The organism is Cupriavidus sp. 05N39 (assembly GCF_056397325.1).
The window spans coordinates 1-56071 of record NZ_JBFTNE010000020.1 but is presented as its reverse complement, the minus strand read 5'-3'; the positions used below and the strand labels follow the sequence as shown (position 1 = coordinate 56071).

The following is a 56071-nucleotide window of genomic DNA, read 5'->3' as shown; positions in this document are numbered from 1 at the left end:
CTTGGCCGGGGCGGCTGCCTTCTTGGCGGCCGGCTTGGCGGCCTTCTTAGCCGCCGGTTTCTTCTTTGCAGTCGTTGCCATGGATAACTCCTTCACTAGAGAGTGAATATCGAATGACCTAAGTTGGCGACCCGACCGACCCGAGGCGCGTTACCGCGATGCGACCCCAATCGAGCGAGCGATTCATCGGCGCACGGAAACATTGCGACCCCACGCTAATGAATTCGGTGTCAGGGGCACCGCGGCGAGCGGTGCGATAGTGGCCAAGCGGAGCCCGCAGCCGGGCTTCTGACGCTTGCCGCGCCCTGGAATATTCGATCTGCCCGCGCCATCCGCCGGATCGGCACGCGGCATGAAAAGAAGAGATATCGGCCGGCATTTCCATGATGCGGGCAAAGCCACGCGCACCACGTACGGCATTCGTTTGGGGGTAGTTCGCCCATCCCGTTACTGGGCCAAAGGAGACTGCACGCGTTTTAGTAAACCAGTACGGCTTGGTCTGCGTCAAAGTTCTAGTGCTCCTGAGCTACCTGTTCCATTGCATCGAAGTGGGTGGCGCTCGTCGATCGGCATCACGTCCAACATCATCGTTCCATCTGCTGCCTTGCCTGCCTCGCAGCCATGCAATGAAGTGAGACTCTTGTCAAGGCGAATCATAATTCGTTTGTTGCGCGATGTTAAGAAAAAAGTGCAAAAAAACTTGCGCGCGAGCATGACAACTTCATCGTCTTCATCGCCGCGCTCCGCTCGCCTCGTCTTTGCATGCGCGCGACACGCTCTCACCGCGTCGGACGCGAATGCGCATCGCTCCTCGCGCACACGATCGACGCATCGCTGATGCCGCGTCGAGCGAATGAAAAACCATCGCCGGCGCGCTCCGTTTTATTCACGCGAGCATCGCTGCCGGTACGCACTCGACGCGCGGCGACGGCGCGCTTCACGACGTTTCACGAACGCCGGAAACCCGCATGAACAAAGGCTTTTCGGGAAACCAAGAATGCCCGACAGATAACTGCGCGCACGCGTCGCGGCATCGTCCTCTCACACTTCGCGCGAGTACGAACTAGCGCCGCGCATGCAGCTACCGGGCCTTCGTGCAGCCGTGCATGGAAGACACGGCGCGATGCGCGGACGATGCGCGCATCGAAGTCCGGCTCGCACGCTCGCGTGCTGCTTGAACAGTGATGCGCCGACGCAACGGTCTGAGAATCGTCATTGCGACACACGCACGCAAGCGAGGTTCGGACACAGCGTCTTGCATGCATCGCGCGGCTCCATCGATGCACGCGAGACGACTGCGTGCCCTCCATCGGCCGGCATCCGCAATCGACAGCATCGACCTGTTCACCGACGAGGCATCCCGGACCCTGCATGTAGTGTCGCGCGGAGTCGGGCACTCTCTACCAGGCCGAACGCGCAGTGCGTGATGAAGAGGTTCGCCAGGCGTTCAATGCGATGCGCGCACTCGTCGCGCAAAGCAAAGCGAGACTCCGCGATGGCGACTACGATGCGTGGCCGGACAGGTGCCGCAGGCATGGCGGCGCCGCACGGAACATGCCGCCTAGAGGATTGCTTCAAGTGCCGCCGGCAGACAATTTTGCTGCATGACAGAATACGCCAGCAACCAGCAACCACGCCGGTTTCCGGCGAGCGACCAGCTCGCTTTGATGCGTACGCAAACACGGCCGGGAGATTGCGGCGCGAGCCTATCACCAGTAGATTGGCGTACCCGCGCCGCCAGGCTCGCCGAATCCGGCCGGTGACGATCCTGGTAGCGCCACGGCACGCAGTCATGGCGCGCCCCAACCCAAACAGGAGATCCCGATGCACTTTACTGCCCCCCGCTCCGTCGCACGCGCCGCCGTCATGGCGGCACGCGTCACCGTGCTCGCCGGTGCGCTGCTGGGTAGCGCCGCGGCGCTGGCCCAGGCCACCCCGGCTGGTTCATGGAAGACCATCGACGACGCCACCGGCAAGCCACGCGGCCTGGTGGAGATCAGCGAGCATAACGGCGTCTACAGCGGCAAGCTCGTCAAGAGCTTCGGCGAGAGTGACGGCAAGAGCGACGGCAAGCCCAAGGTATGCGACAAGTGCACCGACTCGCGCCGCGACCAGCCCATCATGGGCATGACCATCATCACGGGCTTGCGCAAGACCGGCGACAACGAGTGGAGTGGCGGCGAGATCCTCGATCCGGAAAGCGGCAAGCTCTACAAGACCAAGATGTCGCTGGCGGACGACGGCAACAAGCTCAAGGTGCGCGGCTTCATCGGCATCAGCCTGCTGGGACGCACCCAGACCTGGGAACGCGAACGCTAGCCTGCGTGCCAGGCGGTACCGGCACCGCCTGGCAACCCACGGCGCAGTCCTTGCGCCGTCCCTGCCTTCATCGTTGCATCGTCTCAGCGCCTCGCCTGCCTCTCCGTCCTTCGGCAACCCGTCCCGGCCGATCCGCCTTCGCGCCGCCTCCGGCTCTGCCGCCTCGCTTCCCGCCCGACCACTCAGCCAGCCGATTGCCATGCGCTGCCCGCATGACGACATGCGCAGAATTCGTTTTCAGGGTGACGGCGCGGCTCCTAACATCGGCCTTACCTGCCGTGCRCCGTTTCATCCCCCCACCGCGCCGGGCGGCGCTGCCACGCCGACCCGGTACCGAAGCGGTTCGCGCACCGGCGCCGCCAACCAGGAGGAAGTCATGCACGCAAGCGCCCGTCCAGAAGCGCCACCGAACGTCAGCGGCTCGCAGCGCCGCCGCGCCATCGTCGCCACCGTGATCGGGAACGGTCTGGAGTGGTTCGATTTCACCGTCTACAGTTTCTTCGCCGTCATCATCGCGAAGCTCTTCTTTCCCACCGGCAACGATCTGTCCTCGCTCCTGCTGGCGGTTGCCACCTTTGGCGTGGGATTCTTCATGCGGCCGGTCGGCGGCATCATCCTCGGGGTGTACGCCGACCGCGTCGGCCGCAAGGCAGCGCTGTCTCTGACCATCCTGCTGATGGCGCTGGGCACCACCATGATCGGCCTGGCGCCCACCTTTGATCAGATCGGCGTCTTCGCGCCGCTGCTGATCGTGGTGGCGCGCCTGCTGCAGGGCTTTTCCGCCGGCGGAGAGATGGGCGGCGCGACCGCCTTCCTGACCGAGTACGCACCGGTCGAACGTCGCGCCTACTATTCGAGCTGGATCCAGGCGAGCATCGGCGTGGCGGTGCTGCTGGGCGCCGCGGTCGGCACCTTCGTGACCTCCGCGCTGAGCACCGAATCGCTCAATAGCTGGGGCTGGCGCGTGCCTTTCCTGCTCGGCATCGTGATTGGTCCGGTGGGCTACTACATCCGCCATCACCTCGACGAGACGCCGACGTTCCGCGAGGCCACCGACAAGTCCGAGTCGCCGCTGGCCGAAGTGCTGCGCGACTACCCGCGCCAGACCGCGGCCAGCTTCTCGATGGTGATCCTGTGGACGGTCTGCACCTACGTGCTGCTGTTCTATATGCCGACGTACTCGGTCAAAGTGCTCCATGTGCCGCAGTCCACCGGCTTCATTGCCGGCATGGTCGGCGGCCTGGCGATCATGGTATGCGCGCCGCTGGTCGGCATGCTGGCGGACCGCATCGGACGCCGCGTGCTGCTGTCCGGCTCGGCGCTGCTGATCCTGGTGCTGGCCTATCCGATGTTCGTCTATATCAACCAGGCGCCGGGGCTGGCTTCGCTGGTGGTCTTCCAACTGGTGTTCGGCGTGCTGATCGCCACCTACACCGGCCCCATCCTGGCCGCGTTCTCCGAACTCTTCCCGGCCAAGGTGCTGTCGACCGGATTGTCGGTGGCCTACAACCTGGCGGTCACCATCTTCGGCGGCTTCGCTTCCTTCATCATCACCTGGCTGATCGCCAGCACGGGCAGCACCATGGCGCCGGCCTTTTATGTGATGTTTGCCGCCGCCATCAGCCTGGCCGGCACGCGCCTGGTGCGCGAGCCCGCTTACCTGCAAACCGTGCAAGTGCAAGCCGCGCAACCCGTCTAGTTCCAGCTCTTGTTCATCTTGTTCATCTGGTATCTCGTATGAAACAGATCCTACTCAGGGGCGRCAACGTCCTCGACCCCGCCCGCGGCAGTCTCCTGCAACGCCACGATGTACTGATCGAAGGCGAGCGCATCGCGGAGGTGTCGGCCACGCCGATCCACGCGCCCGCCGCGCAGGTGATCGACCTTGCCGGCAAGACCGTCATGCCCGGGCTGATCGACTGCCACGTGCACGTGCTGGCGTCGCTGGCCAACCTCGGACTGAACGCGGTGCAACCCAATGTGCTGGTGGCGTTCCGCGCCATGCCGATCATGAAGGCCATGCTGGAGCGCGGCTTCACCACCGTGCGCGATGCCGGCGGCGCCGACTGGGGCCTGTCGCAGGCGATCGAGACCGGCCTGGTGCCCGGCCCGCGCATCTTCCCGTCCGGCAAGGCGCTGTCCCAGACCGGCGGGCACGGCGATTTCCGCCCGCGCGCCGACGTGCTGGAGCCATGCTCGTGCGCTTTCCGCGCCGGCGCTATCGCCCGTGTGGCCGATGGCGTGGAAGCGGTTCGCCTGGCGGTGCGCGAAGAAATCCAGAAAGGCGCCACACAGATCAAGATCATGGCATCCGGCGGGGTGGCCTCGCCCACCGATCCGATCGRCAACACGCAGTACAGCGAAGACGAGATCCGCGCCATCGTGGCCGAGGCCGAGGCGGCCCAGACCTATGTCATGGCGCACGCCTACACCGGCCGCGCCATCGCGCGCGCGGTGCGCTGCGGGGTACGCACCATCGAGCACGGCAACCTGGTCGACCGCGCCGCCGCCCGCGTGATGCGCGAGCATGGCGCCTTCGTGGTGCCCACCCTTGTCACCTACGAGTCGCTTGCGCGCGACGGTGCGCGGCTGGGCCTGCCGGCGGAATCGGTGGCGAAGATCGAGACCGTGCGCCAGGCCGGGCGCGACTCGCTAGCCATCTATGCGGAAGCGGGCGTACCGATGGGCTTTGGCTCCGACCTGTTGGGCGAGATGCACCAGGACCAGTCGGACGAGTTCCGCATCCGCGCGGAACTGCTCGGCAACCTGGAAGCGATCCGCAGCGCCACTTCGATTGCGGCCGCCATCCTGCAGCGCGAAGGCGAGCTGGGCACCGTGCGAGCAGGCGCGCTGGCCGACCTGATCGCGGTGGATGGCAATCCGCTGGCGGACATCGGGCTGCTCTGCGGCCAGGGCGAGCACCTGACGATGGTGATGCAGGCGGGGCAACTGCATCGCCAGCCTGGCTGAACCCCAAGGCACTAGACGAAGCCGACAAAGATGCGCCAGAACCGTCTGCAATGACGACGGCTGTCACGCCCTCTCCCCTCGGGGGAGAGGGTTGGGGAGAGGGGTGGCTTAGCTAGGAACCACCTGAAGCAAAGCCAACAGTTTTCTTCAGCACGACGGCATAACGAGCACCCGCCCCATCCCGCAAGCGGGGGGGAGCAAACCTGTAGCACCGAATCAAGCCCTCCGCGCACTATCATGGCGACTGAACCCTCCCACTCGCCGCCATGCGCATCTCCCCCCTTCCTCCCCTGCCCTGCCTGGTCGCCTTCGAGTCCGCCATGCGCCACGGCAGCTTCACCCGCGCCGCCACCGAACTGCATCTGACGCAAAGCGCCATCAGCCGGCAGGTTGCCCAGCTCGAGCACTTCCTGGGCAAGAAGCTGTTTATCCGCGAGCCGCGCGCGCTGCGCCTGACAGTGAGCGGCCAGGCCTATGCCGAGGAAGTGCAGCGGCTGCTGGCAGCATGCGCCGAAGCTACCGAGGAGGTGATGAAGCGCAAAGGCCATGGCGAGCTGACGGTGGCCTGTTCCTCCGGCGTGGCGGTGCTATGGCTCACGCCCAGGCTGTCGCGATTCCGTGCCGCGCATCCCGACATCCACCTGCGCCTGCTCATCAACGACAGCCTGGCGTCGCTGTCGCCTGCGGAGTTCGACGTGGGCTTGTACTACCTGCGCGAAGGCCCGCCGCCGGGACTGGCTTCGCGCCGCCTCTACGACGAGGACGTGTTCCCCGTCTGCGCCCCGCAGTACCTGGACGGCCGCCGGCTCAAGCCTGCCGACCTCCCCGGCGAGACCTTGCTGATGCTGGAAGACGGACAGCGCCAATGGATGTCGTGGCAGACATGGCTGGCCCATAACGGCGTAGCCGATGCGCGCCCGCCACACAAGCTGGTGGCCAACCAATATCCCATCCTGCTGCAACTCGCGATCGAGGGCCAGGGCATCGCCCTCGGGTGGCGGCACATGATCGACCGCTGCCTGCACGAGGGGCTGCTGGTGCGCGCCTGCGAAGCGAGCGCAAGCCTGGGCGGCGGCTACTACGCGGTGTGGCCCCAGGACCGCGCGGAAGCCGCGGCGGCGCGCGCGTTCCGCAACTGGCTGGCGCAACAGACCGTGGACGGCCAGTAGTCGCCAACCCCGGCAAGCGGGAGGAGGCAGTGGAGCGCTTATGGAAGCGCATGCGCAGATTCAGYGAATTGACAGCTTCGCTGGTTATCATCGGTCGCTCGGCGTAGCGCTGGCCACAACGTTGGCCTGGCCAGGCGCCCGGTACCTAAAACAGCCAATGGAGACAACCATGCGTATCCCCGCCACCAGCCGCGCGCTGACCCTTGCCGTTCCCGCCCTGTTCGCCGCCGCCGGCCTCGCCATGCCGGCCCACGCCGCCGATGCGTGGCCGACGCATGTGATCAAGTTTGTCGTGCCGTTCACCGCGGGCGGGGCCAACGACCTGGTGGCGCGCGCTGCCGCCGACGCGGTTGGCAAGCGGCTCGGCCAGGCGGTGGTGATCGAGAATCGACCCGGCGCCGGCGGCGTGGTGGGCGCGGACTATGTGGCCAAGAGCAAACCGGATGGCTACACCTTCCTGGTCGGCGCGGTTGGCACCGTCACCAACAGCCTGATCCGCAGCAAGATGCCCTACGCGCCGGACGACCTGGTGCCGGTCTCACTGGTAGCGGTGAGCCCCTCCGTGATCGTGGTATCGCCGTCGCTACCCGTGAACAACCTCAAGGAACTGGTCGAGTATTCCAAGAAGCAGGCATCGGGCGCCAACTTCGCTACCGCAGGCAGCGGCAGCACGCCGCACTTTGTCGAAGAGATGCTCAAGGAGAAAGGCGCTGTGCTGACTGTCGTGCCTTACAAGAGCGGTTCGGAGAGCATTACCGCGGTGATCGGCAACCAGGTGACGGCCACCTCCGAGGCCAGCGTGGTGGTGCTGCCCAACATCAAGGCCGGCAAGCTCAAGGCGCTGGGCGCGACCTGGGACAAGCGCATGAGCGCGGCACCGAATATCGCGACCACCGCCGAGCAAGGCATGCCGGAAGTGCGCATCGGCCACTGGGCCGGCGTGTTCGCGCCCAAGGGTACGGACCCCGCCATCCTGAAGAAGATGAACACCGAGATGAGCGCTGCGATGCAGACGCAGGAAACGCGCGACCGCCTGATCCCCAACGGCATCGAGCCCGCGGGCGGCACGCAGGAGAGCTTCATTGCCTTCATCAAGTCGGAGCGCGAGCGCCTTGGACGCATTGCAAAGAAAGCCAATATGACGGCGGATTAATAAATTTTCTACCAGTCCTGTCTGCCAGGACTGCAAATGTCTGCATCAGGCCTGTTACGTACAGGCCTGTTTCATTTCTGAAATGCGCCCCATGCTCCGCAATTAGAAATTAAAGTGCTGTAATAGCTGTGAAATACAGCATTAATGTCTTCCAACAAATACATTCAACACCAACACCAATGTCTGTGAAAAAAAGCCAACGCGAATTGCAACGCTAATCATTCGCATTTATATTCCGGATCGCCCAAACGTATTTTTCCCGCCGTTGTCCGAACCGCAGGCTTGCACTTCTTGCAACCGCCGGCTGACTCGTACCTACGGCCGTACCGGAATCGAGAATCGACATGAACCGCCGCACTCCGATCGCGACTGCACTGCTCGCGCTGTTCGCCACCCCCGTTGTCACCCTGGCCCAGACGGCCGCTCCCGCGCCTGCCGCCAGCCAGGGCGCGACAACGCTGCAAGAGGTCGTGGTGCAAAGCGGACGCGTCAATGACGACTACAACGCGGTCAAGAATTCGATCAGCAAGCTGCCCGAGGAACTGCGCGACATTCCGCAATCGGTAACGGTGGTCAACAAGGCGCTGATCGATGCACAGGGCGGTACCTCGCTGACGGATGCACTGCGCAACGTGCCGGGCATCACCATCGGCGGCGCCGAAGGCGGCCAGATCGGCAACAACATCAACCTCAACGGCTTCTCCGCGCGTACCGACATTTATCTCGATGGTTTCCGCGACCGCGGCCAGTACTATCGCGACGTCTTCGCGCTGGACTCGGTGGAAGTGCTGATGGGACCGTCGTCGATGCTGTTCGGGCGCGGATCGACCGGTGGCGTGATCAACCAGGTCAGCAAGAAGCCGTCGCTGAAGGCCGCCACGGAGGTCACGGGGTCGGTCACCACCAATGGCCTGGTGCGCGCCACCGCCGACTACAACACGCCCACCGGCGAGACTTCGGCATTCCGCATCTCGGCGATGGCGCAGGACGGCGCACCGAGCACGCGCGACCAGACCAAGGTGAAGGATTTCGGCCTTGCTCCGTCCTGGCGCCTGGGCATCGGCACGCCCACCGAGATCACGCTCTCGGCGCTGCTGCAGCATAACGAGGACCAGCCCGATTACGGCCTGCCGGCGATCAACGGGCATCCGGTCAACGTCGACCGCAAGACGGCGTACGGCTTCAATGACGACCGCACCATCCAGGACGTCGTCGCGCTCAATGGCACGGTCGATCACAAGATCTCGCCCAACCTGCGCCTGCGCAACCAGACCCAGTACAACTACGTCAACACCAATGCGCGCGAGACGGCGCCGAATGCCGTCGGCACGGTCAACGCCAAGGGCTTCACCCCCCTGACCACCACCACCCTGCCACTGGGTTCGCTGTTTGTCCGCCAGCAAAGCCACGACCGCCATATCCGCGACTACTCGATCTTCAACCAGACCGAGCTGACCGCCAAGTTCGACACCGGCCCGGTCAAGCACACCGTGCTGATGGGCGCCGAGATCGGCCACGATGGCTATGACAACCAGAATTACTACCGCAACGGCACCTGCAACGGCGTGCCGCTGAACCCCGGCGCTACCGCCACTGCGGCAGCGGGCACCAGCGGCTACGCCGCATGCGAACCGGTGGTCAACCCGACCTACATCAACTCGCCGGCTACCGCGCCGAGCGCAGTTGGCAACCGGCAGGGCGCTTCGGCCAATACCCTGGCGGTCTATGCCAATGACTCGATCGAATTCAGCAAGCAATGGAAGCTGGTGGGCGGGCTGCGCTACGACCGATATCTCGCCAGCATCACCAACTCGGTCAACTCGAACAATACCAAGGGCAACACTGCGCTGGCCAACGCCGAGCAGACCGTCAACTTCACCAGCGTGCGCGTGGGTGGCCTCTGGCAGCCGACCGAGGCGCAGTCCTACTACCTGTCGTACGGCACTTCGTTCAATCCGTCGCTGGAGCAACTGGTCGGTACCGTGGGCCAGACGAACCTGGACCCGGAAAAGAACAAGTCATATGAAGTAGGCGGCAAGTGGGACCTGATGGGCGGCGACCTGTCGCTGACTTCGGCGCTGTTCCAGATCACCAAGGACAATGCCCGCAGCCAGATCGATACCACCACCTACGCGCTGACCGGCAAGATCCGCGTGCGCGGCTTCCGTGCCGGCGCCACCGGCCGCATCACCAACAAGTGGCAGGTCTTCGCGGGCTACACCTACCTGGACGGCGAGATCGTCAACGGCATTGCCGCCGGCACCCAGGGCATGGTCCCGACCAATACGCCCAAGCACACCGCGACGGCATGGACCAGCTACCGCGTGCTGCAGGACTGGGAAGTGGGCGGCGGCGCCTTCTATATGTCGCAACGCTATGCCAACAACACCAACACCGTGCAGGTGGGCGGCTTCGTGCGCTGGGACGGCATGATTGCTTACCACCAGCCGAAGTACGATGTGCGCCTGAACCTGTTCAACGTGTTCGACAAGAAGTACTACGATGCGCTGATCCAGTCGGACGGCGGCCGTTCGGTGCCGGGCACCGGCCGCACGGCGATGCTGTCCCTCATCTACCGCATGTAAGCTAAGGTAGAGTGGCGTGGCGCCATGTCGCGCCACGCGGCAACGCCGGGACCTCTCCCGGCGCCGCTATCGAACCCTGCCGAGATCGTCATGCTTGTCTGCATTCCCAAGGTCCTCAATGCGGAACAGCTCGCCGTACTGCGCGAGCTGCTCGACCAGGCCGGCGACGCCTGGGTGGATGGCCGCGTATCGGGCGGCTACTCCGGCGCCCCGGTCAAGTTCAACCAGCAGATCGACGAGCGCGCCGACGTGGCGCTGCAGTGCCAGCAACTGATCCTGAGCGTGCTGGAACGGCATCCGCTGTTCATCAGTGCGGCGCTGCCCAATATCGTCTACCCGCCGATGTTCAACCGCTACGGCGAGGGCATGACGTTTGGCCCGCATGTGGACGGCAGCGTACGCATCCATCCGCATAACGGCCGCAAGCTGCGCACCGACATCTCGGCCACGCTGTTCCTCAGCGACCCCGCCAGCTACGACGGCGGCGAGTTGCAGGTGGAAGACACCTACGGCGTGCACAGCGTCAAGCTGGAAGCCGGCGACATGGTGGTCTATCCCGCCACCAGCCTGCACCAGGTGACGCCGATCACGCGCGGCACGCGCGTGGCGAGCTTCTTCTGGATCCAGAGCCTGGTGCGCGACGACGCGCAGCGCACACTGCTGTTCGACCTCGACAACGCCATCCAGAAACTCAACCAGACCGGCGCCGACGATGGCGCGCGCCGCTCGCTGGTGGGTTGCTATCACAACCTCCTGCGGCAGTGGACCGACACCTGAATCCGCCTGTATCCACCTGATGGCTGGCGGCGGCGCGGCGCGCCGCCGTGCCAGCCTTACATCCGGTAGCGCAATGTCGCCATCACGCTGCGCGGCGCGCCGGGCATGTTCAGGTTGGGGCTGGTACCGTGGGCTGAGACGATATAGCCCTGGTTGAACACGTTATTGAGGTTGAGCTGCGCCTCGAACGCACCACGGCGGTACCACGCCATCATATCGGCGGTGACGTAGCCCGGCAGCGTGACCGTATTGCCCGGATTGGCAAAGCGCGCGCCGACGAGGTTGAGGCCGCCACCCACGCCAAAACCATAGCCCAGCGATTTGGTGAGCCACACGTTGCCGCTGTGCATCGGCGTCAGCGTAGCGCGCTTGCCCTGTACCTGCTGGCCGGCATCGACCGCAACCGATCTGGTCACGCGCGCGTCAAGATACGCATAGCCCGCAAGCACGCGCCAGCCCTGCGACAGGTCCGCCGAGGTGGTGAGCTCCACGCCGTCGGTACGTTGCTCGCCGATCGGCACCAGCTGCAAGGTGAGCGGATTGGTTGCCTTGATACCGTTTCGCTCCAGGCGGAACACGGACACCGTAGTGCTGGCGCGGCCATCCAGCCAGTCGTACTTGGCGCCTACCTCGGTATTGCGCGTGCTTTCCGGCGCGATATCGGCGTTGTTGGCCGCCAGCGCGRAGGCCTCTCCCGAGGGCTGGAACGAACGGCTCCACGAGACATAGTAGGACTGCGTCCTGGTGGGCTGCCACACCAGGCCCGCGCGCGGACTCCAGGCGTTGTCGGTGCGCGACAGGCCAGGCTGGCCGGGGCGATGATCGACGGTCTCTTGCTGGAAACGGTCGTGGYGCAGGCCGATCAGCGCCTTCCAGTGTTCGGTCAGGCTCACCATGTCCTGCGCATAGACGCCGAGGGTCTTGAAGGTGCCCAGGCTGTTGGCGGTGAGCGCGCCGCCGTTCAGCGGCAGCGTGGGAAGCACAGGATTGAACAGCGATACGGTGGCCACCGTGCCCGCGGAATAGCTGACGAGGTCCTTGTTCTGCTGGCCGATCTCCACACCGTAGAGCAACTCGTGCTTCATGCCGAACAGCGTGGTCTTCTGCATCAGGTCGGTCTGGTTGAACCAGCCGCGCTCGGCGCGCGCCACGTTCGAGCGCGTCAGCGTGACGGTCTGGCGCGCCTCGTTGACCAAGCCCGGCAGCGTGTTGTTCCGGTCCAGCGTGTAGTGGTAGTAGCGCGTGGCATTGCGCAGCGACCATTGCTCGTTGAAGCGGTGGTTCAGCGTGGCGGTGCCGGAGTACACACGCGACTGGCTGTAGTCCACGTCGCGCGCGTTGGCGGCGCCATAGTAGGTGGAAGCGGGCACGTTGACCGGGCGGCCCTGGTACGCCGGGATGCCGAAATCGGTCACGCGCCGGTCTTGCAGGTAGTCGGCCTGCAGCAGCAGCGTGGTCTCGGGCGCCAGGCGCAGGTCCAGCGACGGCGCCACGGCAAAGCGGTCGATGAACTGCTGGTCGCGGTAGCTGTTGCCCTTCTCCACGGCGCCAGTGATGCGCCAGGCGGCAGCGTCGTTCACCACGCGGCCGACATCGGCTTCGGCGCGCCGGCTTTGCCAGGAGCCATAGCTGAGCGCCAGATCCGTGACATCGAGGCCGGGCTTCTTGGTGACGCGGTTGATCAGGCCGCCGGACGAGCCACGCCCGTAAAGCACCGCTGCCGGGCCTTTGACGACTTCGATGCGGTCGACGTTGGACAGATCGCGAAAGTACAACGCATCGTCGCGGATACCATCGACGAACTGGTCGGCGATGGCCGAAAAGCTGCGGATGCTGACCTGATCCCGCTGGCCGTCGCCGGTGGAGAAACTCACCCCCGGCACATTCTTCAGCGCGTCCTGGATCGAGGTAGCGTGCTGGTCGCGCATCACTTCGGCGGTCACCACATTGACGGTCTGCGGGATATCGCGCAGCGGTGCGTCGATCTTGGTCGCGCTGCCGGTGCTGGCCGGGTTGTAGCCCTCTCCCGGGTCGCTGCCAGCGGCGGCCTTCACAGTGACTTCGGGCAGGCTGGCCGTGCTATTCGCCTGCGCCTGCGCGGTACCGAAGACGGCGGATTGGGAAACAAAGGCGCCGAGCACGGCGGCATGGATTGGGCGAAGAATAAGGCGCATCGATGTAATGATTTGTAACGATTGAAATACAAATGCGACGCATTATCATTTTCACTGGCAACAATTGTCAATGAAAAACGCGGATGCATATCCGGGCGCGATAAAAGCGGCCAAAACAGCACCCAACATGCTGTTAGTCGATTAAGGAAAAGAGAAAATACCGAAAAGACCAAAAATGCGAGGCAATTGGAAACAGGTCCATGCCTGGCGCATGTCCGGCAGTCTCCGCGCGCAAACGGTCAGGCCATTTCAGGCGAATTGCTCCGCCAGGGCCGCGCGCACCTTCGCCACCAGAGGCGCCTCGCCGGGCCGCGCGGGCAGCAGGTAAAACTCGGCGGCCGGCAGCGCGGGAAGCTTCAGGCGGCTGACGGTCTGGGCATCGATGCGCGCCACTCCGGGCCCGATCGCCGACTCGTTCAGGCAGGAGATACCCAAGCCGGCGGCCAGCGCGAGCTGCAGCCCGGCCACGCCCGAGGCGGAATGCGCGATTACATGGTCCAGCCGCCGGCGCAGCAGCATCTGCACCACGTACTGGTGCAGCGAGCAGGTATCTGGCAGCAGCACCAGCGGCAGCGGCGCGCTGATGCCCTCGGCCTCCCCTTCGGCCGCCACCCACGCCAGCGCCTCGCGGCGCAGCACGGTGCCGCGCGCTCCCCGCTGGCCGCCGCGGGCGCCCGGCAGCCGCATCGACAGGCCGATATCGAAGGCATCCGTCAGCGCTCCGGCGTCGATCATGCCGCTCTTCATCACGGTGACATGCAGCCGCAGGTGGGGATAGCGCTCGCGCAGCCGGCGCAGCATGCCGGCGATCTCGCCAGGCCGGAAGTAATCCGTCACCGCCAGCCGCAGTTCGCCGTCCAGCGTATGGCCGCGCAAGTCCTGCAACGCCAGTTCGGACAGCGCCAGGATGCGCCGCGCATGTTCCAGCAGGCGCATGCCGGCGGGCGTGGGCGAGGCGCCCTGCTTGCCGCGCGTGAGCAGCGGCACGCCCGCGCGCTCCTCCAGCTTGCGCAGTTGCTCGCTGACCGATGACTGCGACAGGAACAGCCGCGGCGCGGCGGCCGACAGGCTGCCGGCCTCCGCCACGGTGACGAAGGTGCGTAGCTGATCGAGTTCCAGGGCGCGCATCGACCACCTCCCTCATGTTTCGGTATTGACGATGGATAATATCGCAAATTCCCGTTTTCCCGATGGAAGGCAGAAACCTAGAATGGCATCACTTACCCGCTGAACCGAAGCAACGCCAACCTCAGGCCAAGGAGCCCGTCATGCCCCACATCAACCTCCAGATCTCCGGCAAACCCGATGCATCGCTGACCCGCCGCAGCGCCGCCGCCGTGGCCGGGATCACGCAGCGCGTACTCGGCAAGAAGCCGGAAGTCATCGTCGTCTCCGTGCAATACATCGATCGCGACGCCTGGATCGTCGGCGGCGAACCGCTCTCGGAGCTCGGCCGCAATGCCTTCCATCTCGATATCAGCGTGACCGATGAAACGAACACGAAAGGCGAGAAGGCGCAGTTCCTGAAGGAAGTGTTCGAGTCGCTGTCGGAGCTGATCGGCAACGTCCATCCGGTCTCGTACATCCACGTTGTCGACGCGCGCGCGGCCACCTACGGCTATGGCGGGCTGACGCAGGAGTACCGCTATCACCACGGTTGAGCAGCGGGCCGGAGCTACCGGCCGGCACCGGCCTTTGAGGCAGGACATTCCGCAGCGCAGCAAGCTGTGGCAAAGTCGGCACCTGGTCCGTTGCGCGCGGAGCCAAAAGCACCGCGCGCACGGGAAACACAAGGAGAACCGATGTCTTTCCTGATTGTCCTGGCCGCGCTGGCCTTCCTGATGTTCGCCGCCTACCGCGGCTACAGCGTCATCCTGTTCGCCCCGGTGGCCGCGCTCGGCGCCGTCCTGCTGACCGAGCCCGCCGCCGTGGCGCCCGTCTTCTCCGGCATCTTCATGGAGAAGATGGTCGGCTTCGTCAAACTGTATTTCCCTGTGTTCCTGCTTGGCGCCGTATTCGGCAAGGTGATCGAGCTGTCGGGCTTCTCGGAGTCCATCGTCGCCGCCGCCATCCGTTATATCGGCCGCTCGCGCGCCAATGCGGTAATCGTGGCGGTCTGCGCGCTGCTGACCTACGGCGGGGTTTCGCTGTTCGTGGTGGTGTTCGCCGTCTATCCCTTCGCGGCGGAGCTCTACCGGCAGAGCAATATTCCCAAGCGCCTGATGCCGGGCGCCATCGCGCTGGGCGCGTTCTCTTTCACCATGGATTCGCTGCCGGGTACGCCGCAGATCCAGAACATCATCCCCACCACCTTCTTCAAGACCACGACCTGGGCAGCGCCGTTGCTGGGCGTGCTTGGCTCACTGTTTATCGTCGGGGTCGGCCTGTCCTACCTGGAGTGGCGCCGCCGCGCGGCCATGGCGCGCGGCGAAGGCTACGGCACGGCGCTGCGCAACGAGCCGGAGCGCAGCCAGACCGGGCACCTGCCGCACCCCGCGCTGGCGCTGCTGCCGCTGGTGGTGGTAGGCGTGGCCAATTTCGTCTTCACGCGGATGATTCCGCAGTGGTACGGCAGCAGCTACAGTGTGTCGCTGCCCGGCCTGGCCAAGCCCGTGGAAACGCAGATCGCCACCGTGACCGCGATCTGGGCGGTGGAAGCGGCCTTGCTGCTGGGCATCGTGGTGGTGATGGCGACCGCCTTCGGCGCGGTGCGCGACCGCTTTGCCGAGGGTAGCAAGAGCGCCATCGGCGGGGCGCTGCTGGCGGCCATGAACACGGCCTCGGAGTATGGCTTCGGCGGCGTGATCGCCGCCCTGCCCGGCTTCCTGGTGGTCAGCGACGCGCTCAAGAGCATCCCCAATCCCCTGGTCAACGCGGCCGTCTCCGTCAGCACGCTGGCCGGCATCACCGGCTCGGCTTCCGGCGGCATGAGCATCGCGCTGGCCGCCATGTCGGACACCTTCATCCATGGCGCGCAGGCTGCCGGCATCCCGCTCGACGTACTGCACCGGGTGGTGTCGATGGCCAGCGGCGGCATGGATACGCTGCCACACAACGGCGCGGTGATCACCCTGCTGGCGGTGACGGGCCTGACCCACCGGGAGTCCTACCGCGACATCTTCGCGGTCACGGTGATCAAGACCATGGCCGTGTTCTTCGTGATCACGGTGTACTACCTGACCGGCGTGGTCTGAATGCGGCGCTGCGCCGCACCTTGTGCATCGCGCCGTCCTTACCTAGTGTGTGTGAGTAACCGGGCGTCGCGTGCGTGCTGTTTGCGGCGCACGCTGCCCGCCCCTGCCTGCTCCTTCACCGGATTACCACATGAAGACCGCGATTTTGCCTGGCGGCGAAACCGTTGCCGCGCTTGGCATGGGCACCTGGAACATGGGCGAGAATCCGGCCGCGCGCGCGGAGGAACTCGCCACGCTGCGGCTTGGCCTGGATCTCGGCATGACCCTGATCGATACCGCCGAGATGTACGGCGAGGGCCGCTCCGAGGAACTGGTCGGCGAAGCCATCGCGGGCCGGCGCGACGAGGTCTTCCTGGTCAGCAAGGTGTACCCGCACAACGCCGGGCGCAAATCCGCCGTGGCCGCCTGCGAGCGCAGCCTGCGCCGGCTGGGCACCGACCGGCTGGATCTCTACCTGCTGCACTGGCGCGGGGGCGTGCCGCTGGCCGAGACCATGGAGGCCTTCATGGCGCTGCAGAAGGCGGGCAAAGTCCGGCATTTCGGCGTCAGCAACCTCAGCCTGGACGATATGCGGGCGCTCTGGCGCGTGCCCGGCGGCAACCAGGTCGCGGCCAACCAGCTGCTATATAACCTCGCCCGCCGCGGCATCGAATGGGACCTGCTGCCCTGGCTGCGCCAGCACGGGGTGCCGTTGATGGCCTACTCGCCGATCGAGCAGGCCACGCTGCTGCGCAATGCCGGGCTCGTCCGCTTCTCCGGGCAGCACGGGATCACGCCGGCGCAAGCCGCGCTGGGCTGGCTGCTGGCGCAGGACAACGTCATCGCAATTCCCAAGACCAGCCACCGCGAACGCCTGCGCGAGAATCACGGCGCGCTGGCGCTGCGCTTGTCGCCACAGCAGTTGGCCGCGCTCGACGTGGCTTTCCCGCCGCCGCGCGGCCCGCATCCGCTCGAAATGCTGTGATTCCAGGCGCTGGCCCATCACATCGCAGTCCGTCCCAGGAGCCCCCGCCATGACCATCGACTACGACGCCATCATCATCGGCACCGGCCAGGCCGGTCCCCCGCTGGCAGCGCGCCTCGCCGCCGACGGACAGAAAGTGGCCGTGATCGAGCGCCAGGCGTTTGGCGGGACCTGCGTCAACAACGGCTGCATCCCTACCAAGACCATGGTGGCGAGCGCCTATGCCGCCCGCCTGGCGCGGCGCGGGGCCGAATACGGCGTGGTGCCCACCGGGCCGGTGACGGTCGACATGGCGCGGGTCAAGGCACGCAAGGATGGCGTGGTCGGCAACGCCAGGCATGGCGTGGAAACGTGGATGCGCAAGCTGGACCACGGCACCGTCTATCTCGGCCACGCCCGCTTCGAAGGCCCCGATACCGTGCGCGTGAACGACACCGTGCTGCGCGCCGGCAAGATCTTCATCAACGTGGGCGGGCGCGCATCGGCGCCGCCGATGCCGGGGCTGGACCAGGTGGATTACCTGACCAACGCCGGCATGATGCGTGTGGAGTCGCTGCCCCGGCATCTGCTGGTGGTTGGCGGCAGCTATATCGGGCTGGAGTTCGGCCAGATGTTTCGCCGCTTCGGCAGCGAGGTCACCATTGTGCAGCGCGGCCCGCGCCTGATCGAGCGGGAGGACCCCGATGTGTCTGACGCCGTGCGCGACATCCTCGCCGCCGAGGGCATCGGCCTGCGCCTGGACGCCGAGTGCATCGAACTGGAGCAGCGCGGCGGCGAGGTCGCGGTGAAGATGGATTGCGCGCATGGCGCGCCCGAAGTCGTCGGCTCGCACGTGCTGCTGGCGGTGGGCCGGCGGCCCAATACCGACGACCTCGGCCTGGACCGCGCCGGCGTGGCCGTCGACGCGCGCGGCTATATCCAGGTCGACGAGCAATTGCGCACCAATGTGCCGGGCATCTGGGCGCTGGGCGACTGCAACGGCCGCGGCGCCTTCACCCATACCGCCTACAACGACTTCGAGATCGTCGCCGCCAATCTGCTGGACGCGGCGCCCGGCGAAGCCGCCCGCACCGTTGGCGACCGCATCCCGGCCTATGCGCTCTACACCGATCCGCCGCTGGGCCGGGTCGGCATGAACGAGCACGAGGCGAGGCAGTCCGGGCGCAAGGTACTGGTGGGCATGCGGCCGATGACCCGGGTGGGCCGAGCCGTGGAAAAGGGTGAGACGCAGGGCTTCATGAAGATCCTGGTCGATGCCGGCAGCCGCGAGATCCTTGGCGCGGCGGTGCTGGGCGTGGGCGGCGACGAGGTGATTCACTGCATCCTCGACGCGATGTATGCGCGCGCGCCGTACACCGTGGTCCAGCGCGCCATGCACATCCACCCCACGGTGGCCGAGCTGATCCCGACCATGCTGGGCGAGCTTCGCCCGCTGGAACCGGCGGCACCGTGACCGGGGGGCGGCGAGCCTGCCGCTGAACATGTCCACAACCCCGCTGGCCCAGGGCCCGTGCGACGACGCCGCGATCCGGGCCAGTCCCGGCGGGCCGCCCTGCGCCAGGGCCGACGAGCCGTGGGTGCTGGCCGCCACCATCCTGGCTTCGAGCATGGCCTTTATCGATGGCACCGTGGTCAACTTGGCGCTGCCCGCGCTGCAGAAGGACTTCGGCGCCAGCCTGAGCGGCATGCAATGGGCGGTGGAATCCTATGCGCTGCTGCTGGCGGCGTTGCTGCTGGTTGGGGGCGCCGCCGGTGACCGCTTCGGGCGGCGCCGCGTCTTCGCGCTGGGCGTGGCGATCTTTGCCGCCAGCTCGGCATGGTGCGGCCTGGCCGGCAACATCGGCCACCTGATCGCGGCGCGTGCGGCGCAGGGCGTGGGCGCGGCGCTGCTGGTGCCGGGCAGCCTGGCATTGCTGTCGGCTTCTTTCGACGAGAGCCGGCGCGGCAAGGCCATCGGCACCTGGTCCGGCGCCACCGCCATGACCACCGCGCTAGGCCCGGTGGTGGGCGGCTGGCTGATCGAGCACCTGTCGTGGCGCGCGGCCTTCCTGGTCAACCTGCCGCTGGCTGCGGCGGTATTGCTGATCGTGTTCTGGCGCGTGCCGGACAGCCGCGGCCCCAGGCAAGCGGGCGGCCTCGACTGGGCAGGCAGCCTGCTCGCCGCGCTGGGCCTGGGTGGCCTGGTCTATGGCCTGATCGGATCGCCGGCGCTGGGCTGGGGCCACCCTGCGGTGTGGATACCGGCTGCCGCCGGCGTGCTTGCGCTTGGCCTGTTCGTGATCGTGGAGGCCCGCGCACCGAATCCCGTCATGCCGCCGGCGCTGTTCCGCTCGCGCGCCTTCCTGGGCGCCAACCTGCTCACCCTGCTGCTCTACGCCGCGCTGGGCGGCGGCCTGTTCTTTTTCCCGCTCAACCTGATCCAGGTGCAGGGGTATTCCTCGACGGCCGCCGGTGCCGCCCTGCTGCCGTTTATCCTGCTGATGTTCCTGCTCTCAGGCTGGGCCGGCGGGCTGGTGGACCGGCACGGCGCGCGCAAACCCCTGATCGTGGGCCCGCTGGTGGCGGCAGCGGGCTTTGCCCTGTTCGCGCTACCCGCCAGCGGCGGCAGTTACTGGCTGACCTTCTTTCCCGCGGTGCTGGTGCTGGGCGTCGGCATGACGATCAGCGTGGCGCCGCTAACCACCACGGTCATGAATGCGGTGCCGCCGGGCGCGGCCGGTACCGCGTCGGGCATCAACAATGCGGCGGCACGCGTGGCCACGCTGCTGGCGATTGCGGTGCTGGGGATTGTGATGGCGCGCGTGTTCGACCACCGGCTGGAGCGGGCGCTTGGCGCGCCGCCTGGTCAATCGCCGGCGGCCGGCGCCCTGCCGCCACAGGTGACGCTGGCCGTACTGGCACAACGCGGGAAGCTCGCCGCCATAGAGATCCCGATGGTGGCGGATCCCCTCGTGACAGCGGCCGTCCGGCAAGCAGTGGACAACGCCTTCGTGGCAGGTTTTCGCTGGGTCATGCTGCTCTCGGCGCTGCTGGCCACCGGCGGAGCGGCCTGCGCCTGGCTATTTCTGCGCCCGGCGCGCGGCCCGGTAAAGCAAGCCCCGGGCCCTTAGCGTCTGGGTGCCGGCGCCGCGCGCTCGCCCAGGTACACAAGCAGCAGTTCTTCGACGCTCAGGCGCCGAAGCCTGGCTTCGCGGCCGATGGCACGCTCCAGTTCGGAGCGCTGGAAGGCTTCCACGCTCATGCCGGCAGCGCGTGCATGGCGCTCAGTGATCACCTTGAGCAGCGCCACCACTTCGGGATTGTCGGCAAGAAAACGCTCGTGGGCTAGCTGCAGGCGTTCGGGAGAGAGAGTCATCGGAAGGGACCGCTTTGAGGTTGGTGGGGCGCGGCTGCCGCGTCGGCCGACGCGGCCCGGAACGGAACCGGACGGGACCGGACTTGCGCGCCAGGGCCCGCGCATTACACCACAGTACGCGATCCCCCTCAGGCATGCGAGGCAAGAACGGCGTGAGCGGCGGCCCATGCACGCCGCCCATCCATGCCGTTACTGCCTGGCGGTGTAGCGCTCCCGCTCCACGTAGCGAACCAGATAGTTGCGGGTCTTGGCTTCGGTATCCCGGCTCACGCGGTCCGCGGCCTGGCGCGCGCCGTCGCGGCCATGCGAGGACACCATCTGCGCGTCCAGGTACTCGCGAAATGCCGTGCGCATGGCGTCCAGCCGCGGCTGGCAAGCCTTGAGCGCGGAGGCGGCGAGATCCTGCGCCGAGGCGCGGCCGGACATGCCGGCATCGGCCTGGTCCTTGGCGCACGTGGTGTACGCGGCGCGCAGTGATTGCCATTGCTCGTTGGCTTCGGCGGAGGCTTGCGGATCGGCGGGCGCGTGCGAAGCACAAGCCGCTGCCAGCAAGGTAACGGGAATGAGGGCGAGAACGGATTTCATGTGTCATGGACTTATCTCGCGCGGCCGGGTTCCTGTCCAGATGAAACAGGTTGTTGCAAAGCGCCCACGCTTGTAGGACGCCGCGCCTCAAAAATGCATTCTCCGTCCTACAGCCATTCGCAAGAATGCCTTGTATATTGCTCCAGAAACGGTGGGAGTACGCCGGCTTTTCGGGAAAACCCGAGAACAAGATTAGCGGCGAGATTTCAAGTTTCTACAAGTGCCGATTACGCCTATCCTTTATGTGGGGTGCGCAGAGTGGCTCCGGGGTATCCGGTGCAGTGAGAGGTAAAACAATCAGGAGAGTGAGCATGGAACGCAGATCGTTTCTGACGGTAGGGGCTGGACTGGTGGTGGCAAGTTCAGGCCTGCTGGGCGCGTGTACCACCACACCCAATGCCCCCACCGACAAGGCGGCCAAGCGCCGCGAGATCGATGGCGGCGTGGACGGTACGCTCAACAAGCTGTACGAGACGGCGAAGGGTTCGCACGAACTCGCCAACCGCGCGCGCGGCATCCTGGTCTTCCCCAACGTCATCTCGGCCGGCTTCTTCGTGGGCGGCGAATATGGCGATGGCGCACTGCGCGCGGGCGGCGCCAACCGTGGCTATTACCGTCTCATCACGGGCTCGTTCGGCTTTCAGTTCGGGGCGCAGTCCAAGGCCGTCATCCTCATGTTCATTACGCAGGATGCATTCGACAAGTTCGTCGCCAGCAGCGGCTGGACCGCTGGCGTGGACGCCACCGTGGCTTTGGCGACGATCGGCGCGAATGGACAGCTGGACACCAATACCGCCCAGCAGCCTATCGTTGGCTTCGTGGTCACCAACGCGGGCCTGATGGGCGGCGTAAGCCTGACAGGCTCGAAGATCAGCAAGCTCGATATCTGAAGCCACGCAAGCCGGCCTGACGCCGGCCTGCATGCGGGGCCGGGTTGCGAAAGCAGCCCGGCCCCTGTCTTTTCCGGCCCTGCTGCCACTGCGCCGCCACTCCGGCCAAACTCCCTCACGCATTGTTACCGCATCCGACACGCTAACCGGCTAGAATCGCTCCCTTTGGCCGAATTCCCATGTGGTTCAAGAATCTCCAGCTGCACCGTCTGTCCGCACCGTGGTCCCTCGCCGCCGACGAGGTCGAAGCCTGCCTGGCGCGCCACGCCTTCTTCCCCGGCACCAGCCTGGAAATGCAGACCCAGGGTTGGGCCTCGCCGCGTGAAAACGGCGCCCTGGTGCATCAGGTCGGCAAGCAGATGCTGCTGACCATGCGCACCGAGAAAAAACTGCTGCCCTCCACCGTGGTCAACCAGGTCACCAAGGCGCGCGCCGCCGAGCTGGAAGAGCAGCAAGGCTTCAAGCCGGGCCGCAAGCAGATGCGCGAACTCAAGGAACAGATCACCGAAGAGCTGCTGCCGCGCGCGTTCAGCATCCGCCGGGACACCCGTGTGTGGATCGATCCGGTCAACGGCTGGCTTGCCATCGACGCCGCCGCCCCCGCCAAGGCCGACGAAGTGCGCGGCCTGCTGTTCAAGGCGATCGACCCGCTGCCGCTGGAAAACCTGCATGTGAACCAGTCGCCGGTCGCCGCCATGACCGACTGGCTGGCCACCGACACGGCGCCGGCCGGCTTCACCGTCGACCAGGAGATGGAACTGCAATCCAGCGCCGAAAGCAAAGCCACGGTGCGCTATGTGCGCCACCCGCTGGATGCCGAGGACCTGCGCCGCCATATCGCCGCCGGCAAGCGCTGCACGCGCCTGGCGATGACCTGGAACGACCGCGTGTCCTTCGTGCTGACCGAGTCACTGACGATCAAGCGCGTGGCGCCGCTGGACGTGATCAAGGAACAGGCCGGCGCCAGCGCAAGCGATGAAGACGAACGCTTCGACGGCGACTTCACCATGATGGCCGGCGAACTGGCCAATATGTTGTCGGATCTGACCGAAGCACTGGGCGGCGAGCGCAAGGCCTGAGCCGGCGGGCCTGATTGACAGGCCCGCGCCCTGGCAAGCATTAAACAGCACCGCCGCCCTGCGGTGCCGCGGCGTATCCCAGCAGCGCGCTGGCCGCCTGCGCCTCGCGGCGCACGGCGATGGCAATCGGCCCGTCCATCGCGGCATCGAAGCCGCCCGTGGCGCCCAGCGCCGTGATTACCCCACAGATGCGGCCTGTGTAGTCGTACAACGGCGCGGCCACGGCGCTGATGCCCTTCAGGTTGGTATCCCGCACCACCGCGCACCCCGCTCGCCGCACTTCCTCTCGCAGCACCCCGACAGGATCGTCACGATCGAGCTGCGCGCGCAACTCCGGCGCCGCCGCGGCGAGCTCTTCTTCCGCCATCGCGCGCACGCGCGGCTCGTCCAGCAGGCCGAGCAGCGTGCGCCCCGTGGCCGACCACAACATCGACAACACCGATCCCACGCGCACATTGACCGTCACGGGAAGCCCGGGCTCCTCGAAACGCACGATGGTCGGGCCCTTGTTCCCCATCACGGCCACGAAGCAGGTGACGTCAAGGCTCTCGCGCAAGCGGATCAGCGACGGCTCGGCGATCCGGACCGGATCCACCTGCCGCATCGCCGCCAGGCCGATCAGCATGGCCTCCACGCCGAGAAAATACTGCTGCGACCCCGACTCCTGCGCCACCAGCCCCTCATCGATCAGGCTGGCCAGGTAGCGGTGCACCTTGGCCGGGCTTTCGGCGATATGCGCGGCCAGCGCGGTCAGGCTGGCGCGCCCGCCGAGATTGGCCAGCCCCTTGAGCACGGTCATGCCGGTCTGCGCCGATTGCACGCGCTGCCGCCGCTCGCGCGCCGGCGGCTCCGCGGGCAACGCGGCGTCGTCTGGATCGAGTGTTGTCTTCATGGCCGGAGATTCTAGTGCGGTGCGGGCCGCCGCGTCAGGAACATTGGCACGGCGCCCGCAAACCCGCGTTAATCCACGTTAACCCGCATCGCCAGATTACGCAATGCGTATATCATTTACGCATAACGAAGTCGAAGACGCAAACAGCCGCCAAGCCGCTGCCGACAACAAAACGGGAAACAGGAGACAAGATGATCACAGTCCGCAAATGCATCGCCATGGGCCTGGCCGCCATCCCCTTGCTGGCGGCCACCGCCAGCGCGGAAACCGCCTTCCCGTCCAAGCCGGTCCGCTGGGTGGTGCCCTATGCGGCCGGCGGCGGATCTGACTTCCTGGCGCGCTCCATCGGCCAGGCGCTTTCCGCCCGGCTTGGCCAGCCGGTGGTGGTAGACAACAAGCCGGGCGGCAACACGGCAATTGCCGCGGCGGAGACCGCACGCTCCCCGGCGGACGGCTATACGGTGCTGTCGGCGGACAACGGCACGCTGGTGTTCAACCCGGCACTGTACAAGACCCTTTCCTACAATCCGGTCAAGGATCTGGCACCCGTCACCCTGCTGGGCCGCTTCCCGATGATCCTGGTGGTCGGCCCCGGCATGAACGTCAGCAACGTGCAGGAGTTCATCGCCCGCGCCAGGTCCAAGGCGGGCGGCATCGACTATGCCTCCGCGGGCGCGGGCAGCCCGCACCATCTTGCGATGGAACTGCTCAAGGTGGAAGCCGGACTGAATATGGTCCACGCCCCTTATCGCGGCGCGGCGCCCGCGCTGGCCGACGTGGCCGGCGGGCAGGTCCCGGCCATGATGGTCGACCTCGCCGCGGGCGCGGGCTTTATCAAGGGCGGCAAGGTCAAGGCGCTGGCCGTGGCCAACCCGACCCGCCTGCCCCAGTTGCCGGACGTGCCAACCTTTGCCGAGGCGGGCTACAAGAACGTGGAAGCCGCGGCCCTGGTCGGCATGGTAGTGCCGGCCGCCACGCCGCCGGACATCATCGCCACGCTGAACAAGCAGGTGGTGGCCGCCATCAAGGAGCCGGCCGTCAACAAGCGGCTGGTGGACTTCGGCGTGGAGCCTGTGGGCAACACGCCCGCGCAATACGCTGAGCTGCTGCGCAGCGAGACCACACGCTGGCACAAGCTGATCCGCGACCTGAAGATCACCCTGGACTGACCGCCGCGCCTTGTCGCGCAAGGACCCCGCAAAACGAACACCGGAGCAACAAGCATGGCCAACGCCACCCCCAATCCGCGCGCCTCGGGATGCCCCGTTGACCACAGCTTGCTGGCGGCGCAACGCACGCCAACCGGCTGCCCGGTCAGCCAGGGCGCCGCCGGCTTCGATCCCTTCGAGGATGCCTACCAGCAGGACCCGCCCGAATACGTGCGCTGGGCGCGCGAACAGGAGCCCGTCTTCTACAGCCCGAATCTGGGCTACTGGGTGGTGACGCGCTACGACGATATCAAAGCGATCTTCCGCGACAACCTCACGTTCAGCCCCTCCATCGCGCTGGAGAAGATCACGCCGACCGGGCCGGAGGCCAACGCCGTGCTGGCCTCTTACGGCTACGCCATGAACCGCACGCTCGTCAACGAAGACGAGCCCGCGCACATGCCGCGGCGCCGCGTGCTGATGGAGCCTTTCACGCCGGAGGAACTCAAGCATCACGAACCCATGGTGCGCAGGCTGGCGCGCGAGTATGTCGACCGCTTTATCGACGACGGCCGCGCCGACCTGGTCGACCAGATGCTGTGGGAAGTGCCGCTGACCGTGGCGCTGCATTTTCTCGGCGTGCCCGAGGAAGACATGGACCTGCTGCGCAAGTATTCCATCGCGCATACGGTGAACACCTGGGGGCGGCCCAAGCCGGAGGAGCAGGTGGAGGTCGCGCATGCGGTGGGCAACTTCTGGCAGCTCGCCGGCAAGATCCTCGACAAGATGCGGCAGGACCCGTCCGGGCCGGGGTGGATGCGCTACGGCATCCGCAAGCAGCAGGAGCACCCGGAGATCGTGACGGACTCCTACCTCCATTCGATGATGATGGCCGGCATTGTCGCCGCGCATGAAACCACCGCCAATGCGACCGCCAATGCCATCAAGCTGCTGCTGCAGCATCCGCGCGCATGGCAGGAGATCTGCGAGGACCCGGGCCTGATCCCGAACGCGGTGGAGGAATGCCTGCGGCACAACGGCTCGGTGGCCGCCTGGCGGCGCCTGGCCACGCGCGACGTGCAGGTTGGCGGCGTGGACATTCCCGCCGGCTCCAGGCTGCTGATCGTGACGTCGTCGGCCAATCACGACGAGCGGCACTTCGCCGACGCGGATCTGTTCGACATCCGCCGAGAAAACGCCAGCGACCAGCTCACCTTCGGCTACGGTTCGCACCAGTGCATGGGCAAGAACCTGGCGCGCATGGAGATGCAGGTTTTCCTGGAGGAACTCACGCGGCGCCTGCCCCATATGCGCCTGGCGGAGCAGCGCTTCAGCTACGTACCCAACACCTCGTTCCGCGGCCCCGAGCACGTGTGGGTGGAGTGGGACCCGAGGCAGAATCCCGAGCGCGCCGACCCTGCCTTGCTGGACGTACAGGTGCCGGTACGCATCGGCGAGCCTTCGGGCCATGCCCTGAGCCGGCCGGTGGTGGTGGCTGGCGCAGCCCGCGCGGCCGAGGGCATCGTCAGGCTGCGGCTGGTATCGCCCGATGGCCAGCCGATGCCGCGCTGGACACCGGGCTCGCATATCGACGTGGAATGCGGCGATACCGGCCTGTCGCGGCAGTACTCGCTGTGCGGCGATCCGGACGACAGCGGCGCGCTGGAGATCGCCGTGCTGCGGGAAGCGCAAGGCCGCGGCGGCTCCGCATGGGTCCATGACAGCGTAAAGGCCGGGGACCGGCTGAAGATCCGCGGACCGCGCAATCACTTCCGGCTGGACGAGAGCGCGGGCAAGCTGATTCTTATCGCCGGCGGCATCGGCATCACGCCCGTCAGCGCGATGGCGCGGCGGGCGAAGCTGCTCGGCATGGACTACGAACTGCACTACAGCGGCCGTTCACGCGCATCCATGGCACTGCTCGACGAACTGTCCGCGCTGCATGGCGATCGCCTGCATCTCTACGCCAGGGACGAAGGACGGCGCAACGATTTCGCCAGCCTGCTCGCGCATCCCGAGCCGGATACGCAGATCTACGCCTGCGGCCCGGCGCGCATGCTCGAAGCCCTGCAGCAAGCCTGCGCGGGCTGGCCCGAGGACGCGCTGCGGATCGAGCATTTCCAGTCCGCGCTGAGCACCCTGGACCCCGGCCAGGAGCAGGCCTTCGAAGCCGAGCTGAAGGACTCCGGCCTTGTCGTCACGGTGGCGCCCGGCCAGACCCTGCTGGCCGCGCTGCGCGCCGCAAACATCGACATGCAGAGCGATTGCGAAGAAGGCCTGTGCGGCTCGTGCGAAGTGCGCGTGCTGGCCGGCGAAGTGGATCATCGCGACGTGGTGCTCACCCGCGCCGAGCGCGAAGCCAATACGAAGATGATGGCGTGCTGCTCGCGCGCGAAGTGCACGCGGCTGGTGCTGGAGCTGTGAGCGGCGGCGCTTGTCCGCGCGCCGCCGTCGTTGGCCGAGTCGATCAGCCGCCCTGCTCCGCCACCAGCCTGGCGTCGATCGCACGCGCGCGCGCCACCGCCGGACGCGCGTTGATGCGGTCGATATAAGCCTGCACCACCGGCGTCGCCTCGACCAGCTTGAACATGGTGGTCCAGGTCAGCGCGGTGCCCCACAGCACATCGGCGGCGGTGAAGGTATCGCCCAGCAGGTAGGGCCCTTTTTCCAGCTGGCCGAGCAGCGTGCCGATCGTGGTGTCGTAGTCTCCATAGGGACACATCGCGCGCGGCGTCTCGCGCTGCTGCGAGCGGTCCACCAGCGCCGGCTCGAAGCACGAGCCGTAGAACGCCATCCAGCGCAGGTAAGGCCCGCGCAGCGGATCGGTCAGCCCGGGAGCGAGTCTTGCCTGCGGGAAGAGGTCGGCCAGGAAGATGAACACGGCGGTCTGCTCTGTCACCAGCGCGTCGCCATGAAGAATCGCCGGCACCTTGCCCATCGGATTGATGGCCAGGTAAGCCGGCTCGCGCTGCTCGCCGGCCTTCATGTTGAGCGGGTGGAGGCGATACGGCACGCCCAGTTCCTCGAGCAGGGTCAGTGCGCCGGTGGAACGCGTATTGGGCGAGTGGAACAGGGTGACTTCAGGCTGGGACATTGCGTTGGCTCCAGAGGGGGAAAGCAATCGGTAAGATCGGATCGGATCGGAAGAGAGCGCCGCTACAGGCTGGCGCCATCCACTTTCCTGGGCTGCAGTTGTGTCAGGTCGACGCCATCCAGGCAGCGCACATTGATGGCCGCCACGCGCGAGCCGTCCGGCATGCTGCCCAGCGCGTAGGCCTCCACGCCGCAGGTCTCGCAGAAGCGATGGTCGATCACATGCTTGTTGAACTTGTAAGTGCGCGTGGCCTGCGCGCCGTCGGTCAGCGTGAACTTGTCCGCGGGGGTGAACGACCAGATGAACCCGCGCTTGCTGCATAACGAGCAATTGCACTCGATGGCGCCAGCCAGGTCGATGTCCACTTCATACCGTACAGCGCCGCAATGGCAGCCGCCGGAGTAACGGGATTCTGGCATGGTTGTCTCCGATATCATGGCGCTTTGCCGAAGCCCATAGTTTTGCACCGATCCTCATGCCCAGATTGGAAAAACGCGACACGCATGCACCCGTCACCGCCGAGCCCAAAGGCATCGTTGACCCGCGCGGCACCGGGCGCCGCATCCGGCTCGGCCGCTATCTGCCATCCGAGGCGCTGGCGCCCTTTGTCGAGCACTACTGGATCGTCGAGTGGAACCTGGAGGGCCACGCGCCGGAGGTGCAGCGAGTGCTGCCCTATCCGAACGCCAACCTGGTGTTCGACCACAGACAGACGGCGATTTTCGGCGTGGTGCGCGGTGTCTTCGACCGCAAGCTCGAAGGCGCTGGCCATGTGCTCGGCGCGCGCTTTCGCGTGGGCGGCCTGCGCCCCTTTCTGGATGAGCCGATGTCGGCGTTGACCGATGGCACGCGCCCGGCGCGCCCTCTGCTGCAGTGCGACGAACGCCACGCGGAAGCACTGGTGCTCGATGCCGGCAGTGACGAGGCCATGGTGAGCGCCGCCGAATCCCTGCTGTCCGGCGCATTGCCCGCGCCAGACCCGGCCGTGGAGCAACTGCAACGCGTGGTGGCGCATGCCGCCAGCGCGCAGGGCCCGGCCAGCGTGGAAGCGCTGGCGCAATACGCCGGCGTGGGCGTGCGCGCCCTGCAGCGGCTGTTCCAGGAATATGTGGGCGTGTCGCCCAAATGGATGCTGCGGCGCTATCGCCTGCAGGAAGCGGCATGGCGGCTGGCGCGCGGGGAGCCAGTCGGCCTTGCCCAACTCGCCGCGGATCTCGGCTATTTCGACCAGGCCCACCTGACGCGCGATTTCACCAGGCTGGTCGGGGTTTCGCCGGGCGACTACCAGCGCTCGCAAAACACGTCGGCAAACAGCCGCTGACCGCCACGGCAGCAGCGCAAGCTTTGTCAGCCGGCGCTGCCGATGTGTTCCGCCAGGTAATCGATCAGCACCCGCACCTTCGGTGGCAAAAAGCGATTGGGCGGATAGAGCAGCCACACCGAACCCACATAGGCGCGCGCCTGCAGCTCCCAGTCGGCCAGCACCTGCACCAGTTCGCCACTCTGCAACGCGCCGGCCGCGGCGAAATCCGGCAGGCTGGCGACGCCGAAGCCCTGCTGCGCGGCTTCAAGCCGCGCGCCAGCGTGGTTCGCGATATAGCGCCCCCGTACCTCCACGGTCTGCGTCTCGGTGTCTCTGCGAAACCGCCAGCGGTTGTCGTCGGCGGTTTCGCCAAGGTACAGGCAATCGTGCTGCGCGAGCTCGCGCGGATGCGCCGGCGTGCCGCGTGCGCGCAGGTAAGCCGGCGAGGCGCACAGCACCCAGCGCACCGTGCCCAGGCGCCGGCCCGCAAGGCCGGGCGGCGGGTGCTGGGTCGGGCGGATCACGAGATCGAGGTCGTCATCGAGCGGATCGACCTCGTGATCGGTAAACAGCAACTGGAGGTCGATCTCCGCGTACGCGCGCAGGAAACCCGGCACGAGCGGATGGATCACCGTCTTCGCAAACGCGGTCGGCGCGCTCAATCTGACCCGGCCTTGCGGCCGGCCCATCAGGTGACCGGCCGCATCCATCGCCCCCGACGCGGCGCTCACCACGTCGCGGCAGTACCGGTACACCTGCGCACCCGACTCCGTTACGCGCACCTTGCGGGTCGACCGCTCCAGCAGGCGGGTCGCCAAGGCTTCCTCCAGCCGCTTGATCTGGCGGCTGACCGTGGAAGGCGTGCTGCCGAGCTGGCGCGCGGCGACCGAAAAATTGCCCGCATCGACAACGCGCGCAAACACCGCCATGTCGGGCAGCAAGGCGAAAAGTTCGGTTGGGTTCATATGGCGTGATCGCGGCCGGTGCACTGGATTAATGCATCTGTGACATAAAGGCTTTGCACATCGACCCGATTATCACCGTGGATGCAAAATTCGACAATGCAGGACCCATTGCCCGAGAACCGCCATGCCTGCTCAAAAACGCTTACTCCTGCTGTCCGACCTGATGCTGCTCGCGGTTGCCGTGGTCTGGGGCAGCAGCTACGGCGCGGTCAAGAGCGCGCTCGTGTTTTATCCCGTACTGGGCCTGCTGGCGTTGCGCTTCGGCATCACCTTCCTGGTGTTGTCGCCCACGCTGGCCAGGCTGCGCCACGCCGACGCCGCCACGATGCGCGCCGTGCTTGGCACCGGGGTACTGCTGCTGGGCATCTTCCTGTGCGAGACGTTTGGCGTGCTGCTCACGCGCGCGTCCAACGCCGCCTTCCTGATCAGCTTGTGCGTGGTGCTGACGCCGCTGGTCGAATGGCTGCTGCTCAAGCGCAGGCCGGGCACCATCGAATGGGCGGCGGTAGCCCTCTCGTTGCTGGGCGCGTGGTTGCTGGCCGGCGACGGCGAGTTCGTCCTCAATCYCGGCGATGGACTGATCCTGGCCGCCGCGGTGTTGCGGGCGCTAATGGTGTGCGTGACCAAGCGAGTGATGCGCGCGGCGCCGCTGCCGGCTCTGACGATGACGGCGGTGCAAGCGGGCGTGGTGGCCGCAGGCAGCGCGGCCCTGGCGCTGGTCCTGATGCCCGCCCAGTGGCAACCCATCCCGTCGCTCTCCGGCCACGGGGCATTCTGGGCCACGGTGCTGTACCTGGTGATCGCCTGCACGCTGTTCGCATTCTTCGCGCAGAACTACGCCATCAAGCGCAGCAGCCCCACGCGCGTGGCCTTGCTGATGGGCAGCGAACCCGCGTTTGGCGCCCTGTTCGCAGCCTTGTGGCTGGGGGAAAGGATCTCGGCCACCGCGTGGACCGGCGGTGGCCTGATCGTCGCGGCATCGCTGCTGGCCACGGTGCGCTGGCGCAAGCCGGCCAAGGCAGAGGTACCGCAGGCCACGCAGGCCTGACGCCCGCGCTCAGCCGCGCCAGTGATTGTTCGCGGCGGCGATGGTCGCAAACTCCGTTGCGACGATCTGCCCGACCTGCAGCAGCATGGTCGCGTCGTTGGCATAGACGGCCCGCAGCGTTTCGCGGACCTGGTCGTCGGGCTGGGTCGCCCTGATGATCAGCCTTGCCATTTTCACGGCCAGCTGGCGGCCTTCTTCGGCGGTCGGGGTAATCAGGGTTCCGTTGGGGACAAGCGGGAATGACATGGTCACGCTCCTTGGTGTTTGTGGGAGTCCATCAGGACAATCCAGCCTAGGAGGCGGAACGCGCGGGGGCAATAGCCAGTGTCGGGGATTTAGAGGTAGCCAGCGGCATTGCCCAATCGGCTGGTAGTCGGCAGTGCGATGCCGCGTTCGCAAGAATTACAATTCACAAACGGAGATCCGGCAAGCGAGGGGACTGACCATGACGATGACCGATGTGTACGCTGCGCGCGAACCGGCGCGGGCCGAGATCGACGAGATGAAAGGGGCGGCCGTGATCGAATTCGGCGCACCGTGGTGCGGCCACTGCGTGCGGGCCCAGCCCCACCTGGCCAGCGCGATGAACGCCCATCCGGCAGTCCGGCACATCAAGATCGAGGACGGCAGCGGCAAGCGGCTGGGCCGCGCGTTCAGGGTCAGGCTATGGCCCACGCTGGTGTTTATGCGCGATGGCCTGGAGGTCGCGCGGCTGGTGCGGCCGGGTGATGCGGGGGCGATTGAAGAGGCGTTGACGCGAATCGACGGAGCGCCTTCATCCTGATGCGGTCAATGAAAACAAAAAAGCTCCCGAAGGAGCTTTTTTGTTCATGCGTCACGCCATGCCGCGTGCGACAACAACATGACAACGACGCTCAATCCCAGGACAACGCTCCACCCGTCTGATACTCGATCACACGCGTCTCGAAGAAGTTGCGTTCCTTCTTCAGGTCGATCATCTCGCTCATCCACGGGAACGGGTTTTCCTCGTTCGGGAACAACTGCTCCAGGCCGATCTGCTGGCAGCGGCGGTTGCAGATGAAGCGCAGGTAGCCCTTGAACATCGGCGCGTTCAGGCCCAGCACGCCGCGCGGCATGGTGTCCTCGGCGTAGCGGTATTCGAGGTCCACGGCCTTCCTGAATAGCGCGGTGATCTCTTCCTTGAACTCGGCGGTCCACAGGTGCGGGTTCTCGAGCTTGATCTGGTTGATCAGGTCGATGCCGAAATTGCAGTGCAGCGATTCGTCGCGCAGGATGTACTGGTACTGCTCGGCGGCGCCGGTCATCTTGTTCTGGCGGCCCATTGCCAGGATCTGCGTGAAGCCCACGTAGAAGAACAGGCCTTCCATGATGCAGGCGAACACGATCAGCGACTTGAGCAGCTTCTGGTCGTTTTCCGGCGTGCCGGTCTTGAAGGCCGGGTCGGTCAGCGTGTCGATGAACGGGATCAGGAACTCGTCCTTGTCTCGGATCGACTGCACTTCGTGGTACGCGTTGAAAATCTCGGCTTCATTGAGGCCGAGCGACTCCACGATGTACTGGTAGGCGTGCGTGTGGATCGCCTCCTCGAAGGCCTGGCGCAGCAGGTACTGGCGGCATTCCGGCGCGGTGATCTGGCGGTAGGTGCCCAGCACGATGTTGTTGGCGGCCAGCGAGTCGGCGGTGACGAAGAAGCCGAGGTTGCGCTTGATGATGCGGCGCTCGTCTTCGGTCAGGCCGTTCGGGTCCTTCCACAGCGCGATGTCGCGCGACATGTTGATTTCCTGCGGCATCCAGTGGTTGGCGCAGCCGGCCAGGTATTTTTCCCAGGCCCACTTGTACTTGAACGGCACCAGCTGGTTGACGTCGGTCGAGCCGTTGATGACGCGCTTGTCGGCGGCATTCACGCGGCGGTCCGTCGGCGCGTCGGACGCCGGCAGGTTGCCGAGGATACCCGTGCCGGCCGGCTGCGTGGCGGCCGGCGGCAGCACGCCGTGCTGGTCGACAGAGCGTGCGGCGGCAGGCGTGGCGGTGGGGTTCGGCGCGGGCTGCGGGGCAGCCTGCGGGGTGGCTTGAACGTCGTCGTCCCAGCTCAGCATGGTGTGGTTCTCCGTGGAATGCTTTGGTTTGCCGTGGCCCTCGCCGCGCAGCGGCGCGGCGAGGGGGCCGGCAGGTAATGACTTACTGGCAGGCTTCGCACTCGTYGAAGCCAGCGTCGCCCGGGCGCATCGTGCAGACCGCGCCCTCGGCTTCCGGCATGGCCGGTGCGGAGGCGGCGGCCTGGTCGATACCGGCGGCGCCGATGCCACCGTCGCTACCCGACGACACGGCATTCAGCGAGCCGCGCGACACCGTGGATTTCTCCACGTGGGTGGCTGCCATCGTGCGCAGGTAGTACGTAGTCTTCAGGCCGCGCAGCCAGGCCAGCTTGTAGGTGTCGTCCAGCTTCTTGCCCGAGGCGCCGGCCATGTAGATGTTCAGGGACTGAGCCTGGTCGATCCACTTCTGGCGGCGGCTGGCGGCTTCCACCAGCCAGCTCGGCTCGACTTCGAAGGCCGTTGCGTAGATATCGCGCAGGTCTTGCGGGATGCGGTCGATGCGGGCCAGCTTGCCGTCGAAATACTTCAGGTCGGCGACCATCACTTCGTCCCACAGGCCGCGCGCCTTCAGGTCGCGCACCAGGTAGTCGTTGACCACCGTGAACTCGCCCGACAGGTTGGACTTGACGTACAGGTTCTGGAAGGTCGGTTCGATGCAGGCCGACACGCCGATGATGTTCGAGATCGTTGCCGTCGGCGCGATCGCGATGCAGTTCGAGTTGCGCATGCCGTGCTGCTTGATGCGCGCACGCAGGCTGTCCCAGTCCATGGTCGAGGAGTGATCCACTTCCAGGTAGCCGCCGCGCTCTTCGGCCAGCAGCTTGAGCGAGTCCTGCGGCAGGATGCCGCGATCCCACAGCGAGCCTTCATAGGTGCTGTAGCGGCCGCGTTCCTCGGCCAGCTCGCTGGAGGCGCGGTAGGCGTAGTAGCACACCGCTTCCATCGAGGTGTCGGCGAACTGCACGGCGGCGTCGCTGGCGTACGGCAGGCGCAGCATGTGCAGGCAGTCCTGGAAGCCCATGATGCCCATGCCGACCGGACGGTGGCGCAGGTTGGAGTTGCGGGCCTTCTCCACGGCGTAGTAGTTGATGTCGATCACGTTGTCGAGCATGCGCATCGCGGTGCGGATGGTCTTCTCGAGCTTGGCGTGGTCGAGCACCTGGGTGCCGTCGGCCTGCTGCTTCAGGTGGGCAACCAGGTTCACCGAACCCAGGTTGCACACGGCGATTTCGCTGTCGTTGGTGTTGAGCGTGATTTCCGTGCACAGGTTGGAGCTGTGCACCACGCCCACGTGCTGCTGCGGGCTGCGGATGTTGCAAGGATCCTTGAAGGTGATCCAGGGATGGCCGGTCTCGAACAGCATGCCCAGCATCTTGCGCCACAGCTGCATGGCGGGAACCTTCTTGAACAGCTTCAGCTCGCCATTGGCGGCCTTGGCTTCATAGCCCAGGTAAGCGGTCTCGAAGGCCTTGCCGACCAGGTCGTGCAGGTCCGGGCAGGTGGCGGGCGAGAACAGGGTCCACTCGCCGCCTTCCATCACGCGCTTCATGAACAGGTCGGGAATCCAGTTCGCCGTGTTCATGTCGTGGGTGCGGCGGCGGTCGTCGCCGGTGTTCTTGCGCAGCTCGAGGAATTCCTCGATGTCCAGGTGCCAGGTTTCCAGGTAGGCGCAGACCGCGCCCTTGCGCTTGCCGCCCTGGTTGACCGCCACGGCGGTGTCGTTTACCACCTTCAGGAACGGCACCACGCCTTGCGACTTGCCGTTGGTGCCCTTGATGTGCGAGCCGAGGGCGCGCACATTGGTCCAGTCGTTGCCCAGGCCGCCGGCGAACTTCGACAGCAGCGCGTTTTCCTTCAGCGCTTCGTAGATGCCTTCCAGGTCGTCCGACACGGTGGTCAGGTAGCACGACGACAGCTGCGAGCGGCGGGTACCCGAGTTGAACAGGGTCGGCGTGGACGACATGAAGTCGAACGACGACAGCAGCTGGTAGAACTCGATGGCGCGTGCTTCGCGGTCCTTCTCGCCCAGTGCCAGGCCCATCGCCACGCGCATGAAGAATGCCTGCGGCATTTCGATGCGGGTTTCGTCGATGTGCAGGAAGTAGCGGTCGTACAGGGTCTGCAGGCCCAGGTAGTTGAACTGGAAGTCGCGCTGGGCGTCCAGTGCGGCGCCCAGGCGGGCCAGGTCATAGGTGGCCAGCTTTTCGTCCAGCAGCTCGGCTTCGATGCCGCGGGCGATGAACTTGGGGAAGTATTCGGCGTAGCGCGACACCATTTCGGTCTGGGTGACTTCGGCTCCCAGGATTTCCTTGCGGATGGTGTGCAGCAGGATACGCGCGGTGACCTGGCTGTAGGCCGGGTCCTTCTCGATCAGGGTACGCGCGGCCAGGATGGCGGAGTCGTAGACCTGGGTCATCGGCACGCCGTCGTACAGGTTCTTCAGCGTTTCCTTCAGGATCGGCTCGGCGCTCACGGCGTCGCCAAGGCCCGAGCAGGCATTGTCGATCAGGCCGTGCAGCGCGTTCAGGTCCAGCACGCGGGCCACGCCGCCATCGGTCACGTTGAACGTGACGCCGCCTTCCTGCACGCGGGCGACTGCCTGGGCATTGGCCTGGGCGCGCTCCTGGGTGCGCTTTTCACGGTACAGCACATAGGAGCGGGCCACTTCATGCTCGCCCGAGCGCATCAGCGCCAGTTCCACGTGATCCTGCACGTCCTCGATATGGAAGGTGCCGCCGTTGGGGCGGCTGCGCAGCAGGGCGCGGACCACGTTCTGGGTCACTTGCTCGACCACTTCGCGCACACGCGCCGAAGCGGCACCCTGCCCGCCGTTGACGGCGAGGAAGGCCTTCGTCACCGCCACCGAGATCTTGCTCGGCTCGAACGCCACAACGGCACCGTTGCGGCGGATGATCTTGTAATCCTGGTAGCTGCCAGCGCCGGCAGTAGCGGGGCTCGACTGCGCGTTCGCTGCTGCACCGGCGGCGGCGGCGCCGGTGGAAATGTCGTTCTGGGCTGTCTGCATGAGGAACTCCTGTTCTGACCCGTGTTTTATGAGTGACAAAGAGTCCCGGGCAAAATGCGCAAAAAGGCTCTGACACGCCGGCCGGTCTTACCCGGGAGGGCGCGCTGCTTTGCTGGATTCTGCTGGGACTCTTGTGATGCGCCGGCCCTTCGGCGGACCGCAGCCATTGCTGCGGCGGAAACTGCACACCTAGGCCGGCTCCCCGAAAGCACCACTAGATCTAGTGGTCGATGCGAAAAACTGGACTAAGTATAGTGAAATGGGGCGGATTCACCAGTCTTGACAAGCGCTTTTTTGGCGCGATTTCTGGTGCGGGCGCAGCATGCGGCGCTGCGCCAAACCCGCCAACCCAAGCGACTCAAGGGATCCCGCCCGACGGTGCGTTACCGCACTGTGACGCGAAATTTTTTTGATTGAGCTGGCCACTCCGATAGGCGCGGACTTTATCAGGGTTTTCCCCAGATTCACGCTATCCCCCAGGCCCCGCAATTGAGGCTTGCTTCAAGGCTGGTCTTTGCGGTAAGGCAACTGCCCCGGAGCCACGCCAGCAGCGGCGGCAAAGCCGGCCCAGTCGAAATGCGGGCCAGGATCGGTCTTGCGTCCGGGTGCGATATCGCTGTGCCCCGCCACCGCGCGCACCGGATAAGCGCCGAGCAGGGCACGCACCAGCGCGGAGGTGGTGTGGTATTGGGCCAACGCGAAAGGCTGGTCGTCGCTGCCTTCAATTTCGATGCCGATGGAAAAGTCATTGCAACGCGGCCGCCCGAAGAACTCGGATTGGCCGGCATGCCAGGCCCGGTCCAGGCAGGAAACGAACTGGACCAGTTCGCCCTCCCGCGTCACCAGGAAATGCGCCGAAACCCGCACCTGATGGATCGTCGCGAAGAAAGGATGGCGGGACGGGTCGAGGCGGTTCTGGAAGAAGGCCTCGATATCGCCGCTGCCGAACTGGCCCGGCGGCAGGCTGATATTGTGGATCACCACCAGGTCGACCGGCATGTGCGCGGGCCGGGCGTCGAAGTTGGGCGACGGAACGCGGCGCGCCGCGGGCACCCAGCCGGCCGGATCCGGGTGGAATCCAGGCCCGGGCGCGATCTTGCCGTTGTCGTGCTCAGGCATCGCGCTCTCCATCGGCGGCCAGCAGCCCACCCATCGGGCCGTCGCGCATCGCTTCGCTGGCGTCGGCACCGTCGGCCGCGTCGTCGCGGCCCTCGCGGATGCCAAGTTGCTGGATGCGGTAGCGCAATTGCCGGAAACTCAGGCCCAGCAGCGGCGCGGCGGCGGTGCGATTGAAACCGGTCTGCTGCAGCGCCTGCAGGATCAGGTCGCGCTCAAGCGCTTCCAGGCGGCCGGTCAGGTCGATCGGGAAGGTCGCGCGGCAAGCCGCTCCCTCCCCATCGCCCAGGCTTGGCGCCGCTGGCTGCGAAAGCGCAGCCGCGTGCGCGCCGGATCGGGATTCCGGCGGCGCTTCATGCTGGAGATCCGGCCTGAGACCGGACGGCGCTGCCGGCACAGCAGGCAGCGGCGGTGGCGCGCCGGCCCCTGGGTAGGCGACAGGCGCCGCCCAGGGCGCCGCGTCCGCCGAAGACACAGAGGCAGGCGGGCGCGGCAAGGCCGAATACCCCGTGCCCGCGTCCAGCGGGCCAAGGTCGTCCACCTCGATGGTTTCGCCTTCCGCGAAGGCGTAGGCCCGCTCCAGCAGGTTCTCCAGTTCGCGCACGTTGCCGGGGAACGAATAGTCGGACAGGCGTTGCAGCGCGGCCGCCGAAAGCCGCTTGGGATGGGGATCGCCGTAGCGCACCGCCAGGTGCTCCAGGATGGCGCCCGCCAGCACCGGGATATCTTCGTGCCGTTCGCGCAGCGTCGGCACGCGCAGCGCCAGCACGTTGAGCCGGTAGAACAGATCCTGGCGGAACTGGCCGGACGCGACCATCGCGGAGAGATCCTTGTGGCTGGCGCACAGCACCCGTACATCCACGCTCTCTTCGCGGCTCGCGCCGATCTTGCGCACGCGCCGCTCCTGCAGCACGCGCAGCAGCTTGACCTGCATCGCCAGCGGCAGATCGGCCACTTCGTCGAGCAGCAGCGTGCCGCCGTTGGCGGCCTGGAAGAAACCGCCGCGCTCGGCGTCGGCGCCCGTGAAGGCTCCCTTCACATGGCCGAAGAACTCCGATTCCATCAGGGTTTCGGGGATGGCGCCGCAATTGACCGCGATAAAGGGATGCGCGGCGCGCGCGCTCACCGCGTGAATGGCGCGCGCGGCGCGCTCCTTGCCGCTGCCGGACTCGCCGCTGATCACGATCGGCGCCATGCTGCGCGCCAGCCGGGACAGCGAGCGGCGCACCTCATGCATGGCCGGCGAATGGCCAGGCAGCAGGCTGGCCGCGCGGTCCGCGCTCTCCCGCACAACCGCGCCGGCACCCTCGGCGCCGTCACGCTGCTGGCGTCCCAGCGCATTGAGGATCAGGCTGCGCAACTGGTCCAGCGAGACCGGCTTGGCGATGTAGTCGAACGCGCCGGCCTTGAGCGCCTCCACGGCGTTGTCGGCGCTGCCATAGGCTGTGATCACGGCGACCGGCACCCGTTCCGGCGCACTCGAGAGCTGGCGCACGATATCGATGCCAAGCCCGTCGCCGAGCCGCATGTCGGTCAGCACCAGGCTATAGCGGCGCGCGGCTAGCTGCTGGCGCGCCTCCGCCAGCGAGCCAGCCAGCACCACGTCGTGGCCCATGCGGCGGATCGAGATATCGAGCAGTTCTCGCAGGTCGGCCTCGTCGTCGATGACGAGAATCGGATCGGGGCCTGGCGTCTTGAGGAGCATGGGTCTGCGTCTGGCGGTCTGGCGAAGTGGAATTGGTGCATTGGCGCGCGGCGGCCTGGCTGACGGCCTGGCGAACCGTTCGCGGCGGCAGCGCGGCTCAGCCGCCCGCGTTGTCCGGCGCGTCGATGCGCAGGGTCAGGACAAAGGCCTTGGCCGGCAGTGTATCGCGTGCCGCGGGCGCCAGCATGCCGGTCTGCGCCAGCAGCGCGTCAAGTGAAATCGTACCGTAGCGTACCTGGGCGTCGTTGGCGCCGCATAGCTCGCGCGCCATGAACAGGCCCAGGCCGGTGCCCTGGGCGTTGCTGGTAAAGAATGGCTCGAACAGCGTGCGCTGGTGCTCGCGCGACACCTCGACGCCATCGTTCCAGATGATCAGCTCGACGTGGTGCTGGTCCAGCGCGTGGGCCAGCAGCCGGATCGCGCCGGGCAGGCGGCTGCAATAGCGCCAGGCGTTGTCGAGCAGGTTGCCAAGGACCTGCTGCAGCTGCGACGGATCGAAGATGACCGGGCGCGCTACATCCACCGTGAGCCGCACCGCATTGGCGTTGATCTCCGCCGGCCGCGGCACGCGCCGCGCGCCGACCGGATCGTCGTTGACGGAGCGCGAGCGCATCTCCAGCCGCCAGCGGCTGATGATCTCGGGCAGGGCCTGGTTCAGGTCCACGGCAGAGCGCTCGGTGCGCGGGCGGCGCGACATCTGCAGCACGTCCGACACCACCTGGTCGAGCCGGCGCACATTGTCGTGGATGATGCGCAGCAGCCGGGCATCCACATCGCCTTCGGGCCGCCCCGCCTCGCCGGGACGCACGCCCCGGCGGCTGGTCTCGGCCAGCAGTTCGCTGGCCTGGCTGATGGCCGCCAGCGGATTGCGGATCTGGTGCGCCACGCTCGCCACCAGCCGCCCCATGGCGGCCAGTTTTTCCTGTTGCACCTGCTCGGCGATGCGTTCCCAGCTCTCGATGTGCACCAGCACCGTATCGCGCATCTCGCTGCGCAGCAGGGCCTCGTCCTCCGGGCGCCAGGCCATGGCCTCGCTCTGCGCGATGGCCAGGCGCAGCCGCGCCGCCGCCTCGGGCGACAGGTCGTTCCAGGTGCCGGTGTTCATGGCGCTCTGCGCCCCGAGCGAGACCGACAGCGAGGATGCAAAGGTCGAGCGCAGGCTGGCCAGCCCCGGCAGCAGGAAGCGCAGCCGCAGCCGCGTATGCAGGATGGGGCCCCGGCCCGAGGAGGGCCGCGAAGGCAGCGGCAGCAATTGCAGGATGCGCGGCGCGTCATCCTTGCTGCGCACCCAGTCGCGCAGCATCTCCATCAGCGGCTGCAGGCGGGGAATCTGGCGCAGGTCGAACAGCGCGTCGCGCCCGGTAGCCGGCGTGGACGTCTGCTTGCCCCGTTCGGCGGGCTGCACGCCCAACAGCACCACCGCGGCCGGGTTGGCCGCCACCACCACGCCGTTGGCGCGCAGCAGCATCACGCCATCCTGCATGTCGTTGACCATCAGCCGGTTGACCAGCTGCTGCAGGCGCAGCTCCTGCTCGCGCGCCAGCGCCAGCCGCTCCTGCGCAAGCTGGCGGTTGGCCAGCAGGTACATCAGCGAGGCCGCGATCATGAAGACCAGGCCATACAAACCCGAGCCCAGCAGGCCAGTGTCCGCCTGGCGCAGCAGCAGGGTCTGCGCGAAGGGGGCGCTCATCACCACCAGCGCCGAGACCGCCGCGGTGAATAGCGCGAACAACAGGCTGGTGAGCGCGCCGGCCTGCAGCGCCGGCAGCAGGAAGATCATGGCCAATCCCTCGCCGCGGTGGCCCTGCGCGAGAAAAATCAGGCCCAGCAGGACAAGGTCGGCCAGCACCTGGAAGCGCACCCGCAGATGAAAACCGCGGCGCCACCACAGCGTCGCGATCACCATCGCCAGCGCCACCCCGGCATACGGCACGGCCAGCGGCAGCGCGGCCAGGCCGTTGCCCAACCCCTGCGCGACCCGCTCGGTATCGCCGCGCTGCGCCGGCAGCCAGGCGTAACCCAGCAGCAGCACGGCCACCGCCAGCCGCGTCCAGCTGAAATAGCGCAGCAGGCGCCAGTGGAATTCGGGAGGCTCCAACTGGCGCCACAGTGCGGTGACGGCGCGCCAGGCATTCAGGCGGGACCAGAACGAGATGCTACCGTTCATGCGGCCGGGCTGTCCGGATCGCTGTCGGCAGGCAGGTGGGCGCGCCGGCAGTAGTGCAGGCCGCGATAGGCGATCGCTTCGCCCAGCGGCAGGTGCACGCCGCATTGCGCGCACTGCACCATGGGTTCCTGCGCGGGCTGGGTGCGGCCTTGCGACCCTTGCGCGGAACCATGCCGGGCGGCGCGATCCTCCCGCTGGCGCGCCTCGGCGCGCTGGCGAAGCCACCAGAAGAAGCCCAGCACCACGGCCAGGACCAGGAAGATGCGTGCCATGCCGGCCTCAGAGTCGGTGCAGGATGACTTCGATGACGAAGCGGCTGCCGACATAGGCCAGCAGCAAGATGCCGAAGGATGCGATCACCCAGCGCAGCGCGGTGCGCCCGCGCCAGCCATAAAAGGTACGTCCGGCCAGGATGCCGGCGAACATCGCCCACGACAGCAGCGCGAAGACGGTCTTGTGATCGAGCCGGAAGGCCCGTCCGAACAGTTGCTCGGAGAACAGCAGGCCCGACAGGATCGTCAGCGTCAGCAGCACGAAGCCGGCGCCGATCAGGCGGAACAGCAGTTTTTCGAGCGTCAGCAACGGCGGCAGCAGGTCCAGCCAGCGGCCTATCCATTGCGCCGGCTCGCTGGCCTGGCCGATCTGGGGCGAGCGGTTGAAACCGTGCAGGCGGCGTTCAGCCAGCAGCATCAGGAAAGCATGGAAGGCTGCCAGCGTGAACAGGCCGTAGGCCACGTTGGCGATGATGAAGTGCAGCTTGAACAACGGCCGCGCCGCATAGCCCAGGATCTGCGCACCGGGAAAGGCCAGCGGCATCAGGCTGGCCAGCATCGCCACCGGGATCACGATCAGGCCGAGACCGGCCAGCGAGAAGAAGAAGCTCTCGATCCAGTAGATGCCCACGCCCAGCCACAACATGGCCGACAGCGCGAAGGCAAAGCCGAACACCATGCGGTCGGCCGGGAAGATGGTTTCGTGCAGCAGCAGGCCGTGGCTGGCCACCGCGGCCAGCATCAGCACATGCCACCAGGCCGGGCGGTCCTCGCCGCGTCCGCCGGCGCCCCCGCCGCCCTGCAGCAACACGGTGGTCGCCGCGCCCCCGATGGCGCCGCCGGCGCCGGCAGCCGATAGCTGCGGGTTGCGCGTCGCCCAGCCGTGATAGGCCAGGCCGCAATAGAGAAGTGCCGTCAAGGCATACAGTACAATGGCCATTTGCACAGTTTACCTTAGCGCCCCGTCCCGGTGGCGCCCCGCTTGAGCCGGGTCCCGAGCCCGCATCAAGCCTCGATCAAGCCCTATCCCCCGGACTTCTGCCATGCTGGACAATCTCACTCAACGCCTGGCGCGGGTCGTAAAGACCATGCGCGGCGAGGCTCGCCTGACCGAAGCCAATACCGCCGAAATGCTGCGCGAGGTGCGCCTGGCCATGCTGGAGGCCGACGTCGCCCTGCCCGTGGTGCGCGAATTCATCGCCCGCGTGAAGGAAAAGGCACTCGGCGAAGACGTGGTGTCCAGCCTGACGCCGGGCCAGGCGCTTGTTGGCGTGGTGCAGCGCGAGCTGACCGCCGTCATCGGTGGCGAGGAAAGCCTGGCCGCCGGCGACAAGAGCGGCGAGCTGAACCTCGCGGTGCAGCCGCCCGCCATCATCCTGATGGCCGGCCTGCAGGGTGCGGGCAAGACCACCACCGTGGGCAAGCTGGCCAAGTGGCTCAAGGAAAACAAGAAGAAGAAAGTGCTGACGGTGTCGTGCGACGTGTACCGGCCCGCCGCCATCGCCCAGCTCAAGACCGTGTCCGAGCAGGTCGGCGCCGATTTCTTCCCCTCCGAGCCGGACCAGAAGCCGGTGGACATCGCCCGCGCGGCGGTTGACTGGGCCCGCAAGCATTATCACGACGTGCTGATCGTCGATACGGCAGGCCGCCTGGGTATCGACGAAGCGATGATGCAGGAAATCGCCGCTCTCCACGCCGAGATCAAGCCGGTCGAAACCCTGTTCGTGGTCGACGCCATGCTGGGCCAGGACGCGGTCAACACCGCGCGTGCCTTCCATGACGCGCTGCCGCTGACCGGCGTGGTGCTGACCAAGCTGGACGGCGATGCGCGCGGCGGTGCCGCGCTGTCGGTGCGCCACATCACCGGGCGCCCGATCAAGTTCRTCGGCGTTGGCGAAAAGCTCGATGGCCTGGAGCCCTTCTACCCCGATCGCATGGCCCAGCGGATCCTGGGCATGGGCGACATCCTCGCCCTGGTCGAGGAAGCCCAGCGCGGCGTGGACATGGAAGCCGCCGAGAAGCTGGCCAAGAAGATCAAGAAGACGGGCGACTTCGACCTCGAAGACTTCAAGGCCCAGATCGGCCAGATGAAGAAGATGGGCGGCCTGGGCAGCCTGGTGGACAAGCTGCCGGCGCAGTTCGCCCAGCAAGCCCAGGGCGCCAACATGGACGTGGCCGAAAAGCAGGTGCGCCGCATGGAAGGCATCATCAACAGCATGACCGCCGCCGAACGCGCCAAGCCGGAACTGATCAAGGCCAGCCGCAAGCGCCGCATCGCCACCGGCGCCGGCGTGCCGGTGCAGGAAGTCAACCGCCTGCTCAATCAGTTCGACCAGATGCAGAGCATGATGAAGAAGCTCAAGGGCGGCGGCATGATGAAGATGATGCGCTCGATGGGCGCGATGAAGGGCGGCATGAAGGGACTCTTCAACCGCTAAGCCATCCGGCGTGGCGGCGCCCTTTCCCGGCGCCGCCGTTTCACCCGCAAAAGATCAAGACAGAGACAGGATCCACATCATGATGACCGTCGAACAGGCCCGCGAACTGTGGGCCAACTCCGAGGAAATCGTCAGCGCGCAAGCCGTCCAGGAATCGCTGGACCGCATGGCCGGCGAGATCACGGAAAAGATGGGCGACACCTTCCCGCTGGTGCTGTCGGTAATGGGCGGCGCGGTGGTCTTCACCGGCATGCTGCTGCCCAAGCTGGCCTTCCCGCTGGAATTCGACTACATCCACCTCTCGCGCTACAACAACAAGACGGTGGGCGGCGAGATGCAATGGCGCGTCGCGCCGCGCGAGTCGGTCAAGGGCCGTACGGTGCTGGTGCTGGACGACATCCTGGATGAAGGCGAAACCATGGCCGCCATCCGCCAGCGCATCATGGACATGGGCGCCACCGCCGTCTACGCAGCCGTGCTGTGCGAGAAGGTGTTGCAGAAACCCAAACCCATGCACCCGGATTTCTGCGGCTTCACTGTGCCGGAACGCTATGTATTCGGTTGCGGCATGGACGCCCACGGCTACTGGCGCAACCTGCCCGCCATCAGGGCCTTGCGCTAAGGATCGGCCACAGCGAGGCCAGCAGCAACAGCGCCATCGCCACGTTGAACAGGCGCAGCACCCGCGGCTGCGCCAGCCAGCGCCGCAAGGCCGATCCGAACACCGCCCACATCGCCACGCTGGGCAGGTTGATCACGGCGAACAACCCCGAGAGCAGCAACACATTCAGCCAGACATTGCCGTGCAGCACGTAGGTGCTGCACGCGCCCACCGCCATCACCCACGCCTTGGGGTTGACCCACTGGAACGCGGCCGCAGCCAGGAATCCCATGGGCTTGCCCACCTCCTGGTCCTGCACGCCGCCCGACGTCGCCAGCTTCCATGCCAGCCAGGTGAGATAGAGCGCAGCCACGACGCGAAGTACCTGCCAGGTCCACGGCAATGCCGCGAACAGCGATCCCAGGCCGAGTCCGACCACCGCGACCATCAAGCCGAAACCGGCGCTGATGCCCAGCACATGGGGCACGGTGCGGGCGAAACCGAAGTTCACGCCCGAGGCCAGCACCATGGTGTTGTTGKGGCCCGGCGTGATCGAGGACACAAGGGCGAACGCGCAGAACGCGGCAAACACGCCGGATCCGGCGACAAGCTGGGGCACGGCCATGACTGACTCCATCGCATGCAAAAGGGAATGATGGCAGTCTAGCCACGGGGAACAGTACAGTACCGGTACAGTTAACCAGAAAACTGGCAATACGCCTTTGCGTGTCGCCAATGGCACCCCGCATCGGGCTGCTTCACGGGTTCGCCGCATTGACTGCCACGGCCAGCGCGATGCCCCAGAGGATGACACCGGTGGCACGTTCGACACCGCGCACCGAGCGGGCAAAACACGCCCGCACCAGCGGATGGCGCACGCCCCAGGCCACCAGGACGTCCCAGCCGAACACCATGGCGAACATCCAGGCACCGTAGCCAAGCTGGACCGGCAGCGGCGTGCGCGTGCCAGCCAGTACGGAAAACAGGCTGGCGTAGAACAATGCATTCTTGGGGTTGAGCACCGCGGAGAGAAAGCCGGTGGCGAGTTGCGCCGCGTAGGCGGCGTGGCCGGCGCCATGCGCCTGCGGGCCGTCAGCGCCCGGCATCCGCGTCTCGCCGCGGGCGCTCAGCAACCGCCAGCCGAGCCAGGCCAGGTACAGGCAGCCGGCCCACTGCAACACCGCGAACACGCCCTGGCTGGTACGCGTGGCGGCCAGGCCCGCAATGGCGAGGCCGATGAACACGCCATTGCCGAGCGCAATGCCCAGGCATACCGCGCTGGCACGTCCCACGCCATGCACCAGCGCGCTGCGCACCACCAGGAAGAAATCGGGGCCCGGACTGAGCAGCGCGAGAAAGTGCGCGCCCGCCACCATGGCAAATTGGCCGAAGCCGGAATCGAGGGGAAAGTCCACGCCAGTCCTTTCGTGTCTTGTGATGGGCACGAAGTGTGGGCTGCGAGGTAGTGGCGCGTATTGGAGAAAATTGCGTGCGGAGGCTCAGCCGGCGCGGCGCTGGTAGCCGCGCGGCGTCAGCGCGACACGCTGCTTGAACGCGCGCTGGAAATGGCTCTGGTCGGAAAAGCCCAGCGCCTGGGCGATCTCGGCGGGCGCCCCGCCCGCCCGCAGCAACTGGCGCGCATGGTTGATGCGTTGGTCCAGCTGATAGGCATGCGGCGTCATGCCGACCTCGGCGCGGAAGGCACGGATCAGCTGGTAGCGGCTCATGCCGGCGCCGCGCGCCAGTTCGGCCAGCGGCAGCGTTTCCGCGTGGCGCGCCTGCAGGATCGCCACAAGGCCAGCCAGGCGAGCCTCGGGCGTGCCGGGCGGGCGCGGCGCGCGCACCGCCTGGCGCCGGTCGGCGCAGCCGAACAGCGCAGCGACGAAGCCAGCCAGCATGGATTCCTTTTGCGCGATGGAAGCCGCGGAGAACAGCACATGGTTGAGGCGGCACAGGCCGGCATAGGTGTCGGCCGCGCTGGTGACGCGCACCCGTGCCAGCGCCGCCGGCAACGCCTGCCCGGCGCCGCGCGCCTCCACCACCGCGCCGGCCCAGGCCTGGTCCAGGTGCAACATCTGGTAGCTCCAGCGCCCATCCGGCTCCGGGTTGCAGGCGTGCACCTGGCCTGCCGGAATCACGACCACATCGCCTGCAGCGAGCCGCACCGACTCGGTTTCCGTACTGAATATGCTGTGGCCGCCATCGACGGCGCCGATCGACAGGGTGGGATGGGTATGCGGCAGGTAGGCGGCGCCGCTGTCGCTGGCGCGGCGGCTTTCGACATAGGGCATGGCCGGATCGAACCAGTAACAGGCCTGCTCCGTGCCGGCGCGGCCGCAGCGGCGCATCACTCGCTCCGGTACGGCCGCTCGCGCAGCCATTTGGTGGCGATCCATTTCTCGCCCGCCCCGACCGGCAGGCCGGCGTGCAGCGTGCGCTCATCCAGCGAGCCGTCGGACTTGCGATAGCTGAAATAGACGGCATTGCCCTTGACCGGCGCCACCTCCAGGCCAAGCTTGGGAAAAGCGGTGGCACCGCCGGCTGCCGGGCTGTTCAGGTAGATCACCAGGGTGGCCACACGTTGCCCGCCCACCCTTAGTTGCCGCGCCTCCCCGGGCCGCTGGGGATTGAAATAGTCGTAATGCGGCTGGTACTCGCCGCCAGGCTTGTAGTTGAGGATCTGCAAGCCCTCGCCGCGATCCGCCGCAATCCCCGTCACCGCGGCGATGCAGTCCTCGATGCGCTCGATCAGCGGATGCTCGCCAACCTGGAACATCGCGCCCAGGCTGGTGCGCGCTTCGATCAGGTTCTCGTCGCCGGTATCGGGGTTGATCACCGGCGAACGCGCCAGGCGACCGCGCGCCAGCTCCACCAGGCCATCGCACTCGGCATCGGTCAGCAAATGCTGAAACAGGGTGACGCGCGGCGCCGCGAGAGTAAACAGGATGGGAATCTCGCGCCCGGCATGATGGGCCGCGTTGCGCCCGGGCTGCGCGCCGGCCTGGCCCTTGCCGCCGGCACATTCGCCAGCATTGCCGGCGGGCTTGTCGATGCCAAGCTCGGCCGCCATCTCCGCGGCGGTGTCGGCTGCGGTCCCGCGCGCCTCTGCCCTCGCCGCGACAGCCAGCGCAGCAGCCACGGTGGCCTGTGCGAAGGCTTGGTCGTAGCCCGACTGACACATCGACTGCACCAGCGCCTCGGCGCCGAAGCCCTGCCCGATATGGCGCCGCAGCCAGCGCTCCAGGTCCGCGGAGGAACTGGTGTAGCCCGCCTTGCCGGTGCTACCGGGCGTGCCGGGTGTATTGCTCATGAGGGGTTGGCCAGGCGCTGCGGCGAGAATGGATTGCGCGACGGCGCTTCGGGCGGCAGCACGCGGCTGCGGGTGGCCGTGCCCGTTTCGGGATCGCCGGCCACGGTAACGGTGGCTTCGGAGTATTGCCAGCGCTTCCAGGCCGCCAGCACTGCGTTGGGGTAGTCGGGGCGGCCCCGGCTGCCGTTGTAGCGGCCCAGCGCCAGGAACAGGTCGCCCTGCTCGCGGTCGAGATAGTGCCGCAGGATGGTACAGCCGTAGCGCAGGTTGCTCTGCAGGTGGAACAGCTTGCGAGAGTCGCCATCGCCGATGCTGCGCACCCAGAATGGCATCACCTGCATCAGCCCGCGGGCGCCGGCCGAGCTGATCGCGTACTTGCGAAAGTTGCTCTCGACCTGCACCAGACCGAGCACCAGCGCCGGTTCCAGCCCGGCGCGCTTGGCTTCGTAGTAGGCGGTCTCGATCAGTTCGATGCGCACCTGCGGCTCCGGGATACGCCCCGCGAGCCGGTGCGACATCTCCTCCAGCCACTTGATATACGCCAGCTGTTCGCCACCGGTGGCGAACGCCGGGCGCAGGGGACGGCTATCCGCGATAGCCGCGGCAAGCGCGCCGCGCACCGAATCCGCCAGGTCCTCCTCCTTTTGCGCCCCCGCGTGCGCGGCGGCGCTCAACGCCAGCAGCAAGCCGGCGCCGGCCCGCGCCAGGCGCAGGCGGCGGTCCGGGGTCAGGTCCTGCAGGCGCGGGAGGCGCATGGCGTTCAGGCGGACAGCAGTCCGCGCACGTGGGCAACCACGTCCGCGACCGGCAGTTGGGTCGCTTCGGCGTCGCGGCGGCCCTGGTATTCGACCCGGCCTTCCTTCAGGCCGCGGTCGCCTACCACCACGCGGTGCGGCACGCCGATCAGCTCCCAGTCGGCGAACATGGCGCCGGGTCGCTCGCCGCGATCGTCCAGGATCACGTCGACGCCGGCCGCCAGCAGTTCTGCATGGATACGGTCGGCTTCGGCCTTGACGGCCTCGGAGCGGTCGTAGCCAACCGGGCAGATCACCACCGCGAACGGGGCGATCGCCGCCGGCCAGATAATGCCGCGCTCGTCGAAGTTCTGCTCGATGGCGGCGCCCAGGATACGGGTCACGCCAATGCCGTAGCAGCCCATCTGCATGGGCTGGGTCTTGCCGTTCTCATCCAGGAACGTGGCGCTCATCGACTCCGAGTAGCGCGTGCCGAGCATGAACACGTGACCGACCTCGATGCCACGGCAGATTTCCAGCGTGCCCTTGCCGTCCGGCGAGGCATCGCCCGCCACCACGTTGCGCAGGTCGGCCACCACCGGCTCGGGCAGGTCGCGGCCCCAGTTGACGCCTGTCAGGTGGTAATCCTTTTCGTTGGCGCCGCAGACGAAGTCGCTCATATTGGCCACGGTACGGTCAGCCACCACCTTGACGGGCTTCCTGGTGTTGATCGGCCCGAGGTAGCCAGGGGGCGTGCCGAAGGTCTCGACGATCTCCGACTCGGTGGCAAAGCGGAACTCGGCCAGGCCGGCCACCTTGGTGGCCTTGATCTCATTGAGCTCGTGATCGCCGCGCAGCAGCAGCAGCCAGATCTGCGAACCGGCCTCGCTGTCGGTGGCCAGCACGATCGACTTGACCGTGCGCGCCAGCGGAATGCCAAGCAGTTCGGCCACTTGCTCGCACTTGGCCTTGCCCGGGGTGGGCGTATTGACCATGTCTTCGGCCGGCGTGGCGCGCTGCGCCAGCAGCGGCAGGGCTTCGGCCGCTTCCATGTTGGCGGCGTAGTCCGAGGTGGGGCAATAGACGACGGCGTCTTCGCCGGTATCGGCGATCACATGGAACTCGTGCGAGCCGGAGCCGCCGATGGCGCCGTTATCCGCCGCCACGGCACGGAATTCCAGGCCAAAGCGCTGGAAGATGCGCACGTAGGCGTTGAACATCTTGTCGTAGGAGACCTTCAGCCCCGCCGCGTCGCGGTCGAAGGAGTAGGCGTCCTTCATGGTGAATTCGCGCCCGCGCATGATGCCGAAGCGCGGCCGGCGTTCGTCGCGGAACTTGGTCTGGATCTGGTAGAAGTTGACCGGCAGCTGCTTGTAGCTGCGGATTTCGCTGCGGGCGATATCCGTCACCACCTCTTCGGAGGTGGGCTGCACGGCAAAATCGCGCTCGTTGCGATCCTTCAGGCGCAGCAGTTCCGGGCCCATCTTGTCCCAGCGGCCGGTTTCCTGCCACAGCTCGGCCGGCTGGATCACCGGCATCGACAGCTCGACCGCGCCGGCGCGGTTCATTTCCTCGCGCACGATGGCCTCCACCTTGCGGATCACCCGCAGGCCCACCGGCATGTAGTTATAGATGCCCGCGCCGAGCTTCTTGATCATGCCGGCGCGCATCATCAGTTTGTGCGACACGATTTCCGCGTCGGAGGGGGCTTCCTTGAGGGTGGAAATGAAGAATTGCGAGGCTTTCATCCGTTGCTTTCTCGTGAGGCCATGCCCGCCCCGGCGGGTTCCGGGTGCGGGATGGCGCGAATCCATTGCGCGTGCGCCTGATGCGGCGCTTTCTGCTCGGGGAAAACCAGCACCCCGTTGCACAAAGCCCCATTACGCGCTTCCTTTATAATCGACGTAATTCTAAAGGATTCGAGGTGCAGTCATGCTCGATCGTGAAGGCTTTCGCCCGAACGTCGGCATCATCCTCATCAACGCACGGAACGAGGTGTTCTGGGGCAAGCGTATCGGCGAACATTCGTGGCAGTTTCCGCAAGGCGGCATCAAATACGGCGAAACGCCGGAACAGGCGATGTACCGCGAGCTACATGAAGAAGTCGGTCTGCTGCCCGAGCATGTCAGGATTGTTGGTCGCACGCGCGACTGGCTGCGTTATGAGGTGCCGGACAAGTTCATCCGCCGCGAAATCCGCGGCCATTACAGGGGACAGAAGCAGATTTGGTTCCTGTTGCGCATGGCGGGCCGCGATTGCGACATCCGCCTGCGTGCTACCGACCACCCGGAGTTCGATGCCTGGCGCTGGAGCCATTACTGGGTCCCGCTCGATGCTGTCATCGAGTTCAAGCGCGACGTCTATCAACTGGCGCTGACCGAGCTGTCCCGCTTCCTGCAGCGCAATACCCGCGCGCCGCTGAGCCCTTACGGCACGCATGGCCGGCACGGCTCCGCGCGCTCCGGTTATGCCCGCGGGGGGCTGGACGAGCATCCCGACAGCGTGCCGGCCCTGGCGCATCAGGACCTGGCCCGCGATCCGGGCCCAACTTCGCCGGCCGAACCGGCGTCCACAGAACGGAGTACCGATGATTGAATTCGCCGGCCGCGGCTTGCGCCCGAGCCTGCCTGCCGCCTGCTTGCTGGCGGCAACCCTTTGCCTCGGGCTGGTTGGCTGCGCCAGCAAGCCCACGCCGCAGCCGCAGCCGCAGCCAGCGGATGAGGCCGAGAACTACACGCCGCCGAAGAAGGAATGGAGCATACTCGACCCCTTCGCCCCGAAGGACTTCAAGGAAGTCGAGGTCCCGCTGCCGGCATTGCCGCGCGATGCGGACCTGATCACGTTCGAGGTCAGCCCCGCAGGCAACTTCAATTTCGCGGTGGACGCAAAGTCGGTGTCCGTGGGCGCGGATGGCGCGGTGCGCTATACCGCGGTCGTTACAGGTGCAAGCGGCATGCGCAACGTCAGCTTTGAAGCCGTGCGCTGTGACACGTTCCAGCGCAAGATGTACGCCACCTTGCCCAAGGGGGCGACCGACTGGGTGCGCAACCGCAGCGACGACCGCGAAGGCTGGACCCAGCTGGCCGGTATCTCGCGCAACAACTACGCTGGCACGCTGGCCAAGGATTTCATGTGCGAGGGCCGCGGGGCGGCCGGCACGGCACAGGAGATCGTCAGGGACTTGCGTGGCGAGGCGCCGCGCAAGAGCGCGATCCAGCGCTGAGAACGCATGCGGCGCGGTAGTAGGGCGCCGTATCAAACACAAAGGGCTGCCTGGGCAGCCCTTTGTGTTTGTTGCCGCGCGCTTCGCGCCATTCAGACCAGCACGAGATTGTCCCGGTGGATCAGTTCGTGCTCATTCTGGTGGCCCAGCACACGTTCGATCTCGGACGACGGCTTGCGCGCGATCAGCTTTGCCTCTGAACTGGAATAGTTGGTGATGCCGCGAGCCACCTCATGCCCGGCGGCGTCGATGCAGGCGATGACTTCGCCGCGCGCAAACTCGCCCTGCACTTCCACCACGCCGATCGGCAACAGGGACTTGCCGCCGCTGGTGAGTTTGTCGACCGCGCCAGCGTCGATCACCACCCGCCCGCGCAGTTGCAGGTGATCCGCCATCCACTGCTTGCGCGCGGTAAGACGTCCGGTCGGTGCCAGCAATTGCGTGCCGATGCCTTCACCGCCAGCCAGCCGTTCGAGCACATTGGCTTCGCGTCCCGACGCGATCACGGTGTGCGCGCCCGACTTGGCGGCGCGCTTGGCGGCCAGGATCTTGGTCAGCATGCCGCCGCGCCCGATCGACGTGCCGGCGCCGCCGGCCATGGCTTCCAGCTCCAGCGCGCCGGCCAGCGCCTCATCCACGAATTCGGCCTGGGGATTGCTGCGCGGATCGGCGGTATAGAGGCCACGCTGGTCGGTCAGGATCACCAGCGCATCGCCTTCGATCAGATTGGTGACCAGGGCGCCCAGAGTGTCGTTGTCGCCGAACTTGATTTCGTCGGTGACCACGGTGTCGTTCTCGTTGATGATGGGCACGACGCCTAGCGACAGCAGGGTCAGCAGGGTCGAGCGCGCATTGAGGTAGCGCTCGCGGTCAGCCAGGTCGGCGTGGGTCAGCAGGACCTGGGCGGTGCGGATGCCGTAGCGGCCGAACTGGCTCTCGTAGACCTGGGCCAAGCCCATCTGGCCCACCGCGGCGGCGGCCTGCAATTCGTGGATTTCCTTGGGGCGCCGTACCCAGCCCAGCCGCTGCATGCCCTCGGCAATGGCGCCAGAGCTGACCAGCACGACTTCCTTGCCGGCCATGCGCAGCTTGGCGATCTGCGCCGCCCAGCGGGCGATGGCCTCGTGATCGAGACCCTTGCCGTCGTTGGTCACCAGGCTGGACCCAACCTTGACGACGATACGTTTTGCCTGGGCGATGACCGATTGCATGGAGAGAATCCTGTCTGCTGGGTACTGTCGTTTTTTGGCGGGCGAGCGCATCGTCTCGCCCTGGTGCCGGGCTGCCTGTCTGGCCCCCCGGCTTAGTTCTGCTCGCCGCCGGACTGGTCAACGTTGTGCAGCCGCTCATCCAGGCGGATGTCCGGCTCCGCCAGCGCGGCCACTTCCTCGGCCTTGATCGCGGCCAGGTGATCCTTGATCGCGTAGATCAGTTCGCGGCAACCTTCGCCGGTCAGGGCGGAGATGCGGAACACCGGGCCCTTCCACTTGTAGCGCTTGACGAAGTCCTTGACGCGCGCCTCGCGCTCTTCGTCAGGCACCACGTCCAGCTTGTTGAGCACCAGCCAGCGCGGTTTTTCGTAAAGGCTTTCGTCGTACTTCTTCAGCTCGTTGACGATGGCGCGGGCTTCGGCCACCGGGTCCACGCTTTCGTCGAACGGCGCCAGGTCGACGATATGCAGCAGCAGCCCCGTGCGCTGCAAGTGGCGCAGGAACTGGTGGCCCAGCCCGGCGCCTTCCGCCGCGCCCTCGATCAAGCCGGGGATGTCAGCCACCACGAAGGACTGCTCGTGATCGACCCGCACCACGCCCAGGTTGGGATGCAGCGTGGTGAAGGGGTAGTCCGCCACCTTCGGGCGCGCATTGGAGATGTGCGAGATAAAGGTCGACTTGCCGGCATTGGGCATGCCCAGCAGGCCCACGTCGGCCAGCACCTTCAGCTCCAGCTTGATCATGCGGCGCTCGCCGGGCTTGCCGTCCACCTGCTGGCGCGGCGCGCGGTTGGTACTGGACTTGAAGTGCAGGTTGCCCCAGCCGCCCAGGCCACCCTGGGCCAGGCAGACGCTCTGGCCATGCTCGGTCAGGTCGGCGATCAGGTCGCCGGAATCCATGTCCAGGATCTGCGTGCCGACCGGCATGCGCAGCTTCACGTCCTCGCCGCCCGCGCCGTAGCAGTCGGCGCCGCGGCCGTTCTCGCCGTTGCGCGCCACATGCTTCTTGGCATAGCGGAAGTCAATCAGGGTATTGATGTTGCGGTCTGCCACCGCATAGACGCTGCCGCCGTCGCCGCCGTCGCCACCGTCCGGGCCACCGAAGGGCACAAATTTCTCGCGCCGCATCGATGCGCTGCCATTGCCGCCGTTGCCGGCGATGACTTCAATTCTGGCTTCGTCGATGAACTTCATGATGACCTTCCGTGGTGGAGCGGCCGCAGCGCGTGCCCGGCCAGGATGGCGGGGCCGCGCGCTCGGCGGATGGCGACACTGATATTGTCGCCAGAAACGAAAAAGCCCCGCAAGTACTGCGGGGCCTTCATGCTGCAAAGGCTGTGATCAGACTGCCGGAACGACGCTGACCTGCTGCTTCTTGGCAGCGCCCTTGACGGCGAACTGCACGTGACCGTCGACCAGGGCAAAGAGGGTGTGATCCTTGCCAATGCCAACGTTCTCGCCCGGGTGCACGCGGGTACCGCGCTGACGCACGATGATGCTGCCGGCGTTAATGGCCTGGCCACCAAACACCTTGACGCCCAGACGCTTCGATTCGGAATCGCGGCCGTTCCGTGTGGAACCGCCGCCCTTTTTCTGTGCCATGACTAACTCCTGTCGCTTTACTTTACCTAGTTACGCTTGAATTCGATTTCGATGAGGACTGAGCGCGGGCTCAGGCAACGATCGCTTCGATGCGCAGCTCGGTGTAATTTTGACGATGGCCTTGACGCTTTTGATAGTGCTTGCGACGGCGCATCTTGAAGATCTTCACCTTATCGTGACGACCTTGGGAGATAACGGTAGCCTTGACGGAAGCCCCGCTAACCAGCGGCGTACCAAACTTGATTTGGTCGCCTGCGCCCACTGCGAGCACCTGGTCGAGCGTGATTTCTGCGCCAATGTCTGCCGGTATCTGTTCTACTTTAAGTTTTTCGCCAGCAGCAACCTTATATTGCTTGCCGCCGGTTTTTACGACCGCGTACATTGTCGAACCTCTCGATGTGAAATAAAACGCCGAAAACCAACGCCGGCGCGCCCTTGCGTCCGTTTCATCCCGCCGCCGCCGATCCTGGGATCAGCCGCAAGCTAGGAAAACAGACAAGCCGGACGGCCCAATTGGCCCGGTTATCTCCCGCCAGCGCACCCGCAGACAACACAAAGCGGCCGGAGGAAACCCACGATTCTATACCAAAGCCAGGAAAAGTACAAAGAAAACAGACACATAGCCTGCCCGGCGGCGTCCGGCGCCGCCTGAGGCACTTCTCCGCCCGCCTGGGTCAGATCAGGTCCGCCAGCAAAAAACCGGCCAGGGCGGCGAAAGCTGCCCACAGCGCAGTGCGGCGCAAGCGGCGGCTTGAGGAGGAATGTTGCTGGGTCATGCCCGCATTATAGGTTGCCCCAGCGGCCGCGGCCGCGCTCTTCCTGGCAAGGCTGCGACACCGCTGCACCCTCCGTTTGGGGGACATACATACACCCGCATCGCTTATAATCGGCGGGTTTTGCGTAACGGTGAACATCTTGTCCCAGTC

At 66.4% G+C, this 56071-nt stretch carries 51 protein-coding genes (1 of these 51 cut by a window edge); 23 read left to right on the top strand and 28 right to left on the bottom strand.

The features are described 5' to 3' along the window. On the bottom strand, window positions 1–81 hold the start of the coding sequence (locus AC1DN0_RS12325) for a histone H1-like DNA-binding protein (protein ID WP_441625531.1). 498 nt of this gene lie to the left of the window's left edge; only the first 81 of its 579 coding nucleotides appear in the window; the start codon lies at window positions 79–81; its stop codon lies beyond the left edge, outside the window. Window positions 82–1866: 1785 nt separating this feature from the next. Between AC1DN0_RS12325 and AC1DN0_RS12320 the strand changes: the two genes are divergently transcribed. The 7 genes from AC1DN0_RS12320 (at window position 1867) to AC1DN0_RS12290 (ending at window position 10973) form a co-directional block, all read left to right on the top strand. Then, a complete protein-coding gene (locus AC1DN0_RS12320) occupies window positions 1867–2319 on the top strand; it encodes a DUF2147 domain-containing protein (RefSeq protein WP_441625687.1) in 453 nt (150 codons plus the stop codon). Between the two features lie 376 nt (window positions 2320–2695). Continuing rightward, window positions 2696–4018 carry an MFS transporter gene (locus AC1DN0_RS12315; protein ID WP_441625533.1) on the top strand — a complete coding sequence of 441 codons (1323 nt, stop codon included), beginning with the start codon at window positions 2696–2698 and terminating at the stop codon, window positions 4016–4018. A 38-nt stretch (window positions 4019–4056) separates the two neighbouring features. After that, complete coding sequence (locus tag AC1DN0_RS12310; RefSeq protein WP_477145750.1) at window positions 4057–5289, top strand: metal-dependent hydrolase family protein; 1233 nt, start codon at window positions 4057–4059, stop codon at window positions 5287–5289. Window positions 5290–5555: 266 nt separating this feature from the next. Continuing rightward, the gene (locus AC1DN0_RS12305; protein WP_441625537.1) at window positions 5556–6458 is read left to right on the top strand and encodes a LysR substrate-binding domain-containing protein; all 903 of its coding nucleotides are present in this window, start codon (window positions 5556–5558) and stop codon (window positions 6456–6458) included. Window positions 6459–6627: 169 nt separating this feature from the next. Further along, window positions 6628–7611: a Bug family tripartite tricarboxylate transporter substrate binding protein gene (locus tag AC1DN0_RS12300; protein WP_441625539.1), complete on the top strand. Its 984-nt coding sequence runs from the start codon at window positions 6628–6630 to the stop codon at window positions 7609–7611. Between the two features lie 344 nt (window positions 7612–7955). Further along, on the top strand, window positions 7956–10196 hold the full coding sequence (locus AC1DN0_RS12295; RefSeq protein WP_441625541.1) for a TonB-dependent receptor: 2241 nt from the start codon (window positions 7956–7958) through the stop codon (window positions 10194–10196). A 90-nt stretch (window positions 10197–10286) separates the two neighbouring features. Continuing rightward, window positions 10287–10973, top strand: coding sequence for a Fe2+-dependent dioxygenase (locus tag AC1DN0_RS12290; RefSeq protein ID WP_477142803.1), 687 nt, complete (start codon window positions 10287–10289; stop codon window positions 10971–10973). Window positions 10974–11029: 56 nt separating this feature from the next. Here AC1DN0_RS12290 and AC1DN0_RS12285 read toward each other — a convergent pair whose 3' ends face one another. Further along, entirely contained in the window at window positions 11030–13147 is a 2118-nt protein-coding gene (locus tag AC1DN0_RS12285) for a TonB-dependent receptor (RefSeq protein ID WP_477145749.1), read from the bottom strand. Window positions 13148–13396: 249 nt separating this feature from the next. Continuing rightward, the gene (locus AC1DN0_RS12280) at window positions 13397–14275 is read right to left on the bottom strand and encodes a LysR family transcriptional regulator (RefSeq protein ID WP_441625547.1); all 879 of its coding nucleotides are present in this window, start codon (window positions 14273–14275) and stop codon (window positions 13397–13399) included. A gap of 140 nt (window positions 14276–14415) precedes the next feature. On the opposite strand from AC1DN0_RS12280, the gene AC1DN0_RS12275 reads away from it, so the two are divergent. From AC1DN0_RS12275 to AC1DN0_RS12255, 5 genes are all read left to right on the top strand, one after another. Next, window positions 14416–14808, top strand: coding sequence for a tautomerase family protein (locus AC1DN0_RS12275; RefSeq protein ID WP_441625549.1), 393 nt, complete (start codon window positions 14416–14418; stop codon window positions 14806–14808). Window positions 14809–14949: 141 nt separating this feature from the next. Beyond that, on the top strand, window positions 14950–16341 hold the full coding sequence (locus AC1DN0_RS12270; RefSeq protein WP_441625551.1) for a GntP family permease: 1392 nt from the start codon (window positions 14950–14952) through the stop codon (window positions 16339–16341). A gap of 130 nt (window positions 16342–16471) precedes the next feature. After that, window positions 16472–17305 (top strand): aldo/keto reductase, encoded by an 834-nt coding sequence (locus tag AC1DN0_RS12265; RefSeq protein ID WP_441625553.1) that lies wholly within the window; start codon window positions 16472–16474, stop codon window positions 17303–17305. Between the two features lie 49 nt (window positions 17306–17354). Beyond that, window positions 17355–18758 (top strand): FAD-containing oxidoreductase, encoded by a 1404-nt coding sequence (locus tag AC1DN0_RS12260; RefSeq protein WP_441625555.1) that lies wholly within the window; start codon window positions 17355–17357, stop codon window positions 18756–18758. A 28-nt stretch (window positions 18759–18786) separates the two neighbouring features. Continuing rightward, window positions 18787–20415, top strand: coding sequence for an MFS transporter (locus AC1DN0_RS12255; protein WP_441625557.1), 1629 nt, complete (start codon window positions 18787–18789; stop codon window positions 20413–20415). Here the strand turns inward: AC1DN0_RS12255 and AC1DN0_RS12250 are convergent. Together AC1DN0_RS12250 and AC1DN0_RS12245 are read right to left on the bottom strand one after the other, a co-directional pair. Beyond that, complete coding sequence (locus AC1DN0_RS12250) at window positions 20412–20660, bottom strand: DUF6388 family protein (protein WP_441625559.1); 249 nt, start codon at window positions 20658–20660, stop codon at window positions 20412–20414. The genes AC1DN0_RS12255 and AC1DN0_RS12250 overlap by 4 nt on opposite strands. A gap of 189 nt (window positions 20661–20849) precedes the next feature. Then, window positions 20850–21245, bottom strand: coding sequence for a hypothetical protein (locus AC1DN0_RS12245; protein ID WP_428178970.1), 396 nt, complete (start codon window positions 21243–21245; stop codon window positions 20850–20852). 311 nt (window positions 21246–21556) lie between these two features. Here AC1DN0_RS12245 and AC1DN0_RS12240 point away from each other — a divergent pair, with 311 nt between their 5' ends. Both AC1DN0_RS12240 and AC1DN0_RS12235 read left to right on the top strand, forming a co-directional pair. Next, window positions 21557–22135: a BPSL1445 family SYLF domain-containing lipoprotein gene (locus AC1DN0_RS12240; RefSeq protein ID WP_441625562.1), complete on the top strand. Its 579-nt coding sequence runs from the start codon at window positions 21557–21559 to the stop codon at window positions 22133–22135. A gap of 179 nt (window positions 22136–22314) precedes the next feature. Continuing rightward, the gene (locus tag AC1DN0_RS12235; protein ID WP_035875521.1) at window positions 22315–23214 is read left to right on the top strand and encodes a recombination-associated protein RdgC; all 900 of its coding nucleotides are present in this window, start codon (window positions 22315–22317) and stop codon (window positions 23212–23214) included. Between the two features lie 40 nt (window positions 23215–23254). Here the strand turns inward: AC1DN0_RS12235 and AC1DN0_RS12230 are convergent, their stop codons facing one another. Next, window positions 23255–24106, bottom strand: a complete 852-nt coding sequence (locus tag AC1DN0_RS12230) for an IclR family transcriptional regulator (protein WP_441625564.1) — start codon at window positions 24104–24106, stop codon at window positions 23255–23257. A gap of 218 nt (window positions 24107–24324) precedes the next feature. Between AC1DN0_RS12230 and AC1DN0_RS12225 the strand changes: the two genes are divergently transcribed. Together AC1DN0_RS12225 and AC1DN0_RS12220 are read left to right on the top strand one after the other, a co-directional pair. Beyond that, a complete protein-coding gene (locus AC1DN0_RS12225) occupies window positions 24325–25275 on the top strand; it encodes a Bug family tripartite tricarboxylate transporter substrate binding protein (RefSeq protein WP_414629495.1) in 951 nt (316 codons plus the stop codon). 54 nt (window positions 25276–25329) lie between these two features. Continuing rightward, window positions 25330–27678 (top strand): cytochrome P450/oxidoreductase, encoded by a 2349-nt coding sequence (locus AC1DN0_RS12220; protein WP_441625566.1) that lies wholly within the window; start codon window positions 25330–25332, stop codon window positions 27676–27678. 43 nt (window positions 27679–27721) lie between these two features. Here the strand turns inward: AC1DN0_RS12220 and AC1DN0_RS12215 are convergent, their stop codons facing one another. Together AC1DN0_RS12215 and AC1DN0_RS12210 are read right to left on the bottom strand one after the other, a co-directional pair. Further along, window positions 27722–28348: a glutathione S-transferase family protein gene (locus AC1DN0_RS12215; RefSeq protein WP_441625568.1), complete on the bottom strand. Its 627-nt coding sequence runs from the start codon at window positions 28346–28348 to the stop codon at window positions 27722–27724. A 62-nt stretch (window positions 28349–28410) separates the two neighbouring features. Then, window positions 28411–28767, bottom strand: a complete 357-nt coding sequence (locus AC1DN0_RS12210; RefSeq protein WP_035875530.1) for a GFA family protein — start codon at window positions 28765–28767, stop codon at window positions 28411–28413. A gap of 56 nt (window positions 28768–28823) precedes the next feature. On the opposite strand from AC1DN0_RS12210, the gene AC1DN0_RS12205 reads away from it, so the two are divergent. After that, entirely contained in the window at window positions 28824–29669 is an 846-nt protein-coding gene (locus tag AC1DN0_RS12205) for an AraC family transcriptional regulator (RefSeq protein WP_441625570.1), read from the top strand. Between the two features lie 26 nt (window positions 29670–29695). Here AC1DN0_RS12205 and AC1DN0_RS12200 read toward each other — a convergent pair whose 3' ends face one another. Next, a complete protein-coding gene (locus AC1DN0_RS12200) occupies window positions 29696–30616 on the bottom strand; it encodes a LysR family transcriptional regulator (protein ID WP_477102589.1) in 921 nt (306 codons plus the stop codon). Between the two features lie 124 nt (window positions 30617–30740). Between AC1DN0_RS12200 and AC1DN0_RS12195 the strand changes: the two genes are divergently transcribed. After that, entirely contained in the window at window positions 30741–31664 is a 924-nt protein-coding gene (locus AC1DN0_RS12195; RefSeq protein WP_477145748.1) for a DMT family transporter, read from the top strand. A gap of 9 nt (window positions 31665–31673) precedes the next feature. On the opposite strand, the gene AC1DN0_RS12190 is transcribed toward AC1DN0_RS12195, so the two are convergent. Beyond that, the gene (locus AC1DN0_RS12190) at window positions 31674–31910 is read right to left on the bottom strand and encodes a hexameric tyrosine-coordinated heme protein (protein WP_441625576.1); all 237 of its coding nucleotides are present in this window, start codon (window positions 31908–31910) and stop codon (window positions 31674–31676) included. A 199-nt stretch (window positions 31911–32109) separates the two neighbouring features. Here AC1DN0_RS12190 and AC1DN0_RS12185 point away from each other — a divergent pair, with 199 nt between their 5' ends. Next, on the top strand, window positions 32110–32448 hold the full coding sequence (locus tag AC1DN0_RS12185; protein ID WP_441625578.1) for a thioredoxin family protein: 339 nt from the start codon (window positions 32110–32112) through the stop codon (window positions 32446–32448). Window positions 32449–32539: 91 nt separating this feature from the next. Here the strand turns inward: AC1DN0_RS12185 and AC1DN0_RS12180 are convergent, their stop codons facing one another. The 7 genes from AC1DN0_RS12180 to AC1DN0_RS12150 all read right to left on the bottom strand — a co-directional run bounded on the left by AC1DN0_RS12180 (window position 32540) and on the right by AC1DN0_RS12150 (window position 42967). Next, window positions 32540–33742 carry a ribonucleotide-diphosphate reductase subunit beta gene (locus AC1DN0_RS12180; RefSeq protein WP_035875536.1) on the bottom strand — a complete coding sequence of 401 codons (1203 nt, stop codon included), beginning with the start codon at window positions 33740–33742 and terminating at the stop codon, window positions 32540–32542. 82 nt (window positions 33743–33824) lie between these two features. Continuing rightward, window positions 33825–36767, bottom strand: coding sequence for a ribonucleoside-diphosphate reductase subunit alpha (locus AC1DN0_RS12175; RefSeq protein ID WP_477145747.1), 2943 nt, complete (start codon window positions 36765–36767; stop codon window positions 33825–33827). Between the two features lie 501 nt (window positions 36768–37268). Further along, window positions 37269–37886, bottom strand: coding sequence for a 1,6-anhydro-N-acetylmuramyl-L-alanine amidase AmpD (ampD, locus tag AC1DN0_RS12170; RefSeq protein ID WP_441625582.1), 618 nt, complete (start codon window positions 37884–37886; stop codon window positions 37269–37271). Continuing rightward, window positions 37879–39588 carry a sigma-54-dependent transcriptional regulator gene (locus AC1DN0_RS12165; protein WP_441625584.1) on the bottom strand — a complete coding sequence of 570 codons (1710 nt, stop codon included), beginning with the start codon at window positions 39586–39588 and terminating at the stop codon, window positions 37879–37881. The genes ampD and AC1DN0_RS12165 overlap by 8 nt, the downstream gene beginning before the upstream one ends. A gap of 97 nt (window positions 39589–39685) precedes the next feature. After that, window positions 39686–41755, bottom strand: coding sequence for a sensor histidine kinase (locus tag AC1DN0_RS12160; RefSeq protein WP_441625586.1), 2070 nt, complete (start codon window positions 41753–41755; stop codon window positions 39686–39688). Then, window positions 41752–42027, bottom strand: a complete 276-nt coding sequence (locus tag AC1DN0_RS12155; protein WP_441625588.1) for a PP0621 family protein — start codon at window positions 42025–42027, stop codon at window positions 41752–41754. The genes AC1DN0_RS12160 and AC1DN0_RS12155 overlap by 4 nt, the downstream gene beginning before the upstream one ends. Window positions 42028–42034: 7 nt before the next feature. Continuing rightward, on the bottom strand, window positions 42035–42967 hold the full coding sequence (locus tag AC1DN0_RS12150) for a cytochrome C assembly family protein (protein WP_441625590.1): 933 nt from the start codon (window positions 42965–42967) through the stop codon (window positions 42035–42037). A 103-nt stretch (window positions 42968–43070) separates the two neighbouring features. Between AC1DN0_RS12150 and ffh the strand changes: the two genes are divergently transcribed. Both ffh and AC1DN0_RS12140 read left to right on the top strand, forming a co-directional pair. Continuing rightward, window positions 43071–44465: a signal recognition particle protein gene (ffh, locus tag AC1DN0_RS12145; protein ID WP_477145746.1), complete on the top strand. Its 1395-nt coding sequence runs from the start codon at window positions 43071–43073 to the stop codon at window positions 44463–44465. A gap of 79 nt (window positions 44466–44544) precedes the next feature. Continuing rightward, complete coding sequence (locus AC1DN0_RS12140; protein WP_441625594.1) at window positions 44545–45087, top strand: hypoxanthine-guanine phosphoribosyltransferase; 543 nt, start codon at window positions 44545–44547, stop codon at window positions 45085–45087. Here the strand turns inward: AC1DN0_RS12140 and AC1DN0_RS12135 are convergent. The 6 genes from AC1DN0_RS12135 to AC1DN0_RS12110 all read right to left on the bottom strand — a co-directional run bounded on the left by AC1DN0_RS12135 (window position 45071) and on the right by AC1DN0_RS12110 (window position 50858). After that, entirely contained in the window at window positions 45071–45691 is a 621-nt protein-coding gene (locus AC1DN0_RS12135; protein WP_477145745.1) for a LysE family translocator, read from the bottom strand. The two genes, AC1DN0_RS12140 and AC1DN0_RS12135, sit on opposite strands and share 17 nt — an antisense overlap. Before the next feature lie 133 nt (window positions 45692–45824). Next, window positions 45825–46481 carry a LysE family translocator gene (locus AC1DN0_RS12130; protein ID WP_441625598.1) on the bottom strand — a complete coding sequence of 219 codons (657 nt, stop codon included), beginning with the start codon at window positions 46479–46481 and terminating at the stop codon, window positions 45825–45827. Between the two features lie 84 nt (window positions 46482–46565). Continuing rightward, window positions 46566–47414 carry a helix-turn-helix domain-containing protein gene (locus tag AC1DN0_RS12125; RefSeq protein WP_441625600.1) on the bottom strand — a complete coding sequence of 283 codons (849 nt, stop codon included), beginning with the start codon at window positions 47412–47414 and terminating at the stop codon, window positions 46566–46568. Beyond that, the gene (locus AC1DN0_RS12120) at window positions 47414–48376 is read right to left on the bottom strand and encodes a 2OG-Fe(II) oxygenase (protein WP_441625602.1); all 963 of its coding nucleotides are present in this window, start codon (window positions 48374–48376) and stop codon (window positions 47414–47416) included. Before AC1DN0_RS12120 ends, AC1DN0_RS12125 begins: the two co-directional genes overlap by 1 nt. After that, the gene (locus tag AC1DN0_RS12115) at window positions 48373–49131 is read right to left on the bottom strand and encodes a lytic transglycosylase domain-containing protein (RefSeq protein WP_035875556.1); all 759 of its coding nucleotides are present in this window, start codon (window positions 49129–49131) and stop codon (window positions 48373–48375) included. The genes AC1DN0_RS12120 and AC1DN0_RS12115 overlap by 4 nt, the downstream gene beginning before the upstream one ends. A gap of 5 nt (window positions 49132–49136) precedes the next feature. After that, the gene (locus AC1DN0_RS12110) at window positions 49137–50858 is read right to left on the bottom strand and encodes a proline--tRNA ligase (RefSeq protein WP_441625604.1); all 1722 of its coding nucleotides are present in this window, start codon (window positions 50856–50858) and stop codon (window positions 49137–49139) included. Window positions 50859–51042: 184 nt separating this feature from the next. On the opposite strand from AC1DN0_RS12110, the gene AC1DN0_RS12105 reads away from it, so the two are divergent. Both AC1DN0_RS12105 and AC1DN0_RS12100 read left to right on the top strand, forming a co-directional pair. Continuing rightward, the gene (locus AC1DN0_RS12105) at window positions 51043–51705 is read left to right on the top strand and encodes an RNA pyrophosphohydrolase (RefSeq protein ID WP_035875560.1); all 663 of its coding nucleotides are present in this window, start codon (window positions 51043–51045) and stop codon (window positions 51703–51705) included. Continuing rightward, a complete protein-coding gene (locus AC1DN0_RS12100; protein WP_441625606.1) occupies window positions 51698–52333 on the top strand; it encodes a CNP1-like family protein in 636 nt (211 codons plus the stop codon). The genes AC1DN0_RS12105 and AC1DN0_RS12100 overlap by 8 nt, the downstream gene beginning before the upstream one ends. A gap of 92 nt (window positions 52334–52425) precedes the next feature. Here the strand turns inward: AC1DN0_RS12100 and proB are convergent, their stop codons facing one another. The 5 genes from proB to AC1DN0_RS12075 form a co-directional block, all read right to left on the bottom strand. Then, a complete protein-coding gene (proB, locus tag AC1DN0_RS12095; RefSeq protein WP_035875564.1) occupies window positions 52426–53544 on the bottom strand; it encodes a glutamate 5-kinase in 1119 nt (372 codons plus the stop codon). 92 nt (window positions 53545–53636) lie between these two features. Beyond that, on the bottom strand, window positions 53637–54737 hold the full coding sequence (gene cgtA, locus AC1DN0_RS12090) for an Obg family GTPase CgtA (protein ID WP_441625609.1): 1101 nt from the start codon (window positions 54735–54737) through the stop codon (window positions 53637–53639). A gap of 147 nt (window positions 54738–54884) precedes the next feature. Next, a complete protein-coding gene (gene rpmA, locus AC1DN0_RS12085) occupies window positions 54885–55145 on the bottom strand; it encodes a 50S ribosomal protein L27 (protein WP_035875569.1) in 261 nt (86 codons plus the stop codon). Between the two features lie 70 nt (window positions 55146–55215). Further along, complete coding sequence (rplU, locus tag AC1DN0_RS12080; protein WP_006576525.1) at window positions 55216–55527, bottom strand: 50S ribosomal protein L21; 312 nt, start codon at window positions 55525–55527, stop codon at window positions 55216–55218. A gap of 292 nt (window positions 55528–55819) precedes the next feature. Then, a partial coding sequence (locus tag AC1DN0_RS12075) for a hypothetical protein (RefSeq protein ID WP_477145744.1) occupies window positions 55820–56071 on the bottom strand: 252 nt, incomplete at its 5' end.

Excerpts from the sequence above, each read along its gene's own strand:
- AC1DN0_RS12295 (WP_441625541.1), top strand. The coding sequence starts at position 7,956 with ATGAACCGCCGCACTCCGATCGCGACTGCACTGCTCGCGCTGTTCGCC.
- AC1DN0_RS12280 (WP_441625547.1), bottom strand. The coding sequence starts at position 14,275 with ATGCGCGCCCTGGAACTCGATCAGCTACGCACCTTCGTCACCGTGGCG.
- proB (WP_035875564.1), bottom strand. The coding sequence starts at position 53,544 with ATGCAATCGGTCATCGCCCAGGCAAAACGTATCGTCGTCAAGGTTGGG.
- AC1DN0_RS12180 (WP_035875536.1), bottom strand. The coding sequence starts at position 33,742 with ATGCTGAGCTGGGACGACGACGTTCAAGCCACCCCGCAGGCTGCCCCG.
- AC1DN0_RS12185 (WP_441625578.1), top strand. The coding sequence starts at position 32,110 with ATGACGATGACCGATGTGTACGCTGCGCGCGAACCGGCGCGGGCCGAG.
- AC1DN0_RS12245 (WP_428178970.1), bottom strand. The coding sequence starts at position 21,245 with ATGAAATCCGTTCTCGCCCTCATTCCCGTTACCTTGCTGGCAGCGGCT.
- AC1DN0_RS12215 (WP_441625568.1), bottom strand. The coding sequence starts at position 28,348 with ATGTCCCAGCCTGAAGTCACCCTGTTCCACTCGCCCAATACGCGTTCC.
- cgtA (WP_441625609.1), bottom strand. The coding sequence starts at position 54,737 with ATGAAGTTCATCGACGAAGCCAGAATTGAAGTCATCGCCGGCAACGGC.
- AC1DN0_RS12275 (WP_441625549.1), top strand. The coding sequence starts at position 14,416 with ATGCCCCACATCAACCTCCAGATCTCCGGCAAACCCGATGCATCGCTG.
- AC1DN0_RS12160 (WP_441625586.1), bottom strand. The coding sequence starts at position 41,755 with ATGAACGGTAGCATCTCGTTCTGGTCCCGCCTGAATGCCTGGCGCGCC.
- AC1DN0_RS12235 (WP_035875521.1), top strand. The coding sequence starts at position 22,315 with ATGTGGTTCAAGAATCTCCAGCTGCACCGTCTGTCCGCACCGTGGTCC.
- ampD (WP_441625582.1), bottom strand. The coding sequence starts at position 37,886 with ATGCCTGAGCACGACAACGGCAAGATCGCGCCCGGGCCTGGATTCCAC.
- AC1DN0_RS12155 (WP_441625588.1), bottom strand. The coding sequence starts at position 42,027 with ATGGCACGCATCTTCCTGGTCCTGGCCGTGGTGCTGGGCTTCTTCTGG.
- AC1DN0_RS12260 (WP_441625555.1), top strand. The coding sequence starts at position 17,355 with ATGACCATCGACTACGACGCCATCATCATCGGCACCGGCCAGGCCGGT.
- AC1DN0_RS12320 (WP_441625687.1), top strand. The coding sequence starts at position 1,867 with ATGGCGGCACGCGTCACCGTGCTCGCCGGTGCGCTGCTGGGTAGCGCC.
- AC1DN0_RS12300 (WP_441625539.1), top strand. The coding sequence starts at position 6,628 with ATGCGTATCCCCGCCACCAGCCGCGCGCTGACCCTTGCCGTTCCCGCC.
- AC1DN0_RS12225 (WP_414629495.1), top strand. The coding sequence starts at position 24,325 with ATGGGCCTGGCCGCCATCCCCTTGCTGGCGGCCACCGCCAGCGCGGAA.
- AC1DN0_RS12100 (WP_441625606.1), top strand. The coding sequence starts at position 51,698 with ATGATTGAATTCGCCGGCCGCGGCTTGCGCCCGAGCCTGCCTGCCGCC.
- AC1DN0_RS12165 (WP_441625584.1), bottom strand. The coding sequence starts at position 39,588 with ATGCTCCTCAAGACGCCAGGCCCCGATCCGATTCTCGTCATCGACGAC.
- AC1DN0_RS12115 (WP_035875556.1), bottom strand. The coding sequence starts at position 49,131 with ATGCGCCTCCCGCGCCTGCAGGACCTGACCCCGGACCGCCGCCTGCGC.
- AC1DN0_RS12220 (WP_441625566.1), top strand. The coding sequence starts at position 25,330 with ATGGCCAACGCCACCCCCAATCCGCGCGCCTCGGGATGCCCCGTTGAC.
- AC1DN0_RS12105 (WP_035875560.1), top strand. The coding sequence starts at position 51,043 with ATGCTCGATCGTGAAGGCTTTCGCCCGAACGTCGGCATCATCCTCATC.
- AC1DN0_RS12265 (WP_441625553.1), top strand. The coding sequence starts at position 16,472 with ATGAAGACCGCGATTTTGCCTGGCGGCGAAACCGTTGCCGCGCTTGGC.
- AC1DN0_RS12120 (WP_441625602.1), bottom strand. The coding sequence starts at position 48,376 with ATGAGCAATACACCCGGCACGCCCGGTAGCACCGGCAAGGCGGGCTAC.
- AC1DN0_RS12210 (WP_035875530.1), bottom strand. The coding sequence starts at position 28,767 with ATGCCAGAATCCCGTTACTCCGGCGGCTGCCATTGCGGCGCTGTACGG.
- AC1DN0_RS12200 (WP_477102589.1), bottom strand. The coding sequence starts at position 30,616 with ATGAACCCAACCGAACTTTTCGCCTTGCTGCCCGACATGGCGGTGTTT.
- AC1DN0_RS12110 (WP_441625604.1), bottom strand. The coding sequence starts at position 50,858 with ATGAAAGCCTCGCAATTCTTCATTTCCACCCTCAAGGAAGCCCCCTCC.
- rplU (WP_006576525.1), bottom strand. The coding sequence starts at position 55,527 with ATGTACGCGGTCGTAAAAACCGGCGGCAAGCAATATAAGGTTGCTGCT.
- AC1DN0_RS12125 (WP_441625600.1), bottom strand. The coding sequence starts at position 47,414 with ATGCGCCGCTGCGGCCGCGCCGGCACGGAGCAGGCCTGTTACTGGTTC.
- AC1DN0_RS12290 (WP_477142803.1), top strand. The coding sequence starts at position 10,287 with ATGCTTGTCTGCATTCCCAAGGTCCTCAATGCGGAACAGCTCGCCGTA.
- AC1DN0_RS12315 (WP_441625533.1), top strand. The coding sequence starts at position 2,696 with ATGCACGCAAGCGCCCGTCCAGAAGCGCCACCGAACGTCAGCGGCTCG.
- AC1DN0_RS12140 (WP_441625594.1), top strand. The coding sequence starts at position 44,545 with ATGATGACCGTCGAACAGGCCCGCGAACTGTGGGCCAACTCCGAGGAA.
- AC1DN0_RS12150 (WP_441625590.1), bottom strand. The coding sequence starts at position 42,967 with ATGGCCATTGTACTGTATGCCTTGACGGCACTTCTCTATTGCGGCCTG.
- AC1DN0_RS12205 (WP_441625570.1), top strand. The coding sequence starts at position 28,824 with ATGCCCAGATTGGAAAAACGCGACACGCATGCACCCGTCACCGCCGAG.
- AC1DN0_RS12250 (WP_441625559.1), bottom strand. The coding sequence starts at position 20,660 with ATGACTCTCTCTCCCGAACGCCTGCAGCTAGCCCACGAGCGTTTTCTT.
- rpmA (WP_035875569.1), bottom strand. The coding sequence starts at position 55,145 with ATGGCACAGAAAAAGGGCGGCGGTTCCACACGGAACGGCCGCGATTCC.
- AC1DN0_RS12240 (WP_441625562.1), top strand. The coding sequence starts at position 21,557 with ATGGAACGCAGATCGTTTCTGACGGTAGGGGCTGGACTGGTGGTGGCA.
- AC1DN0_RS12230 (WP_441625564.1), bottom strand. The coding sequence starts at position 24,106 with ATGAAGACAACACTCGATCCAGACGACGCCGCGTTGCCCGCGGAGCCG.
- AC1DN0_RS12190 (WP_441625576.1), bottom strand. The coding sequence starts at position 31,910 with ATGTCATTCCCGCTTGTCCCCAACGGAACCCTGATTACCCCGACCGCC.
- AC1DN0_RS12255 (WP_441625557.1), top strand. The coding sequence starts at position 18,787 with ATGTCCACAACCCCGCTGGCCCAGGGCCCGTGCGACGACGCCGCGATC.
- AC1DN0_RS12305 (WP_441625537.1), top strand. The coding sequence starts at position 5,556 with ATGCGCATCTCCCCCCTTCCTCCCCTGCCCTGCCTGGTCGCCTTCGAG.
- AC1DN0_RS12270 (WP_441625551.1), top strand. The coding sequence starts at position 14,950 with ATGTCTTTCCTGATTGTCCTGGCCGCGCTGGCCTTCCTGATGTTCGCC.